Genomic DNA, 57,279 nt, shown 5'->3' with positions numbered 1-57,279 from the left:
CGGGAGCGGGCACCGGTGCCGGGTCGGGGGTGTGGTCGGTGTGCTGGTGGGCGAGGAGGGTGCCGCCGAGGAAGGCCAGGGCGGGCCAGCCGGCGACGCCGAGGCGGAGCAGGGCGGGAGGGTGGTTCATGTCGAGGAAGCCGGCCGTGGCGATGTTCGCGCCGAGGGAGGCGACCAGGGCGACCACGAACCAGCACCAGGCCAGCCGGGACCTGTGCGCCCGCAGCCGACGCCACGCGGCGACCAGCAGCAGGTCGACAGAGACCGGGTAGGCCCAGGCCTTCCATCCGGTCTGCCCGGCAGCCTGGGCAAGGTCGTGCAGGTGGGCGAAGGACAACGCCCCCGCAATCACAGCCTGAACCAGTACCGCGTCCGGACGGATCGAGAGCTTCATGTCTTCACCTCCTTCAACGTGTTGGATCAGGTCAGGGGACTATGCGGGGGCTTCGCCGGAGCCGAAGCAGTTCAGGCACATCCCCGTCTGGTCGCCGACCACGCGGTGTTTGCGGCCGACCCGGACCGGGCGGGAGACCTCCCCCGAGCCGTTGCAGACCGGGCACGGTGCGGGCTTGGGCTCCGGGGGCGGGGTGGTCTTCGGCGCGGCCACGTCAGCCGTCCAGGCGGGGGTAGCCGTGACCGGGCGGCGGGTAGGCGCCGGCGTCGGTCAGGGAGAACTCAGCGGCGAGCGCTCCGGCCATCACGGCCGTGAAGGCGTCCCGCTCGGGGTGGCCGTTCACGTGGTCGACGAAGGCCCTGTACAGGAAGCCCAGCCGGTTGACGTCGTCGGCGATGACGGCCCGGCGGTGCTCGCGTTCCTGGTCGGGGTTCATGGGTGTTCCCTTCCGGTTTTCGGCATGGCGCGGGTAGGGACCTGGCGCGAAGCGGTCGCGCCGACCGGAGTTATGCGGGGATTACTCGCCGACCGGTGCGGCTTCCACCAGCGGCGGCTCACTGGGCATCGGCGGGATCACGATCTGGCCGACGGGGCGGAACGGGGCCAGGAACGGCAGGTTCGGGGTCAGGTGCGCGAACTGGCGGCAGACCGCGGTGGCTTCGGCCGGGGTGACCTCGGGGGTGCGGATGCGGGACCAGTAGCCGGAAGCATCGCCAGCCACCGCGACACCAGGACGATCCGCCCGGATGCCGGTCACCGAGACCACGGCATCGGGGGCGACGTCACCCAGGCCCATCTCCGCCGTCTGCTTGTCGTTGACGCGGTGGACGACACGGCCGGTGAGCTGGGCGCGCAGGGCGGTCGCGCCCCGGCCGAGGTCGGAGCCGAAGCGCTGCCCGCAGACCTCCAGGTAGATGCCGATCGCACGGGCCATCTGCCCGAGCCGCACCAGTTGCATGACGGTGTGGTCGCGGTCGGCCTCCTCCTTCTTGGAGGTCACCAGGAACAATTCCGCCACCTCATCGATGAGCACTACCAGCGGCACCGGCCGGATGTCGTCGGGGAGTTCCCACAGGTCGGAGACGCCGTACAGAGCGAGCAGGTCGAAGCGGTCTTCCATCTCCTGCACCAGCGCATCCACCAAGCGGCCGGCGGTCTGCCGGTCGGTGGCCAGGGCCGAGAGGCGCGGGGCGTAGCGGGACTGCTCCACACCGCGCTTGCAGTCGATCCCGACCAGCCCGACCGGGAGCTGGGCCAGGCCCTTGATGAGGTTGCGCTGGAACATGGACTTGCCGGACTGGTTCGCGCCCAGGGTCAGGGCCATGGGCTGCTGCCGGTAGTTCCGCTCGAAGACCGTGCCGTCCTCCCGCAACGCGACCGGGACGACCAGGTCACGAGGCTTCGCCGCGCGGGGCATCCGGACCCGGCGCAGGACGTCGTAGCCCGTCATCCGCAACTCGACATACCCGGGCTTAGTCTCCGCCACGGTCACCGAGTGCACGCCCCAGGCGTGACGCAGCCGTTCGGTCGCGGCGGAGATGTCCGCGGGCTCCAGGCCAGCGGGCAGCCGGAGCGTGACCAGGAGACCGGTCGACGTCCCGCGGACCCGGCGGACCTTCGGCGGCGCCGGCCGCACCTCGGCACGGGCCAGGTTGCGGCGGACGAAGGCGCGGAAGCCGGACGGCTTCACCGTCAGCCCGCACACCTCCATCGTGTCCCGGTAGGTCCAGGTGAACCGGCCCCAGGTGACCGGCATGCCGACCAGCGACCAGTACACGCGCGGCGCGCGGAACTTCGCGTAGCCGATCCCGCCGGCCCCGGCAGCTAAGCCACCGAGTTCGAACCAGGGCGTGACGTCGGTCATGGTCAGACCCCGGCCGTGATCGCGACCGCGCGGAACGAGATCCCGTGCCGCTTCTCGCCGTTGAACGTGTTCTCCCAGTCGCGAGCCTTCAGCCCGACGACCCGCACCGGCATCCCCGGCGCCAGACCCTCCGCGAGACCGGTCTCCGGGACGGTCACCTGGTAGAGGTTGCCCTCACCCTCGTCCGAGACCAGCAGACCCACGGTCGACAGGCTCGCGTTGGTCTCCCGGTCCACGGCCCGCTCACCGGTCTTCTTGTTGACCATCTTGGGTTCCGGCGCGGTCGCCACGAACACCACAGCGGTCGAAAGGTCGATCTTGAATGACGGCATGTGCCTATCCCTCGTTCTCGGAGGTCACCTTGCGCAACCTCTCTAGACATCTCCATGAGAGCACGTCTCTAGAGATGTCGTCAAGGGAGATGTCTAGAGAGGTTGCGTGCGAAGGATTGCGGTTACACGCACTGAGCGGGTGATCTGCCCATGCCCTAGGCTGTCTAGAGAAGAGAGGAGGGCTTCCGAATGGCCACCACCGACGACGACCGTCGGCCGAAGTACCAGCGGATCGCAGACTCCCTGCGCGAGGCGATCCAGTCGGGCGAATACGGTCCCGGTGATCGGCTTCCGGGAGAGAACGAGCTCATGGCTGCGCACGGCGTGGCCCGCATGACGGCGCGCCAAGCGTTGACCGTGCTCAAGGACGAAGGCGTCGCCGAGTCCCGCAAGGGCGCCGGCGTGTTCGTCCGCTCCTTCCGGCCGTTGAGGCGCCGAGGCATTCAGCGGCTTGCGCAAGAGCAGTGGGGCAGCGGCCGGTCCGTCTGGTCTGCCGACATCGAGGATCGCACGCTTGTTGTAGATCAAGTGGCGGTGTCGGAGGAGTCCGCAGCGGAGCGGATCGGGCAGGTACTGGACCTGGGGGATGAGGAGACCGTTTGCGTTCGCCGCCGACGGTTCGTCTTGGACGGGAAGCCCGTTCTTCTCGCGACGAGCTATCTCCCCATGTCGGTGGTCGCCGGGTCAGCGATCACTCAGGAGGACACGGGCCCCGGCGGAACGTACGCCCGCCTTGCCGAACTCGGATACAAGCCGGTGCACTTCCGCGAAGAGATCCGCTCACGCATGCCTACGAAGGATGAGGCGGCGCAGTTGAGGGTCTCCTCGGGCACACCGGTCATCCTCATTTGCCGGACTGCGTTCGCGGACGAAGGGCGCCCGGTCGAGATCAATGAGATGACCTTGGACGCGGCCTCTTACATCCTGGAGTACGACTTCGACGCGTGATCAGCCGGACCAGGTTCGCGGGTCCCGCGCCACCTCATAGATGCGGGTCACCTGGTCGGGTAGGAGCCTCGGTGAGAGGCCGGACAGGGTGCGCCCGAGGTGTCCCACATCCAGGACGAGTACCGGGGAGTTCGCGTTCTTGACTGTCAGCTTCGCCGCGTGCACCACGGAGATCACGGGACGTACCGGAACGTCGACGCCGCAACGACGAGACAGGACCCGAGACACGCGGCCGGCTTCGGACTGACTAATCGCGATGTGGCGGGTCACGGCTCCGTTGACCGTGATGGCGGTGTCGCCGTACCAGACGGTTTTGCCTCGGTGCCGCTTCGAGTTGATGGCGAAAACGCCGGCGGGGCCGATGGTGAGGTGGTCGATGTCTGCGCCGCTCGGCCACTGGATTGCATGGAGAGTGAACCAACCGTGGCGTTTGAGCTTGGTCAGCTTCCTAGCGGTGGCAAGTTCTCCGGCGAGTCCGTCCGACCAGCTACGGATCTCCGAGCCAGGAATCCAGCGATTGATCAACCTAAGCACAGGGTTCGGCTGTAGGTCCTGGATCTTCTTGCGCACCGCGTCGCCCGGCCGATTGCGCGCTAAGTCACCCAGCAGTTGCTGCACCCCGGCTCCTCCTACCTGGCTCCTCGCTGCCAGATCACCACGGAGGCCTGACGAGTATCTAGACCGGTACCGGCCATGAGCTGTTACAGGTTTCTCTACCTCATCAAGGCGGCTCGCTCCGCTCACCGCGCGCGGCCCGGCCCCCGGCCGGCCCTGCGCTCCTGTCTCCGCCCCGCTCCAGCCCGGCCGGTGTCCGTGCCGCGCTCACAGCCATCAGCCACCTGATGCCAGAGAAGGGGTACATCGCGGCTGGGGCGGTCGGCTCCGCGGCTTTACGGAGCCACTTTGGCGCGAGCCTCGAAGATCATGGCCCCAACGTCGTGCTTTACCGGGCAGGTCCACAGACTGCCCGACGCGCCGGAAGCTTACGGGGCCATGATCACTCGCGCCAAAGCAGCGCCACCCCAAAGCCGCTCCGCCGCCCTCACGGTGTCCTCACTGCCGCGATCGACAGCCTGACGGCGACCAGGCCCCTGAGCGTCACGCACTATCGGCATCCGTGGCCGGACCCCGGCGCTATCGTTGAGGCGCCCGACTTGGGCATTGCGAACGGTGACCACACTGTCACCCCATGGCACTTTTAGGATGGACGCCGCAGGATGGACAGGTCAGACGTACACCTCGCCGCGGGACTGCGATCAGGCTCTGCTCTAGACGCAGGCAAGGGGGTGGCGCGGTAGTGGCTCTCAAAAAGTCGGACCTGTACAGCTCGCTGTGGCGGAGTTGCGACGAGCTCCGCGGCGGCATGGATGCCAGCCAGTACAAGGACTACATCCTGACGCTGCTGTTCGTGAAGTACGTGACAGACAAGGCCAAGTCAGATCCGAACTCCTTGATCGACGTCCCCGCCGGCGGGTCCTTCGATGACATGGTTGCCCTCAAGGGCGACAAGGAGATCGGCGACAAGATCAATAAGATCATCGGCAAGCTCGCCGAGGCCAACGGACTTGAGAAGGTCATCGACCTGGCCGACTTCAACGACGAGGAGAAGCTCGGCAAGGGCAAGGAGATGCAAGATCGCCTCTCCAAGCTGGTGACGATCTTCGCTGATCTCGACTTCCGTGGGAGCCGCGCTGAGGGCGACGACCTGCTCGGCGACGCCTACGAGTACCTGATGCGCCACTTCGCAACGGAGTCGGGCAAGTCGAAGGGGCAGTTCTACACCCCGGCCGAGGTCTCGCGGGTACTTGCCAAGGTCGTGGGTATTGGAGCGGGCACCCGTCAGGACCACACGGTCTACGACCCCACCTGCGGGTCTGGCTCGTTGCTCCTCAAGGTGGCTGACGAGGCCCCACGTGGCCTCACTATCTACGGTCAGGAGAAGGACAACGCCACATGGGCGCTGGCCCAGATGAACATGATCCTCCACGGCCACGAGGATCGTGACATCCGCAAGGGTGACACGATTACCAGCCCACAGTTCACTCAGGGCGCACGGCTCCAGACCTTCGACTTCGCCGTCGCCAACCCGCCGTTCTCGATCAAGTCGTGGAGTAACGGCCTGGAGAACGACTACGGTCGCTTCGAGTACGGTCGGCCCCCGGAGAAGAATGGCGACTACGCCTTCCTGCTGCACATCCTGAAGTCACTCAAGAGTAACGGCAAGGCAGCAGTCATCTTGCCGCATGGTGTACTGTTCCGCGGCCATGCCGAGGCGAGTATTCGTAAGGAGCTTCTGCGCCGCGGCTACATCAAGGGCATCATCGGCCTGCCCGCGAACCTCTTCTACGGCACTGGTATCCCGGCTTGCATCATCGTTCTCGACAAGGAGAACGCTCAGGCGCGTACCGGCGTCTTCATGATTGACGCCTCCAAGGGTTTCGTGAAGGACGGCAACAAGAACCGCCTCCGGAGCCAGGACATCCACAAGATCGTCGACGTCTTCAACAAGCAGACCGAGATCGAGCGCTATTCGCGTATGGTGCCGCTCCACGAGATCGCTGCCCCGAAGAACGACTACAACCTCAACATCCCGCGGTACATCGACTCCTCCGAGCCGGAAGACATCCAGGACCTTCACGCCCACCTTCACGGCGGGATTCCGGACCACGACCTGGACGCACTTAACGGGTATTGGGAGGCATTCCCGAGCCTTCGTGCCACGCTCTTCAAGCCGAACCGCCCTGGCTACAGCGACCTCGCGATCGGCGTGGCTGAGGTACAACAGGCCATCCTGGACTCCGACGAGTTCCAGAAGTTCGTTATGGACGTCAGCGGCCAGGTTGACGACTGGTTCGCCGCGCACCGGCCGGTCCTACAGGCTCTCAACCCAGACACTGTCCCCAAGGACCTGATCGCTGGTATCAGCGAAGATCTGCTGGCTCGGTTCAAGAACACCCCGCTGCTCGACGAGTACGACGTGTACGAGCAGCTCATGACCTACTGGCATGGCGTCGTTCATGATGATGTCTTCCTCGTCATGAACGACGGGTGGTGTGAGGCAGCGAAGCCCCGAAAGACCATCGAGGACAAAGAACGCAAGCTCTCCGAGACCCCGGACCTCGTCATTGGCTCCGGGCGCAGCGCCACCAAGTACAAGATGGACCTCATCCCGCCGGCGCTTGTCGTCGCTCGGTACTTCGTGGACGAGCAGTCCAAGGTCGACGCACTGCACGCGGCAGCCGAAGAGACAAGCCGTGCTGTCGAGGAGTACATCGAGGAGCACGCCGTAGAGGACGGCCTGCTTGCTGAGGCGATGGATGACGGCAAGATCTCCAAGCCGCTTGCTTCGACGCGACTCAAGGTGGCTCGGCACGAGGGGGCTGACGCCGACGAGATCAAGGCGCTGCAGCACCTGATCAAGCTGTACAACGAAGAGTCCGTCGCCAAGAAGGCCGCCAAGGAGGCCCAGGCCGCGCTCGATCTCGCGACCCTGAAGAAGTACGGCGACCTCACCGAACCTGAGATCAAGCAGTTGGTGCTCGACGACAAGTGGCACGCAACGGTCACCAGACGCGTGGAGTCTGAGACTGAGTCACTCACACTTGCTCTGGTCGCGCGTATCCAAGAACTCGGTCGGCGGTATGCCGAGACACTCGGTGCGCTTGAGGCCCGGTTGGAGACGATCGGTACAAGACTTGCAGATCACCTTTCCGCCATGGGAGTCAGCCGGTGAACCGCCGCGCTACGCACGCAGAGTCCACAACACTGGGAGAGATTGTCAGTCGTACGGGAGGCGTGATCCAGACGGGGCCGTTCGGAAGCCAACTCCACGCGAGTGACTACACATTGGTCGGAACTCCGCTGGTAATGCCCATTAACCTAGGCGACAATAAGATCATCGAAAAAGGCATCGCGAGAGTCGGCGACTGGGACGCCCGTCGGCTGCGACGGCACGCTCTACGCGAAGGCGACATCATTTTCAGTCGCCGGGGCGATGTTGGCCGCAGGTCCATCGTCCGTGCGGGACAAGTAGGTTGGCTGTGCGGCACCGGCTGCCTCGCCGCTCGTTTCGGGAGTAATCGCACTACGGTTAATCCGGAGTATGTGGCGCATTATCTAGGGTCGCGACCAGCGCAAGTATGGTTGCAGGATAATGCCGTTGGCGGCACGATGCCAAATTTGAACACCGCCATCCTTTCCGCCCTGCCCGTCAGGCTTCCTTCGCGGGCCGACCAAGACGCGATCGTCGCCGCTCTCGAAGACGCCCAAGCAGCCATCGAGCACATCAAGTATCTAACTATAAAGAAGCTGGCCATCAAGTGGGGCATGGTTCAGCAGCTCCTTGTCGGAAAGGTGCGTCTCCCCGGCTTCACTTCTGGCACTTGGGAAACCCGCCCCCTTCGAGGGGGTGTATCACTAATTTCTGGCACGCATGTCATGGCCAGAGATTGCAATACCCAAGGAGTCGGAACGCCCTATCTCACCGGTCCAGCAGATTTCCCCAATGGGCAAATCAAACAGACGAAGTTCACCACCCGCCCCATCTCGCTATGCAGACCCAGGGATATCCTGATTACTGTCAAGGGGTCCGGGTCCGGATCGATGGTCGAGGCCGACGCGGAGTACTGCATCAGTCGGCAACTCATGGCTATCCGCTCCTTGGAGTGGGATTCACGCTTCCTCTTTTACTCTCTGCTGTATAACGCTTCACAAATTAAAGCAGCATCTGCTGGCCTAATCCCAGGGCTCTCGCGATCCGATATCCTTGATCAACAGCTACCGACCCCACCCAGTACCGCCGAGCAAAGTGCCATCGCTGAAGTCCTGTCAGATATTGATCATCAAATCGAAGGGCTGAAATGCTTGAGAGTTAAGAGGGAGGCGATCAAGCACGGCATGATGCAGCAGCTCCTCACCGGTAGTACCCGCCTTCCTGTCCAGGAGGACGCGGCATGAGCAACGTCGGTCAGCCGGAGCGCAAGACTCAAGATCGCGTCATTGAGCTGTTCCGAGACTCTTTGGGCTACGAGTACCTCGGCAACTGGGAGTACCGTGCGGCAAACTCCAATGTCGATGTCGAGTTGCTCGCTCAGAATCTCCGTGCTCGGAGCTATAGCGACATCCTCATCAACAGGGCGATTGCCAAGCTGAAGAGCGACGCCTCGATGGGTGGCGGCCGCGATCTGTACGAGGCGAACCGCGACGTCTACGGTCTGCTCCGATACGGGGTGAAAGTCAAGCCTGGTGTCGGCGAGCAGACGGAGACGGTGTGGCTCGTCGACTGGGCGCATCCCGAGGCTAATCACTTCGCCCTGGCGGAGGAAGTGACGGTGCTGGGGCAGCACACCAAGCGCCCGGACATCGTGCTGTACGTCAACGGCATCGCCTTCGGCACAATCGAGCTCAAGCGCTCGAAGATCGCCGTGTCTGAAGGCATGCGGCAGAGCATCGGGAACCAGCGTCCCGAGTTCATCCGGCCGTTCTTCACCACAGTGCAGCTCGTCATGGCCGGTAACGACGTCGAAGGGCTGCGCTACAGCGCTATCGATACGCCGGAGAAGTACTGGCTGACGTGGCGGGAGTCGTCTGACATCGCTGACCCGCTCGACCGGTCCTTGGCTCAGCTCTGCTCGAAGGAGCGTCTGCTTGAGCTGGTTCACGACTTCATGGTCTTCGACGCAGGGCAAAAGAAGACGTGTCGGCACAACCAGTACTTCGGCGTCAAGGCGGCTCAGGAGCGGATTGCCAAACGCGAGGGCGGCATCATCTGGCACACCCAGGGTTCCGGCAAGTCGCTGACGATGGTGTGGCTGGCCAAGTGGATCCGCGAGAACCAGCCGGAAGCCCGCGTGCTCCTCATCACTGACCGAACCGAACTGGATGATCAGATTGAGCAGGTCTTCCAGGGAGTCAATGAGTCCATCTATCGCACCAAGACCGGTGGTGACCTCCTCGCCACATTGAATGTGAGCGTGGAGTGGCTGGTCTGCTCGCTGGTCCATAAGTTCCGCGGCTCGGAAGACGAGGCCGCCCGCGATGAGGCTGAGAGCGAGTTCATTCGTGAGCTGAAAGCGACCGTGCCCAAGGGCTTCCACGCCAAGGGCAACATCTTTGTCTTTGTCGACGAGGCCCACCGTACGCAGTCGGGCAAGATGCACGACGCCATGAAGGCACTCATGCCGGGCGCTATGTTCATCGGCTTCACCGGTACGCCGCTCCTCAAGGAAGACAAGGACACGACTGTCGAGCGGTTCGGCAGCTTCATTCACACCTACAAGTTCAACGAAGGTGTTGCAGACGGTGTCGTGCTCGACTTGAGGTACGAGGCTCGCAACATCGACCAGGACCTGACCTCGCCGGCGAAGGTCGACCAGTGGTTTGAGGCCAAGACCCGCGGCATGACCGACCTCTCCCGTGCCGAGCTCAAGAAGCGCTGGGGCACCATCCAGAAAGTCGTCAGCTCGGAGCCGCGCGCCCGGCAGATAGTCAACGACATCCTGCTCGACATGGAGATTAAGCCGCGCCTGTCGGACGGACGCGGCAACGCCATCCTTGTCAGTTCGAGCATCTACCAGGCGTGTAAGTTCTACGAGCTGTTCACTCAGGCCGGGTTCAAGGGCAAGTGCGCCATCATCACGTCGTACACGCCGCAGGCCGGCGATATCTCCAAAGAGGATTCCGGCCACGGCGCCACCGAGCGGCTGCGCCAGTACGAGATCTATCGGCAGATGCTCGCGGACCACTTCAACGAGCCTGCCGACAAGGCGATGGGCAAGGTGGAGAAGTTCGAGAAGGATGTCAAGGAACGTTTCGTCAAAGACCCGGGCCAGATGCGGCTACTCATCGTCGTCGACAAGCTCCTGACCGGCTTCGACGCTCCGAGCGCCACGTACCTGTACATCGACAAGAAGATGCAGGACCACGGTCTGTTCCAGGCGATCTGCCGGGTGAACCGCCTCGATGGCGAGGACAAGGACTACGGCTACATCGTCGACTACCGCGACCTGTTCAACTCGCTCGAATCTGCCATCACGGACTACACCGTCGGCGCGCTCGAAGGCTACGAGGCAAAGGACGTCGAGGGGCTGCTGTCCGCTCGGATCGACAAGGCCCGTGACGATCTCGACGAGGCCCTGGAGAAGATCCGGGCGCTCTGCGAGCCGGTCGAACCACCAAAGAACACCCTCCAGTACCAGCAGTACTTCTGCGCCCGCGAGCAGGGCAACACCGAGCAGCTCAAGGCCAACGAACCCAAGCGGGTTGAGCTCTACAAGTCGGTGGCGGCCGTGACCCGCGCGTACGGCAACATCGCCAACGAGATGCAGATCGCCGGCTACAGCGACGCAGAGGCCGTAGCGATCAAGGAAGAGATCACCCACTACGCCAACGTTCGCGACGAGGTGAAACTCGGTGCTGGCGAGAATGTCGACTTCAAGCAGTACGAGGCAGGCATGCGGCACCTGCTCGACACGTACATCAGCGCCAGTCCCTCCGAGGTGGTTTCCGACTTCCAGGAGGCCGGGCTGATCCAGCTGATCGTCGAGATGGGGGCTGGCGCGCTCGACAAGCTTCCGGCGGGTATCAAGAAGGACCCCGAAGCGATGGCGGAGACAATCACCAACAACATGCGCAAGGTGATCATCGATGAGCGCCCGATGAACCCGAAGTACTACGACAAGATGTCGGAGCTACTCGACGCCATACTCGAAGCGCGGCGTCAAGGTGCACTGGACTACAAGGAGTACCTTGAGAAGCTACTCGAGCACGCATCTAACCTTGGTAAGGGCGAATCGGACACCGAGTACCCGGAGTGGGCCAACAATGGCGCTCGCCGTGCCCTGATCGACTTCTTCGACCAAGCACCGGAATTGGCCGCTGTAGTCGATACCACCATTCTCCATACCAAGCCCGACTCATGGGTGGGCAATGCGATGAAGGAGAAGAAAGTCAGGCGCGCGCTCGCTCAGGCACTGCCTGCCAACTTCAACCGGCTCGATGAACTGCTTGAACTGCTAAAGGCACGTAATGAATACCGCTAGTGCCCATCTCACCGTCCGTGGCATCGGCATCGACGTTATCTACAAGAACATCAAGAACCTGCATATCGGCGTCTATCCACCGCTCGGACGCGTCCGTGTAGCGGCGCCTCACCAACTCGACGACGAGCAGGTGCGGCTCGCCGTGGTCCAACGCCTGACGTGGATTAAGGAGCAGCGCGAGCAACTTCAATCAGCCGCACGTCAGTCGACCCGAGAGATGGTTACCGGTGAATCTCACTACGTGTGGGGTGTACGACGCCGGATGAAGGTCGTTGAACGCCCCGGGCGCGCTCACTTCGAGCTCGACGGTGAGCGGCTGCTGCTGTATGTCCCGGCCAGCACCACAGCCGAACGGCGCCGCGAGCTACTCGATCGTTGGTATCGGGAGCAGCTTCGACACATGATCCCGGATCTGATTGCTAAGTGGGAACCAATCCTCGAGGTGTCGGTGCCGCAGTGGAACATCAAGCGCATGAAGACTAAGTGGGGTTCATGTAACCGCGAAACTGGGCACATCTGGCTCAACGTCGAGCTCGCCAAGAAGCATCCGGCCTGCCTGGAGTACATCGTCGTGCATGAGATGGCGCATTACCTGGAACGCCATCACGACAACCGTTTCACTAAGCTCATGGATAGCTTTATGCCGAACTGGCGTAGCCTCCGTGACGAGCTGAACAATGCACCGCTCGCCGAGGAGAATTGGCAATAGTTCGTTGGAAGGTATGCTCGCCTTAAAGGCGTCTTACATGCTCTCTTCCAACACGCCGCTGTAGAGGCCACGGCTAGTGGTAAAGCAGCGGCGCTGCCAGCTCGCACCCTCTACGCAACCCGTGGACTGTCCGTGGACGGCGCAGTCTCCTTATTGGCCCTTCTAGGCCGCCACCAGTAAGTTCGCTCCGTTTGTCCACGGCCTCCGGAGCCGTGTGCGCAGGTTCGAATCCTGCCGGGGGCACCCTTCATAAGGTGCCCAAAGACCCCGCGATCAGCGCGTTTGCTGAGTGCGGGGTCTTGTTGTTGGTGCAGGCGGATGCCGCCAGAAGCAGCCCCATGACAGTGATCACGTAATGACGACGTAATGATCTTGGCGGGCTTTCCAGCAGGTCAGCGGCTGTTTCGGATGCCTTGAGCGTAGCGCTGCGACACACCTCCGACACGACGAAAGCCCCGGATCGCTCCGGGGCTTTCGCACGCTTCACCGTTCAGAAGCGGTTACGCAAGGTGGCCACCCAGTATCCATGGCGCACCATCTCCGCTTCATCCGCCTCATCAACGACGAACCTCAGCGACGAGCCTTCAGCGATCGAGTCGAAGAGTGCGTCTGACCGTTCAACGACGCGATCAGTGAATCGTTCCGGCAAGGGATCACCATCCCGCAACTGCGCCCGCGGTCGGCCAGGCTTAGGAATGATCGCGGCGTACCGACCGTCGTCAGTCTCGACGAACTCCGTCCATGGGTAGTAAGTGGTCGAGCTGTCACCGCCTTGCTGGTGGAACACGATGGCTCGACGTCGGTCGTCCTTCCCCCAGGCCGCACGGTGAGCCCAGGCGACCCTCACACGGTGCGGCCCCTGCTCACCCACTGCTTCGTACCAGCGAGTCCCATAGAACTCTTCTTTACCGCCATCCGGCCACCGGTATTTCCACTCGTCAGTCTCCTCTTTAGCAGTGACCGACACCGGATCGGCCACCGGAGCCTGCGGCCGCACACCATCGCCACGACTGGCGTGCGCGTCGATGATCTGGTCTACGGCCCTGTGAAGTTCCGCCCGGATCGCCTCGAGGTCCACTCTCAATTCCCTCCCCCATCCGTACCGCAGAGCTACATCTGATGCGACTTCACTTTCCAAGTATCAACTTTACTTGTCAAGTGAAGGACGCTACTTAGCGGTGAGAGGATGCGCAAAAGCCCCGGATCGCTCCGGGGCTTTTGGCTGAGGGGTGCGTGGACCGGTCAGGGTCCCGTGTCGTCCCCCTCCCCCAGCCCCTTCAGGATCCGGTCGTTCATCTCCTGCTCCTGGCCGTCGATGCACTTGGCGTAGATCTTCAGAAGGACGTCCACCGAGTGGCCCGCGCGAGCCGCCACCTCCGGGGCGGGAACGCCCGAGTTGAGCCACTGGGAGACACCCGCGTGCCGGAGGTCGTACGGGCGAGCCGCCATGACGGAGGCGACCTGTTCGGGTGGGAACGCAAGGCACCGGGCTTGCTTCCAGGCGCGCGAGTACGACGAAGCGGCGATCACGTTGCCCCGCTCGCTCGCGAACAGCCGGCCGTCCTCCACCGTGCCGAATTCCTTGATGTGGTCCTGGAGCAGCCGCACGAGAGGGGGCGGTATCGGCACGATGCGCACCTCACCGTCCGCCCGCTGCTTCAGGCCGCGCCGGTCGTGCGCCTCGCCGGAATCAGTCCACGCCTTCCCGGCAGTGGGACGGGTTTCGGCCAGGTCGATTCGGCCCCAGCCCTTTTCCGGGAGCGTGCAGTCCGAGAGGCGGAGCCCGAGCGCCTCACCAGGGCGCATGGCCGCGTAGTACAGGCAGCCGAAGAACGCCCGTAACCGCCGGCCACTCGCCCGGTCGTAGCCACCGACGTACGTGAGCGCGGTCAGCAGCTCCCGAGCCTGCCGGGGGTTGACCACGACCCGACGGTCAACCTCCTGCACGGCTCGCTTCCCCCTCTTACGCCGCACTCGGCTCAGCGGGTTCGAGGGCAGCGCCTCCAGCTCAACCCCGTATTCGAGGGCGTTGAACACCACCGCGCGCCGCCGACGGTACGTCTGCGTCGCCGCAGGCTTGCCGTCGAGCTTCCGCGTGAGCGCATCGATCAGGTCGTGCACGCGGGTGATCTCCTGCAGCTCGGCCACCGGCAGCGACGCTTTCTCGATCCATTTCGCTGCCGCTGCGATCTCCTCGGGCCGTTCGCGCTCCCTCCGAGGCGGGGGCAGGACGTACGAGCGCAGTGCCCGCCGCAGATCGGCCGGGTCAGGACGCCCACGGACCGACTTGACCAGCGCGGGCATGACCGTTGCCAGGGCATCGGTCATGCTGTCTCGCTGCTTCGCCGAGGCCTCGGGCCACCGAGCATTGATGTACTTCACCGCCAGTTCGAGCAGGGACAGAGCAGCCTTACCCCCGCGTAGGGAGTCGGGCAGACCGGTCACCGTGTCGAAGGGCTCGCCCTTGTCCGCCGCTCGAAGCAGCTTCGCCCGGAAGCGATCGGCGAGCGCCTTGGTCTTGTGCGACTCGTGGAACGGTTCGCCGTCCACGGACCAGCGGACGAGGTACGTCGGTTTCTTCGCGGAGCGGTTGATACTGAGCTTCCAGATGACGACCTTGTACGACTTCACGATGCCGCCCCTTCCGCCCGCTCCTCCAACCAGTCGTTGAGTACGTCCCGCCGAACCCGGAGCTCTCCGTTCGGCAGCCGGATGCAGGCAGGGGCGATGCGCAGTTCCCGCCAGCGGTAGAAGGTGCGCCGGGAGATGCCGCCCAGTTCGTCGAGCACCTGCCGAACGGTGAGCAGTTCGCCCGTCTTCGCACGGCTGTCACGCACCACGACGACCACCGCCCTCCCGCACCGAAGCGGCCAGGAGCTCCCCCGCGGGCGAGTAGCCGCGCCCGGCATAACGCCACTGGCCAACCGTGACGGTCGGGACGTCAGCCAGACCGAGGGACGCCCGCTGCTGCTCCGCACGGTGGTCGGCACGGGCCTGACGGAGAGCGGTTAGCGTGGTCGAGTAGCGCCGCGACTTGCTGGAGAAGTGGCCGCCGTAACCGAGCATGTGGGCCCAGCGGCGAAGCCCGAGCGGCTCGAACTCCGGCAGGCCGCCCAGCCACCAGCACGTGCCGATCATGCGCAGCACGTGCGCCCGGACGGGCAGCATGACCATGTCCCGCGCGTCGTAGATCCGGCCGTCCACCGCTCCGGCGGACTCCGCTCCCTTTGTCGCGTACTTCGCGATGTAGCCCGCGACGGTCGCCGCGGAGGTGGGCCGCTCCCCCGTGTCCCGTCGGTACGAGGTGACCGGCCGTACGTCGACCTGCCTGCCGAAGCGCAGCTCCCGCGGGCCGACGACGTCCGCACCCGGGGCCGTAAGTCGCACCCGGCCAGCCACCACCGGAACGGCCTCCACCAGCAGTGCCGTAGTCGCCCAGTCCGGCGGAGATGAGTCGGGCCCGTCCGCTCCGTCGAGTCGAATCACCCCATGGAAATGGACCAGGCCCCGCCGCTGATATTCGGCGACCTTCGCGTACGAGAGTCGGGCGACTTCCCCGAACTCCGTACGCGACAGACCGGCCCGCCGAGCGACCTCCCGCCGCAACTCCAGCCCGAACCGATGCCAGAGCCGACCGGCGAACGCGTGCCAGAGAACGGCGCCCGCGTAGTCGTAGCAGCGCGGGCAGAGCGGTTCGCCGAGTCGGGGGTCATCGACCGCATGACGCGCACGGCATCCGAGGGGCCGCCCATGCGGGCAGCACTCCCCCGGCCGGCGAGGACGACAGGCCCGTACGAGCCCATCGCGTTCCCGCCGAGTGTGAACCGGACCGAAGCCAGGAGCGGTGAGCGTGGCGGACACGCGCGGGTGCCCGCTCACCGCCTCCGTGACGTTCTTGCCGCCGACGAGTCCGGCACGCACAAGTTGGTACGTATCCGCCCGATAAAGCGCCGAGCAGGCGGGACAGACGGTCGCCCGCCGGTTGCCGCATGCGGTGAGCAGGCGACCGCCGTAGACGTCCGACCCGTACGAGTACAGAGCCGCACCCGTGGCCGTGTCGAAGACGGTCGCCGTGCCGACGAGGTGAATCGGGTTGGTACAGCCGCCGAGGCGGACGATGTTCCGGCGCCAGGCGGCGAACTCGGGTTCCGAGGCCCTGGCGACCAGAGCGGCAGCGCTGCCCGGTACGAGGGTCGTGGTCATCGTCGACCACCGCCCCCACCGAACGCGTGCCGCATCGCGGCCGAGATTGCTTCTGGCCGGGTCTTGGCGCTGAACCGGAATGTCGGATCCGTGAGCCAGACCGCGGCAGCGTGCGCCGGGCACAGGTGCTGCTCGATGTCGTCGAGCCCGACGAGGACGACACGTTCGGATCCCTCGCAGGTCGAGACCTCGGAATTGTCTCCCTTCAGGTCGCAGTCGGGCAGCGGAGATTTGCGCGAATGATGCGCAGTGGACAAAGTGTGAGTGCTCCTTTCACTGCTCACGTGGCGGATGGAGTGGGTTCCTGACGGGGTCGGGTTTGGCGACTTCGCGCCCCGTCGGGAGCCCGTTGTACGGGCGATCACTGCCGTTCCTTAGGCGGGATCGCAATGACGCTGTACGCGATCGGACCGAAGTCACGGCGTGCGTCGTAGTAGCCCTCGCCGATGTCCTCGACGGGCACGCCGAGGGACGCGGCGACATGCTCCGCGCCCTCCCTGCGCGCCGCGGTGTCGGCCGCGTCGACGAAGACGCCGAAGGACGCGTTGCGCGGGGCGAGGACGGCGGGGTTGGCGGTCAGGAAGTCCGCCAGCTCTCGAAGACCGGCAATGAACGCGGCCCGGTCACCGGAGCGGATGACGTACTCGGACACAGGAAGTCCCTTTCTCTTCCCAACAGGTGCTTTCAGAAGCGGAGTTGGCCGAGGAAGCCGTTCACGCCGTCGAGAAACGCCTGAGCGAACGGCGCGGCCACGGTCTTGGAGAGCAGGAAGCCGAAGGCTCCGCAGAGCAGCGCGTCGGCCCACCGGAGGTACCGGATGCGCAGCAGGAACCAGATCAGCAGGCCCAGCAGGAGAACGGCGGACATGGACACCAGCACGGCAGGCCCCTTTCACGGCGCTTCGACGTGCAGCTCGGACAGGACGGGAGTCAGGTGCGCGTACTCAGCGGCGACGGCTTCCGCCTCCGCCTCCGTGATCAGGTGCGAACGGGCGCGTTCCCAGCCGTCGCCGGAAGCCAGGACGGCAGTACCGGCCTGTTCAGGCGTGATGGCCTGCGCCGCCTTCAGGGCATCGGGGTTGAGGTCACCGAGCGCCATTTCGGCTGTTCCGGGGTCGGCCACGCGGTGACAGACCCGGCCGCCGAGCTGTGCCCGCAGGGCGGTGACCCCAGGGCCCAGGTCGGAGCCGACGCGCTGGCCGGCGACGACGAGGAACACCCCGAGTGCCGCGCCGAGCTGGGCGAGCCGGATGAGCGCCGTACCGGCCGCCTGTGCTTCGTCCTTCTCGCTGCGGCTCGCGACAAGGAACAGTTCCGCGATCTCGTCGACGATCACGACGATGGGGACGGGGCGTTCCTTGTCCGGCAGACCCCAGACGTTTCGCACCCGTGCCGCCCGGCACACGCCCATGCGGTCGAGGGTCAGATCAACCAGCGCGGCCAACAGCCTGACCGCTTGCTCACGGTTGGTCGCGAGGGCAGACAACCGCGGCTCGTAGAGGGACAGCTCCATGCCGCCCTTACAGTCGATCCCGACCAAGGCGACATCCTGCGGGGCGAGGCCCGCCACGAGCGCGTTGATCAGTGTCGACTTGCCGGAACGGGTGGCCCCCACGATCAGCCAGTGCGGCACGCGCCGCAAGTCGACCACCCACGCAGCCCCGGTCTCCAGCACACCCACGGCCACCCGCAGCAGATGGCCGGGGCCCCGCTGCTTCGGCACCCGCGGAGCGGCAAGCGGATCGGACGCCGAGGCGACGATCCGTACGACCCCCGGCTTCCAGGAGGTCACCCGCACCGCGTGAACCTCCCAGTCCTCCGCCATGGCCGGCGCCGCCTTGACGAAGTCCTCAGGCACCTGCCCCGGTAACAGCCGGACCAGCAACACGAAGCCGCCGGCAGTCGGCCGTATGAGACCGCGACGCGGCACACGTGGCTGCGGCGGAGGCGCTCCGTTGCCGACGAGCCCAGAGACGACCGTGAGCGCCGGTCGTCGACTCACCGCGAGCCCACACCCGGCCATCAGGAGGCGCCAGGTCCTCATGACCCGGAAGGCGGCGACCGGAAAGCCGAGTAACAGCCACCAGGCGACGGGATGACGGCGGCGCAGGGCCGGGCCCGCCAGAAGCAGACCCGACACCAGCACTGCGGCCACCAACAGCACCCAACTCGGCCCGGTCGCACCGGCCGATGTGGTGATGGAGGCCAGTTTCATCACTGCCCGGCCCCCTTGCCCGCCGGAGCGGGAGCGCTCAGGGGCCGGATCTCCGCCGCACGGAACGCGATCCCGTGCCGCCCCTCGTTCTCCCACGGCGTGGCGACCAGGTCCCGCACGGCCACTGGCATGCCGAGCTGCACACCGGCCGGCTCACCGGCCACGCTCACGGTCACGACATCGGCCGACGCCCCGGCCATCAGGCACAGGCCGACCTGATACATGGTCTTGCCGGTCTCGCGGTCGACCCGCAACTGACCGGTCTCTCGGTTGGCGACCCGCGGAACCGGGGGCACGGCGCAGATGATCCCCGTGAACTTCGCGGTGTCGATCGGAAGGCTTGCCACTGTTCGTTTCTCCTCATCTCTGGCACCCGCAGGCCGATCCTGCGGGTTGCTAGACCACCCGTACTACGGGTGACGCAGACCAGACTGCCGACCCGTAGTACGGGTTGTCAACCGACCTAGCGATACGAGAAACTGCCCACGATCGTGGGCAAGCCGTCCACGGCGCCGAACAGCCGCAGAAGCCACGGCCACGGAGGGCCCGCATGCCGCCGAAGAACACGCAGCCGAAGTACCGGCAAATCGCCGACTACCTGCGCGATGGCATCCTGCACGGCACCTTCCCCGCCGGCCAACCACTCCCATCCGAGGAGGCATTGGCGAAACAGTTCGGCGTGACGCGCCCCACAGTCCGCCAGGGCCTGGCCGAGTTGAGGGCGTCCGGTCTCGTCGAGGCCATCATGGGCCGCGGCACCTTCGCCCGCTCCCCCCACAGCCGCCCAGGCCTCACCCGCCCACGCGGGGTACGCCGAGCCTCGGACGGCCGCTACATCGAAGCCGACGGCATCCGCTGGACCGACGCCGAACCGCCAGTAGCCACCCGAACCGACGCCCCGTTGGCCCTGGCGGACCTACTCCGCATCCCGCCAGGCGAGCCGATGTTCACGTACGACGCCCTACAGACGGCAGACAACGGCCACCTCCGCCAACTCCACCGGACGTACGTGCCGTTCTCCGTCCTCCTAGACACCAAGTACGAGGAGGAGGCCCCACCGCCGGCGCCCGAGCTCTACGCCGCCCTCTCCGACCTGGGCCACGAACTCCACTTCACGGAGTACGTCCGCACGCGGATGCCCCTGCCGGACCAGGCCCAGGCCCTCCGGCTCGCGGACGGGGTGCCGCTTCTCCATGTCCTGCGCGTGACGCTCACGGTGGCCGACAAGCCCTTGGCCCTGGAGGAATTCCACCTACCGGGCGACGAGTTGGAGCTGTCTTTCAGGCTGTAGCCAGACCTCTGGTGGCTCAGACTTTCTTCACGTGATCAAGGCGGCTCGCTCCGCTCCCCGCGCGCGTCACGGGCGCAGAGCAATCAGCCGCCTGACGCCAGAGAAGGGGTACGTCGTGGCTGGGGCGGTCGACTCCGCGGCTTTACGGAGCCACTTTGGCGCGAGCCTCGAAGATCATGGCCCCAACGTCGTGCTTTACCGGGCAGGTCCACAGACTGCCCGACGCGCCGGAAGCTTACGGGGCCATGATCACTCGCGCCAAAGCAATGCCACCCCAAAGCCGCTACACCGACCTCAGATAAAAGGCGCACTGCGGGTATTCAATCAGAGGGGAGCCTCACAAAGGATCTTCGCAGTAAGACTGGCTTCCCTATGCCCGCGAATAGCACATCGCGCCACGGCCGAGTACTCGGCCGAGCGAGTCATAAATTGCGCCAGTTCCGCCAACCTCTCCTTGTATTCAACCCGCATGTCGGAATTACCCGTAAGAATCAATTTATAAATTCGATCAGCCCTCCCGCAGAGCGATATCATCTTCAAATGTATCCTCTTCCTCTCTCTGACGGTATACGGATGATCTAAGTGCAAAATCACGCGCGAAGAATCAATGCGACTCATCGCCAAAGGGTCTGTCAGCACCATCGAGGTGTTAAGTCCCAGCTTTCCTTCCTCGTCGTACCAAACGGTTGATACATCGAGGACCGAGCAGGGATCCAAGAGTAGGGGCTCTTCACAATCAATGGAGTCATTCGGCCCGTAAGCTCGGTATGAACCGACCGCCAGCGGGAAATGGTCCTGTTTGCCACCGGCGCTACCCGACTCCGCGTGCTTTCGTCTACTGTTGCAGTAAGTGCACGCGTATCGATAATTCTTGTAGTCGAAGGCCAGCCACCAGTAACCCGGATGGTTCGCATCCTCGGCCACTTTCCCCTTAGGGCGATAGTGGTCTACAGCATTATCCGATCGCGTATTCTTTGACTCGCAGTACCAACACTTCCCATGCGAGGCTTCTGACAATTTCTCTTTGACTTCGCGCCAAAGGTCAGAATGGTCCTTGAGGATTTTATCTCTCTCGTCGTCGGAACTTGCTTGCTCAAGCTCACGCGTAACAGACGCGCACTCCTTCTTCCACTCTGCGGGCAGCAGAGAAGCAACTTCCAAGAGATCAATAAGAATCACGTTACTCTCCCCCGGGCGCTGTGAAATCGCCTTCGCTAAGGACTTCCCTCAGGAGGTCTTGAGCGGCTTCGCGGTTTTCCTCGATCTCTTCACGCGAAAATACCAGAGGCGCATCGATGCCCCCCTCCTCGCTGAGCTTCGCCCGCAAGTACTCTTGAAACTCTGGATCCCTATCTTCCATAAGGAGACCTAGCGCTTGAAGCTTTTCACTCAGCCCGCGCAACTCCTCCGCCTCAACAGAGGATAGGTAGTCCCGCGAGGCTAGATCTCTTTTCCGATCGAGAAGCTCAAGTGTTTCGAGGTCGAGTTGCGACCTCAATCCATAGACGTCACTGGTCAGCAAATTACCGACGCCCATACCGCGGGGATCCTCGATTGGTGCAGACGCCGAGATCGTCCCATCGTCATGGCGTTCCAGGATGCGAACTTCCGACTTCAGGAGGCCGGCCACTACTAGAGGATCGTGCGTGGCCATCAAAACGTGCGACGTCTCGTCCAGCGCACCGAAATCATGCAGGAATTGCCTGTATCGAACACTCCAGGCCGGATTAAGGTGCGTGTCTGGTTCATCCAACAAGAAGAGCGATTCTTCTTCCCTCGTGAATCTCATAAGACCTAGTACCAAAAGCAGCTGCTGCTCGCCCTCACTGAGTTGTCTGAAAGTAAGGGAAGAAGAACCTCGTTCCGTCGAAACTCGGATCCGAACATCGTGAATCAATTCCGACATGTAGGTACTTTCGAGCGCCTTAAAGAACTCCTGATTGCTTGGGTAGGCGCTCGCTAGTGCCCGAGTCTCAGCAAGCCCTGATAGATACAGAAAGAGATGCTCTGAGCGGCTAAACCTAGCCAGCCCCACGGGAACTCTTCTATCGAGTCTCATTGGCGCGAGCGCGATCGCATACAAGCGATCCAGGAAACTCCTGACTGTGCCTCTTGCATTCCAGAAGCGCTTATCTCCGGATCGGCTATGCCATGATGGCTTCTGCATGACAAACATGACTGACTCAAGGTCATGTATGCCGAGTAACCCCTTGAGGAGTCTTTGAACGGTGGGGTCGTCATCCAAGAAAAACGCAAGCAGGACGAAGCTGGAGTAAACATTCCTCGCGTAAAAGAGAGGACGCAAGGGTTTCTCTTCACCTCGAAGGAGATCCCTATAAAAGCGCTCCTGGTGGGCACTGAAGTGCTCCTCCAGCCGATTGCTCGGGCCGGAGTAGTAACCGAATACATGCCGAGGCCGATAACTCGCCCCTACAGTACCCACAAACTTGCCATTCGGAATAACGTCCCCGTTCACTGAACAGGTGAGATGAATCGAGCCAGCGTTCTCCGCCGCTGATACGTGAATCAAGTCGCCGCTGATCTCGTACTTTAGGTCATACTCGAATCTCGGAGTAAGCCCCAAGTCGAGATCCCGGAAGATCACCGTGAGTGCTTCCAGCAGGTTTGATTTGCCAGCGCCGTTACGCCCGACAAGAACTGATACTGGCGCAGTATTGTCGAATGACACATGGAAATCATTCAGATTTTTGAATCTGCGTACACCAACTTCAAGTATTCTCATGAAGGGGCGCCGATCGTGACAAAGACCAGTTCATCGTCTGGGCGATCAATGTCGATGCGTCCATCTTTCGATAGATCACGAAGCAGGGCATAGAAGTCGTCTACAGCATCGTCTTCCAAACGCATACTACGATATAGCTCTGCGGGGCTAATTCGACCACCTGACGACTTAAGAATCTGAAGCAAATTATCAGCGTTCGCCACGCCGCCCTCTGCACTCATTTCGCCCGTTTTCCTTACCTGGGAGGTTTTCTTCTTAGCAGGAGCCTTTAGCGAAGACTGTCGCTCAAGCATTCGGTTGACGAGGTTTTGCGTTTCGACTCCTGTCATGGAGTTACTCAAGCTCTGCGAAATTGTGCGCGCCAGATCACCATAGGCCAGTCCCGCAATCGTAAGCACTTCTGTCTTTAGCAGATGTTGCTGGCTTTCGACCAGGGCGGCCCTAGCCTCGTTGGCCTTATCAACGACTTGATTAATCAAGTTCACTTGCCGGCGTTGTTCGGTGACTTTTGGGATGGGAACCGGTAGTTGGCGCACGTCACGCAGATTTAGGCCCGGCATGTCGATTCCTCGCATGCGGTCAGACAGCCAACCTTGCACCCAATGGCTTGAGAGCCAATGTGCTAGATACTCGCTTTCCAAGTCTTCGCGTGGCCGGAGGCGAGCAATTCCCCTGTTGATGTTCCCGCCATCCAGTTCGGGGGGGACCACTGCAACACGTGTATTGCGGATAATTCCCAGCAACACATCACCAGAGGCGATAGCTGATCGAGAGAACTTCTCATGAACTGCCACCGACGTGTTCCGCAACTGGCCCTCGGTAACCTCGCCATTCTGCAGGTCTTGCTGTTGCACATATGGAACTCCAGTTCCATCCTCCACATCCGGTCCAGGTTGCAGGATCCCGTAAACGATCGGAGCATCGGGGGCAACTGCCTCAGCAGCAGTTACCCATGATGGGTCTGCTTCGCTCGGAAAGGACTCCTCCTCTGGGTCACGATCACCGATGATCACTTGATCCCGGAAGTTCCGCACCAAGAAGTCCAGGTCTGGAACGGACTCTGCTAGGACATGGCGCGCAGTGTCTACTCGCTCTTGAAATACGCGCGCCGTGTCCGCTAGAAGCTCTTGAATGGCCCGAGGTGGAATCGGAAAAGGCAAAGATTTAAATCTATTAAGCCCTAGGTGGGCGATATTTGTTGTTGCTTTCGCGATCTGCGAGAACACGCCCTCCTTTTGGTAGGCTCGAAAGACTAGTAGTGCATACTCGGGAAGGATCTCCTTATGTGGGCGAAACCTAATGATACTGTTCTGAAAAAATAGTTCTTCGAGTTCACCGCGATACAGGGCGGCACGCCCTACTAGCTCTCGGCTCTGTCCTTCGCACAGAAGCACGTCGCCATCCTTGAGGCGGTACTTCTCTCGCGCTTCACTGGAAAAGTTCATGGTGGCTAGATCGCTGAGATCGATCTCGTCGTCAAAGACATTCGCCACTCGGAGGTACGGATACTGCTCCGGCGCCAAGGACGCTGCCGGCGTCTTCTGTTGCCCAGAGATCGCGTCCCCGGCTTCGGCCACCTTGCAAACTGCCCAGCCGTCAGGAAATTCTTTCCTTATCACTCGTCACCAACTTCGATCGATTCCCGTCGTGCGGCGGCTACCAACGAGCTGTCTCGCAACATTTCTTCTACCTCCCCAATAGCCTGCTGAGCAGCCGTGATGCAGTCGAGAAGGGCTACTGCGACATCATGAGGTGTCCGGTGGACGCTTTCAGCAGCGCTCTGTGTCCCTGAAGTGCCAGCTAGGTCCAACCTGTCATCTACCGACCTCAAGTCCTCGCGGGTTACACACCTGAATCGATCGGTCTCCTCTCGCTCGGCACGGCCGAGAGGATCACTTCCGTAGCACTGAAGGAAGTCTCCTAGGTCAGAAATACCTAGCGGCTTACGCTTAGTGAATGAGCTGGAGGAAGATCTGAGGTCATAGATCCAGGTCGAATGAGTAGGGCTGTCTGCACAGAAGAAGAGAACTGACGTCCTGATTCCAGTTGCATAAAAGATGCCAGTCGGCAGCCTGAGGATCGTGTGCAGTCGATAGTTGTCGAGTAGATGGGTCCTAATCGACGATGCGACCCCCGACTCAAAAAGGACGTTGTCGGGGACTACGACGGCCGCTCTACCTCCCTTACTGAGGCTCTTGTAAATATGTTGGAAAAATCCTAGCTGCTTGTTCGATGTCCGGTAATCCATGTACTGACTTTGAGTCGCCGACAAGTTGCCTTTCACTCCAAATGGAGGATTCGTCAGGCATACAGACACCTGCAGCGCCTTGGGATCTCGACTAAGGGAATCACCAAGTTCGATTTCTCCCTGCAGGTCATGCAGTAGCAGGTTCATAAGTCCCATGCGTTGGACATCATGCACTAGCTCAACACCATGTAGTCGAGGCTGTTCTTCGCCTTGATTTTGCGTGTGTAGGCCAGCCGCTACCAGAAAACCTCCGGTGCCTGCTGCGGGATCATAAACGGTGTCGCTATCCGTTGGATTAATCGCTTGTACCAAGGCGTCGACAACCGCCCGGGGAGTGAAGTACTGACCAGTTCCATACCTCGACTCCTGGGCATTTTTTTCAATGAGGCCCTCATAGACATCACCAAGCCCATTTTGACGAGCGCGATACCAGTCAATTTCGTCGATGCCATTGATCAACTGCCTCAGCGCATCACCTGAAGTCAGACGAGTCTCCGCCTCGCCGTAAATCGTTGCTACCGTCTCATCCTGCGATGATCCAAGACGTTCCAATATGTCGCTATAAATGCCAGCAACTTCATCCGATCTTGCTTCTCGTAGCACTGCCCACCGGCAGTTCACTGGAAGTCGTTCCTCCATGCCGAGCTCTGCGGCCAACTTCAAGAAAAGCAAGTACGTAAGCTCATTGAGGTACTCGTGATAGGTGACTCCCTCATCACGAAGAACCGCACAGAGCGACCAAAGCCGCCGTGTAACGTCTGACGTATCCCTCATCTGGTTCCTTCGGGTCGTGCGAAAGCATCGGCACAGGGTAGGCAGGTCATGATCCCACGGTGAGTGGAGTTGAGGCCCAGGGCTCTCAGTTCGCGGCTCGGCCTCCACACCTGGGTCCCCCGTGCTCGGGCCCGCTGGATGTCCGCTGCTACTTCGGCTGCTGCTGGCTGCTTCGGATCCTTGTGATCTCCCTCGCCCTGTCCCCGCCGCCTGGATGTGTCTGGCCTGCGCATCGTAGCGAGCGAGGGTCTGCCTGGTGCCGTATACAGCGGTTCAGCAGCCGAGATCCCGATATTCAGGCGGTGTTGTCAGTACCGCCTGGTGCGTTGATCATCGTGGCTCCAGTTCACCCCATCAAGCAGCTGGCGCCGTCCCGATCGGATGAGGAGACGAATGTCGGCTTCGTTGACGTCCGCGTCGGCACGGCCTCATCCGAACACGCGAGCGCCCTACCGGACCGCCGTCCTGAGCTGTGGAGGGCGCTCAATGCTGACCGACGTCGACAGCCGCCAACAGCTGTCCAACAGGTGTGGGCGCTGGTTGATACAGCAACCGCAATCCGCGGCCGCCCGAGATCAAGTGGGAACAGCAGGCAATCACGGGGAAAGGCGCTCAGCCCAAAGCGATGACGGAACAAGGATTCGGCCACGTCAGCGCCCCAAATGCTCCTAAAATGCCCTAGCTTCCCAAGCAGATGGCTCAGGCGGTGCAGTCGGACCGGCCGTCGCAACTTCTCCGGTCGACGACGCCGGCAACGAAGCTAAGACCGGCGGGGGTGCCGCGAGGCATACGCGCGCGGGGTCGGGTCGGCACAGCCGCCGTCGTGGCTGACTGTCGTCGGCTGAGGCTCAGACAGTCACCGAGAGATTCCTCCTCGAATCGATGCGCTGCATATCGCCTGGGGTCGGCATGACGCGACGGGGAGGGGAGCCCGAGTTGATGCTCAGGCTTCCCTCCCCGCCAGGAATGGCCGTTATCGTCAAGCGCCCTTCCGCTCGCTACCTTTCACTCGCCCTGTCATTCGCTCATCGCCAGGAGGTGACCGCGGCTGGTCGCGACGCGGAGGACAGCTCGCAGAGCGCCAGTCGGTTCTTTCGCCAGGCCCCGCACGACCTCCGGGTCCGTGTCCTGGTCGTCGAGGGCTCCGCAGGCTCGTTCCAGCAACTCCCCCGCCGTCCCGAGTTGGACTACCTCGATGTTGTCCGCCAGGCGGGACATGGAGCCGTCCGGGTCGTCGGTGCTCAGGTAGCAGGGCTTGCCCTCCGGCCCCGACCACGGGAGGAGCCGCAGTTCCCCGAAGGTGGGCCCCACGCGGGCGCCGGAGTCGTGAACCGCATAGCCGCGATCGGGGTCACGGTCAGCCATGCCGTGGAGCAGCCGGAGCCGAGGCAGGCGAGCGCCGAGGAGGCGTCACTAGTGGGCATCCAGAAGGCCGCGCTCGTGACGCACATCCGGCGGACGTACTACAGCGACGACGGACGGCCCGTAGAGACGGCGGACATCGTAGTGCCCGCGGCTCACCGCGAGATCGTCTATGAGATCCCGATCAATCGTTAGCCGAGGTCAGAGGCCGACATCTGACATCCACGGCTGACATCAACGAGGCCGGACGGCGGCATACAGCAGCGCCCCCGGGCGACCGTCGGACCAGCCGTCGACAGCCTCAGAGGCGGGTGTAGATCGAACTCCTCAAGCGGGTGTATCCCTGGAAGGTTGCGCATGTGACGGCAGGGCGGGTTTGGTCCTCGAGCTCTAATGCGTCGGGCTTGGGCTGGGCGGTGCGCCGGTGGCGTCGCCGCCGCCCTTCGAGGGCGTTGGTGATGGGGACGCCGTGCCGGCGGTTGGCGTCTCCGCAGGTGTCGTCCCGCTCGGGCCGACGGCCCCGGCTCCGGTCGGCACGGATCGTGGCGGCCCCGAGCTCGCGGGCGGTGCAGCGGCGCTGCGGCTCGAGCCCGGGGCGGCCGCCGGATCAGAAGCGCCGAGTGTCCTGGAGACGGGCTGGGCATGAGATCCGGTTGCCGCAGCCGCAGGGTGGGACGCACCGAATGCCCTGGAGGGTGGCTGCGCCCCGTGAGATCGGGTGAGTGGGAGGGCACCGGGCCCGCTCTTGGCAGTCGCCGAACCGGAGGGCTGGTGCGAGGGGGTATCGGCGGGCGTCGTTGCTGCCCGGTCGTCGCTTCCGCTGGTGCTCGATGCGACGGCGAGAGTCGCGCCCAGGACCGCGGAGAGGGCCAGGGCCGTGCCCGCTGCCAGGCGACGGCTGCGGCGAGTGCCGCCGGGGAGGTTGCGCCGGGTGACCGCCGCCTCCTGAGAGCGTATGTGCTCTGCCGTACCGGGGTGAGCGGCCAGCGGCGTCGGAAGGCGCGCCTCGGAGGGCGCCGAGAGCGGCAGGGGGTACGGACCAGGTCCGGCGTGCCGGGAGGCGAGGGCTTGCGCGCACTGCTCGGCGTCCGGGCGGGCCTCTGGGTCCTGGGCGGTCATGGCCCGCAGCAGGGACGCGAGTTCCGAGGGGAGCCAGGCGGGGACTTCGGGAGAACGGTGCAGGCGGGCGACTGTCGCTTCCAGCGGGGTGCCCTGGTACTCCAGCTCGCCTTTCAAGCACTCCAGCAGGACCAGGCCGAGCGCGTAGACGTCGGCGGCCGGGCCGATCCGCCTGCCCTCGACCTGCTCCGGTGCCAGATAGGCGGCGGTGCCTATCAGCACGTCCGGTTCCGTATGGCGGGTGGCGTCGGCCAGGCGCGCTATGCCGAAATCAGCCAGGTGAGGAGCACCGGCCGCGTCGAGGAGGATGTTCGACGGTTTGATGTCTCGGTGCACGACGCCGGCCCGGTGGACGTAGGCCAGCACCCGCGCGAGGGCGGCGCCTACATCTACCACACGCCGCTCAGGCAACGCTCCACACGCCAGAAGGCTGCGCAGCGTGGGACCCTTTATCAGTTGCATGACCAGGTAGGTGCGGTCGTCGTGGCGGCCGGCGTCGTAGACGGTGACCAGTCCCGGGTGCTGCAGGCTGGCCAGCAGGACGGCCTCCGCGGTGAGACGGTCCTCCGTCTGCGGGTCCGTGCCGGGCCGGAACACCTTGACGGCCACGGGCCGCAGAAGGCGCGTGTCAACGCCCTCGTACACGTCGGCCATGCCTCCCGATCCGATTCTCGCGCCCAACCGGTAGCGGCCGGAGAGGACTTCGGCGGGCTGCTCATCCGCTGGAACCGGCGCGGGCGGCGGGGCTTCTGATTGGCGGGCCTTCATCTGGTTCTCCGTTGCTGTCACCGCGTACCGGACTCGGCCATGGGCCATGCTGCGAGGCGGGTACCCCCAGCCCGTGCCAGATATCCGGACCAAGTCGGCGCAGCGACGAAACGGCCCCACCTCCCCCGTGGCTGGAGCGTGGCGGCGGGTCAGGCAAGCTGCCGGCCGGACTACCGCCGTCGTCGCCGACCTCCGCCGCCGGCCGCTTCCCCGGCAGGTCACTGACCGGTGGCCGACAGCCGTGGTCTCAGGTCAGCAGGGCGACCGAGGTCAGGAAGCACGAGCTTCCCGAGCTGATGGCGCGACTGAAGTGGCCTGCCGACCGTTCGGGCTGGGGCGCCAGGGGTGCCGGTCCCGGCCGAACAGCAGGGCACCTGGTTGGTCCTCGTCGAGGAACGGAGTCCCTCTGTTCAGTGCAGCGGAGTCGCCGGAGAGCGCGCTTCGTAATCCCTCGCTTCCAAGCCGGCCCGGATGAGCCGTGCCAGGAGCAGGGCCGCTTCAGGGCGCACCGTGCCGAGGCGTACCAGGCCGTCACCGTCGAGGACAGGGACGGCCGCACCGTCACCGGACGCATTCGCCCCTGTCTCGGATTGCCGCCTGATGTCGAGCAGAGACGGGTGGTTCCGTAGGGGTGGCGCTGCTTGCTCGCCGGAGGATCCGGACCTCCTGGTCGCCAGCCCGTTTGAGGTTCGCCCAGTGGGAGTCCGGAGTCGCCCACCCAGGCCCGGGCCTCAGGCGTCCAGGCGACGCGGGGGCCGAGGGAGATCCAGACGCCGAACTCGCGCGGGGAAGGCTCGACGTGCTGCGGCACCCAGACGCTGTTCAGACAGAGCAGCACGCCGCAGTCCTTGGACTCGGGCAGGCCGCGCCAGGAGCAGTTCCATCGGACGTCCAGGGACAGCGGCCCGAGCACGGAGACCATCCGGTCCAGTTCGTCTTCGGTGCAGTCGTCCTCGGGCTCACTGGCGGGGTAGCCGAAGGGCGGAGTCGTGGCCAGAACGAGTCCCACCCCATCGGGTAGGGGCCAGAGGTCGACCAGGTCGGGGCGGAGCCGCACGTCGCCCGAGATGTAGGACTTCGACTGCTCCGTATCGAGGGTGACGACACGGCGGCGCCGCAGTTCGTTCAGAAACGGCACGCCGTGGGGTTCGCGGTCCGCACCGAACCGGGCTGTGGGGAAGGTGGCGAGTGCGTACGCGAATTGCTCCGCGGTCGTGATGTCGTCCACACGGGGCCACGGAGGGGCGGTCCACTCGGCGAGGTCGCGCATGATCGCGCGCGCCCGCGACAGCGCGCTCACCGCGTCGGGGAAGGGTTCGCGTACTCGGTAGAGCGTCGAGGACAAGAAACGCGCCTTTCGAACAGGGGCGGGGGCGGGCACGCCTTCACGGTGCGCATCCGCCCCTGTCCCGGATTACAGCCTCACGGCAGACAGCGGCAGGCGGTTCAGTTCGAAGAACAGCAGGTATGTCCCGCGACACGGCCTTCATCGGCGTCGCTGCCGAGGTCGAAGTCGCCCAGACTGCCGCCGCTTTCGCTGTAGACCGCAGAGGGAACCCCTGAGATCACCGAGGCGGCCGGCTACTGATTGGGGCCGATCTGCCGCTCGCCGAGATCGCGCGCTGGGCGGCCTGCCCGCCCCATTGTTTCACCCCCGTGGACCAGAGCAGCCCCTCGCGAACGGCACGCACGCCTCGCCTCCACCGGGGCGTAAGAGGCTTTGGCCTCCGAGTCACCAGCCTTGCTGGGGTTCACCCAGCGGAAGTCCGGAGTCGCGGAGCCAGGCGTCGCCCTCGGGCGTCCACGCGACACGGGAACCGAGGGAGATCCAGACGCCGAACTCGCCGGGTGACGGCACGGCGATCTGCCGCGTCCAGACGCTGTTCAGGCAGAGTTGCACGCCGCAGTCCTTGGACTCGGACAGGCCGCGCCAGCCGCAGTCCCAGTCCACGTTCAGAGACAGCGGTCCGAGAACGGAAACCATGTCATCCAGTTCCTCCTCGGTGCAGTCGGGGTCTGGCTCGCTGTAGGGATCGCCGAAGGGCGAGGTCGAGTCCAGAGTGAGAGTCAGCTTCTCGGGCAGCGGCCAGAGGTCGGTCAGGTCGGGGCGGAGTATCGCGTAGCCGGCGAACGAGGAGTTCGGCTCTTCGTTGTCGAACGTGACGACGGTGCGGCGCCGCAGTTCGTCCACGCAGGGTCCGACGCCGGGTTCTGCCTGGTTCCCGTAGATGCGGGCGGTGTCGAAGGCGGAGAGGGCGTAGGCGTATTGCTCGGCTGTGGTGACCGGCTCCATTCGGGGCGTGGGGCAGGAGGTCCGGTCCGCCAGCTCGCGCGAGATCTCCCGCGCCCGCGCCAGCGCACTCGGCGCGTCGGGAAAGGACTCGCGCAGCCGGTAAAGCATCGAGGACAAGAAACGTGCCTTTCGGACAGGGGCAGGGCGGACGCGCCCTCGCGGTACGCGTCCGCCCTGCCCCGGATTACGGTCTGAGGTCATTCAGCGCTGGGCGGTTCAGTGGGAGTACCCGGACCTTGGCCGTCAGGCCTCCCCGGTGATCCGCCACCGCCGCAGTCCCGACTTCCGGCGTTCCGCGCTTTGTGGTCCACTACGGGCACCGCACCAACGCAACCGTCCGTTCGGCCGTCGCCGGGGAGAACCGCTGTGTCGTACTACCTGCTCACCGTGGAGAGTTCGCACCGCACCGGTTTCGGTCTCCAGGTCGAGCCTGGGGTGCGGATCCGCGAACTAGCTGCGCGCGTGGGGGACATGGACGTGCCGGTGCCCGGGGACCGGCTCCTGCTGCTCTTCCCCGAGGAGGGGGTCTGGCAGGCCCCGCTGGCCGGCTTCGGCATCGAGGCGTGGCGGGACGGCGACCTGCTCTACACGCGCAGCGACCCGTCGGACCCCGAGTTCGTCCTCGCCATCGGCGGGAACCGCGGGCCGGAGGACCTCCCGGTGGGGACGCAGATCTGGCTCGACGACCGCGCCCCCACCGGCGGGCACCGCACCAAGGGCTGGCGGCACATCATCGAGGGCCTCACCACGGGACCGTGGATCCATGTGCCCCCGGGCGACGACGAGGACGACGCCGGACAGGACACCGGGCGCGGCAGCGCGGACCGCGACGGCTGACTCGGGCGGGCCGGGTCAGCCGTCGCGGACCGCCCGCGGGCGGGTCACCGCAACGAAGGCAGCGGCTCCTGGGCGAGGGGCTCATCGGGGTCCGGCTGCACGGGGTTCCACCGGTACTGCAGGTCGTCGTTCTTCAGCAGGACCCCTGCCTTGACCATGCTCTCCAGTATCTCGTCCAGCATGATGCCGAGCGGGAACCCGTCGATCCAGAAGTGCCCTTTCATGGAGCCGAAACTGCGTTCCGGGGGGATCGCCCCGAGGAACTTGCCGAGCCGGTATCCGGCCCGGTCGAAATCCGTCCACTCGGCGAGAATATCCGGCAGTCCCGCGGATTCCATCTCGCCCCCTTTCCGTGCCTCACTGGAAGGGAATCCGGTCCTTAGTGCCATCGTACCCATGCCCCAGCACGGCGTTCCATAGGGGAAACGGTCGGGCCGGGAGCGGATGTGCGCCCGCTCCCGGCCCGACCGTCTTTCACTCCTCCATGCCCTCGATCTCCGTCAGGAATGCCTGCACGTCCTCCATCGACTCGGCATTTGTGTTCATCCACAGATCCTGAGTGGATTCCATTGCTGCGCCGTATTCCTCCGGCGAAGTGCGGTTCTCGGACGGGCCGAGCAGGATGTGGTAATCCTTGTTCGGGTTCGAGTCAGGACGGGGCGTGACGCCGCGGGCGGCCAAGGCGCTGTCGTCCTTGATGGCCCACAGCGGGTCCTTCGACTTGCCGCCGGGGAGCCAGTTCGGCCGGAAGCTGGGGGGGCAGCTTCCTCGGGTCGGTGGTAAGCGACGCGCCGGGCGGCAGCTCCCCTGCCTTGTCGGTGACGATGTTCCCGTCCTCGTCGAGATTTTCTTCGTAGTCCGACAATCGGGCGCCCAGATGACGCGAGCCGGTGCCGAGCATCGGCTTGCCGTCGGGGCCCGCCCGCATCGTGCGGAAGAAGGCGGTGGCCGCGGCCGTGACCTTCCACCAGTGGCACTGGCCCATGAAGATGCACATCATGCCGCGCTCGTTCGCCTTGGCCTGCTTGTCCAGCGCCGCGTGCAGCCCGTTGACCTCCGAAGCAAAGGACTTGGAGCACAGGTCCTGATGGGCCTTGCAGACGTCGTCCCAGGTGCCGACCTCGATGCCGTACGAGAGAGTTGACTCCGGCATCTTGTACGTCGAGGCCCGCGGGTCGAACTCCTTGTCGAAGTGCGTCTTGAGGGCCTTGTCGAAGTCCCGGGCCAGCTGCTTCAGGTTCGGCGTGTTGGCGCTGAACCCGAAGTGCGGGCTGACGAAGGTCCTGCTGGTCACCTGCCCCGCGTTGTCGAAGGCGGTGGTGCCGGTGCCGGTATCCGGGTCGGTGGCGGAGGTCACCTCGCCGAGCAGGTTGTACTTCCAGGACCAGGTGTTGCCCGCGGCGTCGGTCTCCGAGGCGCGGCTGCCGTCCGGGTAGTAGGTGTAGCTGGTGTCGGCATAGTCCGAGGCCGGGTCGTCACCGGGTCGGTGGGCGCACCGGCGTGGTAGTCGTACATGTGCGTGATGTGGCCGCGGGGGTCGGTGAGCAGGCTCTGCGCGGTCGCGCCGGCGGGCGGGATCGTGGTCGTGAAGTTGCCGCCGTAGACCGTGGTGGTGTGCCAGGTCTCGGTGCCCAGCGCGTACTCGGTGCTGACGGTCCTGCGGCCGGCGCCGTCGTAGGTGTAGCCACTCTCGGCCGGGATATCGCCGTCCTGCGCCTGCACCAGCGTGCCGTTGGGCGCGCCCGACGTGGAGTAGGGGCGGGAGGCCTTCACCACCCAGCCGTCGGTGTTGTACGTGGTGTCGCTGACGTCCCTGCCGCCGTCCGGCGTCGGCGCCTGGGTCTCGCGCACCCGCAGCAGCGCGTCGTAGATCACGGTCGCGGTGCGGTAGCTGCCGTCGTCGGCCAGGCTCTGGGTGGTGACGACCGAGGGCGTCCCGGAGTTGACCGCGTAGCTGTACTTGGTCGACGCGGCCGTCACGCCGGGCTGGAAGACCTGGGTGACGCGGCCGAGCGCGTCATAGGTGCCGGAGACCTTGTAGCCAGCGGGGTCGGTGACGCTTAGCTCGACGTTGCGCGGCGTGTCGTAGGTCTTGGTGGTGGTGTGGCTGAGCGGGTCGGTCTCGGTGATGGAGGTCGGCTCGGCGCCGGTGGCCGGCGTGTAGACGGTAGTGACCGTGCGCTGGTCGGCGTCCGTGGAGGTGAGGCTGCGTCCGTACTGGTCGACGGTGGTGCTCGCCTCAGTGGTGTAGACCGGGGTCGACCCGGTGTAGGAGGTGGCTTTCTGGGTCTTGGTCGGGTCGCCAACGCTCGGGGTCGCGCCGAGGGTGCTGGAGCCGTCGTAGAAGGTGAGCGTGTCCGACACGGCGTCCGCAGGGAGCGACGGTGTGATCGAGCAGTTCACGGAGGTGGTACTGACCTCATCGGGGGTGTCGAGGATCCAGGCGGTCGTGTTCTGCGCGTAGGTCGTGGTGGTGCATGCGTCGTACTCCTGCCCCTCCGGGTGTAGCCCTCATCGCAGAACACCAGGTCAAGGGGTCGCCGATCAACGGTTGCCCGGAGTTGGAACGGGCTCACCGGCTTCTGGACGCCGGTCCGCGCGGTGGGTCGCACGGGCGTCGGCGGTCACGCTTCCCCGTGACTCCCCGTCAGGTCCGTGCGGGTGCGGCGCAGTTACTCCGCTTCCCTGTCACGGCATCCCGGCGTCTGGCGGTGCAGCCGGCGGCAGACGCGGTCGGCGGCGGTGGTGGCGTTTCGGGGTTGCCCCTGTCGCCCTCGCGGTGGTGCGGCCGTGGTTCGCGGACGCGGTGATCACGTGGTGGGCGCGGGGGATGCATGTCTGGAATAGGCCCTATATCACAGATGCGATGTATGCGAACATATGGGTGTGGCATCAGGTGCTGAAGACAGGCGAGAGGAGAGCATCATGATCGCCAAGCTGCTCGGGAAACTGTCCTTCACCCGCCACTACGGTGCCTACGGGTCCCACGAATGGAACGCGTACGCCGGCGACGACTAGGACCGAGCGCGTTTCCGGCGGGTGCCCAGAGGGCGCCCGCCGGATCGTGGTCACGTTGCCGAGGGCCAGGGACGGTCTCATGGGCGGAAGGAACGAGCCGCCGCGGTTGCCCGACGGGAGTTTCGCGGCCTGGAGTCGCGACCGGCTGGGGATGGCGCGCCGTGGTGCCGAGGAGTGCGGGGACGTCTGGGAGCTGGAGCCGGGTGTCTATGTGGCGGCCGCGGCCGAGTCGTGTGAGGCGGTCCTGCGTCGGGCGCACGACTTCCCCAAGGCCCCCTCACCGCTCTTCCCGCCCCTGAAGCGGTCGAGCGGAGAACCGACGCCCGAGGAGCGCGGGTACGCTCACGCCGCCCGTATGCGCGGACTGCGTGCGCAGGCGGTCGCGGCCCGGATCGGGGAGATCGCGCCCCGGACCGCTCGGTTCGCCGACCAGTTGCCGACGGGCCAGGACGTGGAGATCCTTCCGCCGGTCCGGCACGCCCTGGCGGAGATCGGCGTGCACTATCTCTTCGGCGAGGACGCTCCCACCCTGCTGCCCTACGCCTTCCAGCTCTTCCTTGCGCGGGAGGTGCTCGTACGACCCTCCCGCTGGGAATGGCCGCGCTGGGTTCCCACACCGGGGCGGCGGTTCCGCACCCGGCAGCAAGTCGCCTTCACGGACGCTCTGCGGCCCATCGTCCACCGGCGTCGTTCATCGGGCCGGCTCGGTGAGGACGTGCTGGGACAGATGCTCCGGCCCTCCCCCCACTACGGCCTGCTGCCGGAGGAGGCCGTCCTCGACACGCTCCCCGGAATCACCGTCGCCACCTTCGAGACCCCGTCCCGGGCGGCCGGCTGGATCCTGCTCCACCTGGCCCGGCACCCCGGGGCGGCGGACCGCGTCGCGGCCGAAGCAGCCTCGCTGCCCGCGGACCCGGCCGCGACGACCAGCACCCACCTCGGCAGCCTGCGGTACACCGAGGCGCTGGTGAGTGAGGTGCTCCGGCTGTACCCCCCGAGCTGGCTACTGACCCGGCACGTCCCGCGGCAGACCCAGCTCGCCGACTACACCATCGACGCAGGGTCCACCGTTCTCGTCTGCCCTTACACCGCCCAACGCGACGCGCGGGAATACTCCGAACCGGACCGGTTCCGGCCCGAGCGCTGGCTCGATGATGCGGGCTCGCCGACGAGACCCGGCGCCTTCCTCGCTTTCGGCACCGGGCCGCACGGCTGCGAAGGAGCCTCGCTGGCCATGGCGATGCTGACGCTCCTGACCGCGCAGACCGCCCGCCGCCACCACCTCAGCGAGCCGCCCGGGCCAGGACCCGGCTACCAGGTCACCACCCTCGAAGGCCTCGCAACGGTCGGCCTGCGCCTGCGCGCCGCCTTGCGCGAGTGAGGGCAGTCCGAGTCCGGCTCTCGGCGGCAGGCCGCCTGCAGCTCATGCCTCACTCTCCGTGTTTCGCTGGTCGAGTTCGTTGGCGAGCATGCCCATCATGACGAGGTCGTGGTGCCGGCCGGCGAAGAAGAGGTGTTCCCGCAGGCGTCCCTCCTCGGTGAAACCGAGCCGGCGGAAAAGTGCCAGCGACGCCTCGTTGTGAGCGACGATCGCTGCCAGGCATTTGTGGTAGCGCCGCTCGGCGAACATGAAGCGCAGCAGCAGCGTCATGGCTTCTGCCGCGTAACCCTCGCGCCGGTGCTCGGCGCCGATCGTGACGTCACACTCGAACCAGCCGGAACGAGGGCCGGTGCGATGCGAGCCGACTGTGCCGACCAACTCCCCCGTGGCCGTCGCCTCGACTGCCAACCGGAAGCGGTCGTCAGTGCTCTCGGCCACGGCCTGCTCCTTCGCCCAGGCACGGTAGCCCTCGGCGCTCCGCGGCAGATCCAGCCGACTCCCTCGCCGCCCGTCGGCGTCGGCGAAGCGCATGAAAGCCGTCCAGTCTTCGGGCTCGACAGCGCGTAGGCGGACCCGATGACCGGTCCAGGACGATGCCATGTTCTGATTTGATCACGCTGTTGTGCGCGGGAGGCTGAGTGGCACACCGAGGCAGGTGTTGGCGCCACGCTCCGGTCAACGCAGCAACGCCGGACTCGCCGGTATCGGTGCCGCTGTTACGCTGATTCTCTGACGGTATTCCGGCGCACCGTGTCACACGGTTTCCTGCGAACGGCAATCCAAAAGAGCGCGGCTCACGTATCACCGAAAGAGCACCGCGTACGTAGCAAAAGTGCTGCCGCAATCGAGAATACGTCCCTGGTCATGCGCCGACATCCTTGGTCGCGATGATCAGATCTTTCCTCGGAGGCCCGGCGAGTGCAGTGCGCCCCCACGCGCCTCGCAGGGGTGGGCAGCAGCCGGATCCTCCCTCGTCGCGCACGCCGGAGTCGCGTCGGCCTGAGGCGTTCCTGGCTCTGACGGCGTTCCCTACGCACGGTGAGGAAGCGCTGATGTACGTTCTGGTCGCCCGGCGGAGCGCCGGGAGGCACCGTTGGAGGCGGCGCCGTCATGACCGGTGTCGATGACCTGCGTGCGTTCAAGCGCGACGGCCGCATCGTGGTCGTGGGGGCGTCGCTGGCGGGTTTGCGGGCCGCGGAGTCTCTGCGCGACGAGGGTTTCACCGGGTCGCTGACGATGATCGGTGACGAGCTGGGCGAGCCCTACGACCGGCCTCCCTTGTCCAAGCAGGTGCTGACCGGGTTGGTGCCGGCCGACGGCACCACGCTGCCGCGGCGGCGGGACATCGACGCGGAGTGGCTGCTCGGGGTACCGGCGAGCGGTCTCGACCTGGGCGCCGACCAGGTGCGGCTGGCCGACGGGCGGGAGGTCCCCTTCGACCGGGTGCTGATCGCCACGGGGGTGCGGGCCCGGCCGTGGTTCGTGGAGTCCGAGGCGGCGCTGGACGGAGTGTTCGTCGTGCGGACCCGTGAGCACGCCGAGGGGCTGCGGCGTGCTCTCGCCGCCGGGCCCTCCCGGGTGCTGGTCATCGGCTCGGGGTTCACCGGTTCCGAGATCGCCTCCGTCTGCCGGGAGCGGGACATCCCGGTGACCGTCGCCGAACTCGCGCCGTACCCGCTGGCCGGTGCGCTCGGTGCGATGATCGGCGAGGTGGCGGCCCAGATGCAGCGCGCCCACGGCGTCGACCTGCGGTGCGGGGTCAAGGTCACCCGGCTGGAGGGTGACGCCCAGGGACGGCTGCGCCGTGCCCACTTCGACGACGGCAGCACCGTCGACGCCGACGTGGCGGTGGTGGCACTCGGAAGCATCCGCAACACCGAGTGGCTGCAGGGGTCGGGACTGGCGGCGGGCGGGTGGGGAGTCACGTGTGACACGGGGTGCCGCGCCCTCGATGTCCATGGCCGCGTCACCGACCACGTCTTCGTCGCCGGGGACGTGGCGCGCTGCCCGAACCCCACCTACGGGTACCGGCTCATGTCGCTGGAGCACTGGGCCAACGCCGTGGAGCAGGCCGAGGTCGCCGCCCACAACATGGTCAACGGCCAGGCGGAGCACCGGCCCCACCTGTCCATCCCGCGGTTCTGGTCGATCCAGTTCGGCGTCAACATCAAGTCCGTCGGTGTGCCCACCTTCGCCGACGAGGTGGTCGTCAGCCAGGGATCGGTGTCCGACCACCGCTTCGTCGCCGCGTACGGCTATCGGGGCCGCGTCACGGCTGCCGTGAGCTTCGACAACGGCAAGTGGCTGGACCACTACCGACGGTGGATCGAGGCTGCCGCGCCCTTCCCGCCCCGCTGCCCCACGCCGGACCAGCCGACGGACATGAAACCGGTCTCTGTCGACTTCCCCGGCCCCGCCCTGCTCGCCCAGGGCGCCACCGTGGTCGTCACCGGACACGACCCGGGCGAGCGCCGCGTCACGGCCGCGCACCGCCACCGCCGCTGCCATCAGCAGGAGAAGGAAGGCCGGACAGCCTCGACCGGGACGCCCGACATGCTGCGCCGGATCCTCGACTACTCCGCCCGGGCCGACCCGTACCCGCTCTACGCCGAGCTGCGCGGAACGCCGGTGGCCCGGCAGGAGGACGGCAGCTACGTCGTCAGCACCTACCGCGAGATCACGGACGTGCTCAACGACCCACGTCTGAGTTCCGACGTGCGCAATCTGTCGCGTCCGACGCCCTCGGGCGAGGGAGGGGCCCCGTCGTCGTTCATCCACATGGACCCGCCCGAGCACGACCGCCTGCGGCGGATGGCGATGCGCCACTTCGGCCCCCCGCACACCCCGGGGCTGGTGACCGGGCTCGAAGGCTTCCTGACCGCCACCGTCGGCGGCCTGGTCGACGAGCTGGCGGGCAAGGAGCGGATCGACGTCGTCGACGACCTCGCCTTCCCGCTCCCCGTCACCGTGGTCTGCCACCTGCTCGGCGTGCCCCGCGAGGACGAACCGCGGTTCCGCCGCTGGGTGAACGACATCATGAACTCCGTCGACTACGACCCCGAGACCGACCCGAAGGCGAGGCTGGACAACGGCGTGCGGGCCCGAAATGACTTGCGCCAGTGCCTCGGCCGGCTGGTGGAACAGCGCCACAGCCACCCCGGCGACGACCTGCTGTCACGGCTGGCCAACGACGACGGGCCGGACGGGCGGATGACCGACGCCGACATCGTCGCCACCGCCAAACTGCTGCTGATCGCCGGTCACGAGACCATCGTCAACCTCATCACCAACGGCATGCTGACCCTGCTGCGCCACCCCCACGTGCTGCAACGCCTGCGCGACGAACCGAACCTGATCGTGCCACTGGTCGAGGAACTCCTGCGCTACGAACCGCCCGTGCACATCATCCCCTGGCGGGCCGCGTACAGCGACGTCACCGTCGCCGACACCGTCATCCCCCAGGGCTCGCAGATCATGCTGATGCTGGCCTCGGGCAGCCGCGACCCGAACCGCTTCCACGACCCGGACCGCTTCGACCCCGACCGGCACGACAACCAGCACCTCGGCTTCGGCAGCGGCATCCACCTCTGCTTCGGCGGCCCACTCGCCCGGCGGGAGACCCAGATCGCGCTGACCGAGCTGGTCCGCCGCCTCGACCGGCCCAGGCTGGTCGTCGACCCGCCGCCGTACCGGCGCAGCCCCGTTCTTCGGGGCCCGGTCCATCTGGACGTCGAGCAGGGTGACGGTTGACGCGGCAGCCGAGGGCCGTCGGAGGGTCGCGCCGCAGACGGCCCGGACGGCCCGGACGGCTCTGCAAAAGGCGTCGGGCGTGGCTTCTTCGGCCGGGCCCGGCTGAACGTCCGCAGTGGGCGCTGCGTATGAATTCCGCCGGAACAGCCCTGGCGCTGTGCCAGGGGACGGAAGGAGAGCACGGTGCCCACACCGCCCGCGTCCGACGCACCGGACGACCGCACCGCGCTGGAACCCATCCGCGTGCTGCGCATGCGCAACACCGACGCGCTGGCCCAGCTGCTCGACGACATCCGCCAGGACGACGACTACCGCGGGCGTGCCGCCGTGATCGCACCCGTCGCCCATGACCCCGCCGACGGCGAGACAGAGGAACTCCCGCCTGTCCCCCGCCTCGCGGACCGCCCGCGCCTGGGGCCCGGACAGCGCCGGGCGGCCGTGGTGATCGCGGTCGCCGCGGCAGCCGTGGTCGGCTTCGGCTGCGCCCTCCTGGTCCCCGGCGCCACCGAGGCCGCCCCGACCGCACCCTCGGCGAGCGCATCGAGCGCATCGACCGATCCGGCCTCGGCGACCCCCACGTCGGCTGCCCCGAGCGCGACCGGGGTCGCAGGCGCCTTGGCCAACCCCGGCTTCGAGTCGGGCGGCCTCTCGCCGTGGAACTGTGCCGGAAACCCGGGCTCGATCGTCTCCGCCCCCGTCCACACGGGGGCCAAGGCCCTCCAGGGGAAGGTGAGTTCGAACGGCACCGGGCAGTGCGACCAGACCGTCGCGGTACGGCCGGACACCACCTACTCGCTCACCGGCTGGGTCCGCGGCTCCAACGTCTACCTGGGCGTGAACGGCGGCGCCTCCACCTGGGTCACCTCCCCGTCAACGTTCAGCCCGCTGACCGTCTCCTTCACCACGGGCGCCTCCCAGACCAGCGCGACGATCTACGTGCACGGCTGGTACGCGCAAGGCGACTACTACGCCGACGACATCGCCCTGAACGGGCCCGTTGGCGGCAGTCACACGTAGCGCCCCATCGAGTACGGGGCGCTGTCCTGTACTGGGCGGTGGGGGTGTACGGGTTTCACAGCTGGCGGACCGGGGGAGCGCTGTCCATGCGGATACCCCGGAGCGACGGGGGCTGTCGGGGCCAGGGGTCCGCGTGCATGATGACGCAATGACTTCCTGGCTGAGCGCCCGGAGCACATGGCTGCTCGTACTGCTCCTGTGGGCGATCACGCTGCCCGCCGCCCTGCTCGGGATCGCCCTCGACCGGGCCTTCCTCGAGCACCCCCCGCTCCAGCCCTTCGCCTCCCATGTCCCGATGGCAGCGGGCGGCTCGTTCTTCGTCGCCGCCGCCTGCGCCGGGCGGCTGCGGCACAGCCGACGGCGCCCGCAGGACAGATGACGGGTGCGGCCGGGCCGGCGGGCCTCAGGCCGGGGTCGGGATCCTTGCTGCGGGGGGCTTGTCAGGGCACCGCCGGCGGGCGTGGAGGGCCACCAGGGTGGCGAGGCCGGCCGCTGCCGCTCCGGCGAGCATGGCTGCGCGGTCGCCGACCACGGTGCTGCTGTGGCCGGTGCGGTCCACGGCGTCGGCGATGGCCGGGAGCAGCGCCGCCCCCAGGGCCGCGCCCAGCTGCCGGCTCATGTTGATCACACCGCCCACCAGGCCCTGGTCGCGGTCCGCGACGCCCGAGCTGGCGGTCACCATGCTGCCGAACGCCGTGCCGGCGGTGCCGAGCCCGACCAGTACCACGGCCGCCAGCGTCGGACGGTAGCCCCCGGCCGACGGCAGCTGGGTCAGGACCACGAAACCGGCGGTGGCTGCGAGGGCGGCGAGCACCAGCACGCGCTGGATGCCGACGTGCCGCGCCAGCCGGGCACCGAGCAGCCCGGTCACCAGGCCGACGATCCCCTGCGGGGCGATCACCAGGCCGGCCGCGAGCGGGGACATGTGCAGGTCTTCCTGGAGGTACACGGAGAGCACCAGCATCTCCCCGCCGTTCCACAGGCCTAGCAGCAGCATCAGGGCTCCGGCGCTGCGCAGCCCGCAGGTGCGCAGCAGCGCGGGGCGGACGAGCGGATCGGCACGCCGTTGCTCGACTTCGAGGAACGCCGCGAACCCCAGGACCGACAGTCCGAGCGGAATCAGCACGCCGGCGGATCCCAGCCCGGTGGTCGCGGCCTGGGAGACGGCGTAGACCAGCGCTGCGACGGCCCCGGTGACGAGCACCGCGCCGGCCGTGTCCAGGTGCCGCCCGGCCCGGCTCAGCCTCGACTCGCGCAGGAGCCGGCGGGACAGCAGCAGGGCGGCGATCCCGACCGGGATGTTCACCAGGAACACCGAGCGCCAGCTGGAGAACTCCACCAGGACCCCGCCGAGCACCTGCCCGGCGACGAAGCCGACCGACGCGGTCGCGCCGTACAGGCCCAGCGCGCGGGTCCGTCGCGGGCCCTCGGGGAAACCCGTGGTGATCAGGGAGAGCGCGGCGGGCGCGACCATCGCGGCGCCGCACCCCTGCACCATGCGCGACGCGATCAGGAGCAGCGGGTCCTGCGCGAGCCCGCCGGACAGCGACGCTGCGGTGAAGACGCCGATCCCGACCATGAACATGCGGCGCCGCCCGTAGAGGTCCCCGGCCCGTCCGCCGAGGATCAGCAGCCCGCCGAAGGTGATCGCGTAGGCCGTGACCACCCACTGCACCGAGGCGGCCGAGATGCCGAGTTCGTGCTGGATCGACGTCAGAGCGACGTTCACGATGCTGAAGTCGAGCACCACCATGAAGGCCGCGACGAGGATCAGCGCGAGTCCCAGCCGGTGGTGCTCGGTGGCGGAGGCGTCCGCCGCGGCCGTGTCCCCGCGCCGGCCCGAACCCGACGGCCGGGGCAGTGGGTGCGCGGGGAGCGCTGGGGCCGACGGGCCGGCATGTGCGGTCATGACCGGGGTCCTCTCAGGTGCGGTGCCTGGTCAGGCGGTGGTGTACACCGCGGCCAGGTCGTCGTCGGCGTGCCGTTCCGCGGCGTGCCGCCAGCGCGGCAGCAGCGCCTGGGTGAGGGCGAGTTCGGTACCGCTGGCCTGCGCGGCCTGCACCGCGAGCTCCGCGTCCTTGAGCGCGTCCCGGAGTGCGAAGGCGGGGGTGAAGTCGCCGGTCAGCATGGTGGCGGCCTTCTGCATGGCATACGGCGACCCGAGCGGCGTCGACTGCAGCAGGTCCACGATCGCGCCGGGGTCCAGGCCGAGCCGGCGGGCGAAGGAGAGGGTCTCGGCGGTGGTCTCGGCGAGGTCCACGAGCCAGTTGTTGAGGACCAGCTTGGCGCTGGTGCCGTTGCCGGCCGGCCCCAGCCAGACGGTGGCCTTGGCGAGCGCGGCGAACACCGGGGCGAGCTGGGTCCGCCTCCGCTCGGGGCCGCTGGCCAGTACGACGAGCTGCCCGGCCCGGGCCGGGCCCTCGCTGCCGGAGACCGGGGCGTCCACGAAGGTCACGCCGGAGCGGGCGGCGGTGCGTGCCAGCCGGGCCGTCCAGTCGGCCCCGATGGTCCCCATCTGCACCCAGACCATCCCGGGAGCGGCGGCCAGGAAGCCGTCCGGCCCGGTGGCCGCCCGTTCGGTGGCGGGACCGTCGGTGAGCATGGTGATGAGGATCCCGGCGCCCCGGACGGCGTCCGCCGGGGTGGGTGCCACGACGGCGCCGGTGGCGATGAGGGGGGCGGCGCGGTCGGCGGTGCGGTTCCACACCCGTACGTCGAAGCCGGCGCGGGCCAGGTTGGCGGCCATCGGTCCGCCCATCCGCCCGGTGCCCAGGAAGGCGATCGGCGGCGTCGCCGCTTCGGGGCGTCCGGACCGGTCGGCGTGGCCGGGTGCGGTGTCGTCGCGGGGTGTGGTGGGCCGGCGTGCGGGCAGGTCGGTGCTCATGGCGTTCCTTCCGGGGTGGACCCGGCGACCGTCACCGCGGTGGTCCGATGCGGTCCGGTTCGGCCCGATGCGGGGTGGGCCTTGGTGACGGAGGCTCTTGATTCGACCGTCGCACCCGTGGAGAGCCGCTGGTAGTGGGCTCAGGGTTGCCGGGATACAAGCAGGGGTTGTAGCGCCGACCGCGACACGACCCGCCGCGCCACACCCCGCGATCCATCCGCGCCACACCCAGCGCCCCGCCGCGCTGCACCCCGGACCCATCCGCGCCACACCCCGGACCCATCCGCGCCACACCCCGGACCCGCCGCGCCACACCCCGGACCCGCCGCGCCACACCCCGAACCCGCCGCGCCACACCCCGCGGCCCGCCGCCGCGCTACGACCCGCCGGCCGCCGTCCCCGGTCGGCGGGTCCGTGCGCCGTCGCGTTGCCGGTTCCGGCGGCTGAGGATGTGGGCGATCAGGTCGCGTGCCGCGCCGCTGGGCGGGCTGGTGGCGCCGTCCCAGACGGCGCGCAGGGTGCGGCGGAGGTCGAGTTCCGGCGTCCGTACGGCGACGAGCCGGCCCTCCGCCAGGTCGTCGGCGACGGCGAGTTCGCTGATGACCGCGGGAGCCGCGCCGGCCAGCGCGGCCGCCCGGATCGCCGCGGTGGTGGACAGCGACAGCGCCGCCGGCGCCTGCTCGGCCCCGGGACCGAGGACGGCGGCCAGCGCGGCCGCGAAGGTGTCCCGGGTCCCGGACCCGGCTTCCCGGCTCACCAGCGGGGTGCGGGCCAGTTCGGCGGCGCCGACGATCCGCGGGCGCGCCCATGGATGCCCGGGAGCGACGACGACGGCGAGGCGGTCGTGGCCGACGGCCCTGCCGTGCAGCCCGGGGGGCTGCTGCGGGCCCTCCGTGAAGCCGATGTCCGCGATGCCCTCGGTGACGTGCGTGACGACCATGGCGGTGTTGGCGTAGGTCAGGACGATCTCCGGGGCGTCGCCGCCCTCGGGGGTCTCCGCGCGGAAGGACGCCAGCCAGCCCGGCAGGAGCAGTTCGGAGATGGTCGAGCTGGCGCTCACCCGGAGCCGGGTGCGCTGGCCGGTCCGCAGGGCCGCGATCCCGGCGTCCATGTCGGCCGCGACGTCCAGCAGCCGGGCGGCCCACTCCGCGATCATGACGCCTTCGACGGTCAGGGTGGACCCGCGCGGGGTCCGGTGCACGAGGGTGACCCCGGTCTGTTTCTCCATCGCGCGGATCCGCGCCGAGACGGCCTGCTGGCTCACTCCGGCCTTCCGGGCGACGCTGTTCAGGCTGCCTTCCCGGGCGACGCCGAGCAGCAGTTCCAGCGCGGCCAGGTCGGGAACATGCGTGCTGAGCACCGTGCCGGCCCTCCCAGCTGCGAGCCAGGTCTGTTCCCGTCCAGCGTACGACCGCGGCCCCGGACGGCAGCCCCGCAGGACCGCCCCGGTCGGCCGTCCCGCCCGCCGGTCACTTGCCGGGCGAGTCCGCGTGGGGCGCGACGATGTCCAGGACGGCCATCATGCCCTTGTCCTCGTGGTTGAGGATGTGGCAGTGCACCACGGTCCTGCCGGTGAAGTCGGTGTAGTGGATGCGGAGGACCGCCTTGCCGCGCACGGGTACGTCGATGGTGTCGTACCAGGCGTGGGACGGGTCGTGGGCCTTTCCGTTGATGCTCATGAGCTGGAAGTCGTTGGTGTGGATGTGGAAGGAGTGGGTCTCGTCCGAGTCGTTGCGGACGGTCCACTCCTCGACGGTGTCGAGGGTGCCGGTGAAGTCGGTCCGGTGCGGGTCGTACAGCCGGCCGTCGATGTAGTACTTCGTGCCGGCCTTGTTCTCCGTGAGGACGACGGTCCTGCGGACCGCGATCTTCGCGTTGCTCAGGTCCTCGTGCGGGGCGATGCCGGTCGGCAGGGTGGCGCGGTGCACGGGCGTGCCGCCGGTGACGACGGTGGCGAGGTCGGCCCGGGGGAACTTGTTCCCGGCCGGGCCGGTGTCGTACCGCAGGGTCTCCAGCCGCGTGACACCGGGCCGGCCGCCCTGGACCAGGACGTCGAAGCGCGCTCCCGCCGGGATCACGATCGTGTCCTGGTCGTACGCCTTGCGGACGGGGATGCCGTCCTGGGTGATCACGCGGAAGCGGGAGCCCTGGAGGTGGAGCTTGTAGTAGATGTTCGCCCCGATGTTGGCGAGCCGCCAGAGCTGGGTCTCCCCGGGCCGGATGCGGATCACCGGGTTCTGCTGGCCGTTGACCGTGCGGTTCGTGGGCGCCCCGATCTCGAGGTCGTGTGTCTTGATCGAGTCGCCCTCGACCTGGAAGTCCTTGAACGCGATCGTGTGCTCGGTGATGCGGCGCAGCGACGGGGGCAGGTGCTGCTGGAGGCCCTCGACGACGATGACGCCCGACTCGCCGCCGGCGACCTGCGGGGCGGACGTCATGTCCGCGTGCGAGTGGTACCAGAACGTGCCGGTCGGATGGTTGAACGGCAGCTGGTACCTGTAGTGGTACGCGTGGTTGTACTTGATGGCGACGAAGATGTCGTCGGAGGGGCTGCGCGGCGAGACGTGCAGCCCGTGCGTGTGCAGGTTGGTGTCGGCGTCGATGCGGTTGGTCATCGTGAGGTCGATGCGGTCACCGGGCCGCACCCGCAGGGTGGGCGGCATGTACGCCCCGTTGTAGGTGGTGGCGTACAGCCGACGGTCGCCGACCTGCACCTTCCGGCGTTCCACCACGATGGCCGCCTTCAACAGGCCGTTACGGCTGACCAGTTCCGGCGGGTCCTGCAGCCGCGGTCCGGCCGGGGTGCTGTCGCCCGCCCGGGGCACGGGCCGCGGGCTGCCGGAGGGGTCCGCGGCCGGTGTGAGGTTGCCGCAGCCGGCCAGCCAGCCGGTGGCGAGGAGCAGGCCCGCGACCCGCAGGGCGTGCGCGGAACGGGTGCGGGACCGGGTCACGTCTCTCCCAGGGAAACCGAGCTCAGCCGGAATGTAGGAGGAATGTAGGAGGCGGGACCCCGCCGCTCGGCGTGCCACGCGCACGGAGCGGCGGCAAGACCACTCAGATGCTCAGCGCGACCGCGGCACCGATGCCGCCCACACCGAGCGCGACGGCGGCCGGGAACCAGCCGCCCGAACGCCAGGGGAAGAAGCGGTCGAGGGAGAACCGGCCCGGGCCGATGGCGGTGAGGGCGAGGGCGACGACGCAGATGGAGACGCTGTACTCGACCCCGCCGTTCTGGATCCACAGGCCGTGGGCGCCGCTCACGGTCACCATGGCGTTGATCATCACGCCGATGACGGCCGCGGCCGCCAGCGGGGTGAGCAGTCCGACCGCGAGACCGAGGCCGCCGCAGAGTTCGGAGAGACCTCCGATCGCGGCGAAGACCTTGCCCGGGTGGTAGCCGAGGGCGTCGAAGCCTCTGCCGGTGGCCGTCAGGCCCGACCCGCCGAAGATGCCGAACAGCTTCTGCGCACCGTGGCCTGCCAGCAGCAGTCCGAAGGTCAGCCGGATCAGCAGCAGTCCGCCCTCCGCGGCGGACAGGCCGGGCACGGCACCGGCGGCACGCGTCTCACCGGGCGGCCCCGAGGTGGTCCTGGCCGTCGTGTCGGCGGGCCTGCGGGTCTCCGCCGCGGGGGCGCGTACCTGGGTCAGTGACAGGGCGCGGGTCCGGCCGAGGGGGTGGAAATGCAGTGCGCGCATGACAGTGCCTTCACGAGTGGGGACGACAAACTGTCCGGCCGCCGTGCGGCGGACCTCCCCCGTCGTCCAGCATTGCTCCGGTTCCGCACCATATCCAGCAGAATGCCGGAATATGCACTATTGCGAATGGCGATAACCAACCCCGCCCGCAGGCGGGCCCACGGCCGCCACGGTGACTACCCGTCAGAGGAGCCGGGATTCGCACCGGACACGGGCCAGGCGCTCAGCCGGCTGCAGCATCTTCGTGGCCGGTCGCGCAGTTCCCTCGCGCCCCTTCGGGGCGCTCTCACGCGGAGCGCTTGCGGGATGCAGCCGTCTTCTTGGCAGCCGCCTTCTTCGCCGGCGTCTTCTTGGCGGTGGACTTCGTGGCCGTCGCCTTCTTCGCCGTCTTGGCCGTCGCCGCCTTCTTGGCCGACGCCGCCTTCTTCGTCGTCGCCGCCTCCTTCGCCGTCGGCCGTTTCGCCGCCGTCTTCCTCGCCGCGGACGCGGACTTCTTGCTCGGCAGCGTCGTGACCTGCGCCTCCTCGGTCTCCGCCGCCTCGGCGCCCTCGCCCCGCGACTCCTTCGCCGCCCGTACGCTCTTCTCCAGGGCCGCCATCAGGTCGAGGACCTTGCCGCCCTTCGCCGGCTCGGGGGCCTCCGGCGGGGTCTCGCCGGCCGCCTTCGCGGCGACGACCTCCTCCAGCGCCTCCCGGTACTCGTCGTGCAGGTCCTCCAGGTCGACCTCGCCGAGGGTGTCCATCAGGGCGTCCGCGAGGTCGAGTTCCTTGTCGCGGACCCTGACGTCGACGTCGGGGGCGACCCCCTCGGGCGCGCGGACCTCGTCCGGCCAGAGCAGGCCGTGCATGGCGATGGCGTCGCCGACCACCCGGAGCATGCCGAGGCGTTCGCGGCCGCGCAGGGCGTACTTCGCGATGGCCACCTTGTTGCTGCGCTTGAGGGCTTCGCGCAGGAGGGTGTACGGCTTCGCGGCCGGGGCCCCGGAGGCCGCCAGGTAGTACGCGGCGTCCATCTGGAGCGGGTCGATCCGGTCGGCCGGGACGAACGCGACGATCTCGATCGTGCGGGCGGTGGGGATGGGCAGGTGGGACAGGTCCTCGTCGGTGATCGGGACGATCGTCCCGTCGGCCTCCTCGTACCCCTTGCCGATCTCCGACTGGGTGACCTCGCGGTCCTCCAGCTCGCAGAACTTGCGGTACCGGATGCGGCCGTTGTCCTCGGTGTGGACCTGACGGAAGGAGATCGAGTGGCTCTCCGTGGCGTTCACCAGCTTGATCGGGATGCTGACGAGCCCGAAGGAGATCGCGCCGTTCCAGATGGATCGCACGTGCGGCTTCCCTCCGTCCGAATACCAGGTGTTTGTATGAGATTGTCATCGTATGACGCCGATCACAGAGGTGGACGGGCGAAGGGTCGCGCTCAGCAATCTGGAGAAGGTGCTGTATCCGGCGACCGGGTTCACCAAGGGCGAGCTGCTGCACTACTACGCGACGGCGTCCGGGGTCCTGCTGCCGCACCTGCGGGACCGGCCGGTCTCGTTCCTCCGGTACCCGGACGGTCCTGACGGCCAGGTCTTCTTCGCCAAGAACGTGCCGCCGGGTACGCCCGAGTGGGTCACGACCGCCGAGGTGCGCCGGTCGGAGGGGGCGGCCCGGATGGTGCTGGTGCAGGACCTCGCCAGCCTGATGTGGGCGGCGAACCTGGTCACCGAGTTCCACACGCACCAGTGGCTGGTGGGGACGCCGGACGAGGCCGACCGGATCGTCTTCGACCTGGACCCCGGTGCGCCCGCCACGGTGGTGCAGTGCTGCGAGGTCGCGCTGTGGCTCAGGGAGCGGCTGGCTGCGGACGGGATCGAGGCGTACGCCAAGACGGCCGGGTCGAAGGGGCTGCATCTGCTGGCGGCGGTGCGGGGGTCGTCCAGCGAGCGGGTCAGCGAGTACGCGAAGGCGCTGGCGGTGGAGGCGGAGCGGGCGCTGCCGCGGCTGGTGGTGCACCGGATGACGCGGAGTCTGCGGCCGGGGAAGGTGTTCGTGGACTGGAGCCAGAACGCGGGGCGGAAGACGACGGCCACCCCGTACACGGTGCGGGCGCGGCGGGAGCCGACGGTGTCGGCGCCGGTCACGTGGGAGGAGGTCGCCGAGTGCCGGACGGCGGGACAGCTGGTGTTCCGGGCGGGGGACATCGCGCCGCGCGTCCAGGACCACGGGGACCTGCTCGCCCCGCTGCTGGACGCGGGGCGCGCGGCGACGCTGCCGTGAAGGCCCCGAGTACCCCTGCGGTCCTGCAAGCCCCCGAGGGCCCTACACCCTCCCCCAGGTGTTCCGGTCCCGCGCCATCGCGTGCAGGGCCTCCACGTCCGCCGGCTTGAGCACCCCGCCCAGGCGGGACAGGGTGTCCAGGTCACGGTCGCGGAGGACGTGGACCTCGCGCGGCGGGGCGGTCAGCCGGACGTCCGCTGGTTCGGTCAGGGCCAGCACCGGGCGGACCTCGGCCGTGAGGGCGTACGAGGCCCGGTCGGCGTCCGCCCGCAGGCGGCGCAGCAGCGGCTGGGGCTCACGCCGGCCCAGTGTGATCATCGGGTCGGCGATCAGGACCTTCTGCTTGCGGGCGTAGAGAGAGTGCACGCAGAACAGGCCGCCCGGCCCGATCAGCAGGTGGTGCAGGCGGTCGCCGCCGGGCAGCGGGACGGAGTGCAGGGCGTGCCAGCCGGCGCCGTCCAGGCGGTCCAGGGCGTCACCGACGGTCTGTTCGGCGGTCAGGGCGCGGCGGCGCGGGTCGGGGCGCAGCCGGTGGGCCGGGCCGGGGTCCCGGTCGAGGGCGACCAGCAGTGCCTCACCGGGGCGGTTGGGCGCCAGGTCGTCGTCGGGATGCAGGGTCAGCCGGGCCAGCTCCGCGGGGGTCGGCACGGGCGGCGGGCCGATCGTGACCGGGCCGGTCAGGAACGGCCCCAGGGTCTCCAGCACGTCGTCGCGCCGCTCCTCGCTGAGCAGGTTGACCCGGCCCGCCTCCCGGTCGTACCAGGCGATGTTCCTTCCGTCCGCGAGGCATACGTACAGTCGCTCCTGACCGTGCCGCCAGGCCGGCACGACGCGCAGTCCGGTCATTGCGTCATCACCCCTCGACCATGGGAACAGGCGGGGTGCTCCAGGGGCAAGAACCCCGCTACCTTTGACAGGGGTTGGCGCGCGCAGCGGGGAGGCGCCGGGTGCGGATCCGTGGGGAGCAGTACGAGGTGCCGGCTCCGGACAGTCCTTGGAGCGAGGTGCTGCCCGGTTTGTGGATGGGCGGGCACGAGTTCCGGGCGCGTTCGGGGCGGCTGGAGGCTGCCGTGGTGCGGGACGAGTTCGATCTGGTGCAGAGCCTGCTGCGGATGCCCGGGCACGGTCCGGCCGACGGGGTCGAGCACCATGTGTGGCCGATACCGGACGGGCCGCTGGACGGCACCCAGCTCGCCGGGGTGATGCGGCTCGCACGGGCGGCCTGCGAGGCCCTGGACGCGGGGCGGTCGGTGCTGGTGCGCTGCTACAGCGGGTACAACCGGTCGGGGCTGGTGGTCGCGCAGGCGCTGGTCCACCAGGGGCGTACGGCCGAGGAGGCGATCCGGCTGGTCCGGGCCCGGCGCTCGCCCTGGGCGCTGCACAACGAGCTGTTCGTGGCCTACCTGCGGGCCGGTCTGTCCACCGCCCGCCTCCTGGAGGACCTCGCCGAGTAGCCTCTCCCGTGCACCGGCGGCCCCCAGGCGCAAAAAGGACTTCCCTACAAATCTGCGAATAAGGTGTACGGGGCCTCCCGCCCATCGACCACCGACCCCGCCGAGCCAGGAGCAGCGTGCCAGCCCGTCGTCCCGCCCGTACCGCCGTGACCGCGGCCGCCGTCGCCCTGCTGGCGGTGACCGCGGCCGGCTGCGGCGACTCCGGCGGACTGCGCGGGGCCGGGGCGGCACCGACCGCGGTCAGCCCCGCGAAGCTCTGGCCCGACCTGCGGCCGGCGTCCAGCCCGGCCTGGCCCTATGACGAGGGCAGCACGAAGACCGTGAAGGGGATCACGGTGCCCGGCGACGACATCCGCCGGGTGGACCCGGTGACCGTCGTACGGGCGGAGATCGCCGCTGACCCGGCGGACTACGGCTCCACGGGGGCGTACCACGGGACCGCGGAGCGGATGAAGGAGTGCACGGCGGGCGGCGGCGGGGCGCGCTGCCCGCTGCTGAAGCCGTACTACCGGGACCTCACCGGGGACGGGCGGGACGAGCTGACGCTCGGCTTCCGGCTGTACCCGACCAACCAGACCGCGGTGCGCGTGTACACCGTCGAGAACCACCGGCTCCAGCAGGTCCTCGACGACGACGACGCGATCATCGGCGTCGAGCTGGCCGGGCGGACGGTGATCGTGCGGTCGCCGGCCGGGATCAGCGGGTACGAGTACCGGACGACCTGGGTGTGGGACCCGGGGCGGAAGGCGATGGTGTTCTCCCGGGACGAGTTCCAGCGCACCGGCAAGGGGCACGGGCACCACACCCGCCGGCCGGTGCCGTCGGCCTCGGCGGGCGCGCGGTGAGGCTCCCGCGCTGGGCCGGCACGCTGGCGGCGAAGTCGGCCGCGTTCATCACGGTGATGTGCTGTGCGCTGGCCGCGCTGCTCGGCGTCCTGGTGCACGTGTCGGTCACCGACCAGACCGTCACCCAGGCCCGCGACCAGGCCCTTGACCGGCTCACGGAGGCGACGGGCGCGTACGAGGCGGGGGACGCGCTGCCGCGGGGCGCCCGCGTCGACCCGCGAGGGCTGCCCGCGCAGCTGCGGGCGCTGGCGCTCTCCGGGGACCGCGGCACGATGGTCGCCCGGGACGACGGCCGCCCCACGATGTGGGCGGCGGGCCCGGCCGACGGCCACCGGACGCTCGCCGTGGCCGTCGACTACTCCCAGCAGGCCCGCACCATCGCCGGCCTGGACAGCTCCATCCTCTGGTCGTCGGCGCTGGCCATCGGGGCGACGCTGCTGGTCGGCGCGTTCGCGGTGACCCGGGTGACCCGGCGGCTGCACGGCACCGCACAGGTGGCCCGGCGGATCAGCGCCGGTGACCTGGACGCCCGTGTGCACGACCCCCGTACCAAGGACCCGACCCGCCCGCAGGACGAGGTGGCCGCGGTCGCCGCCGCACTGGACGGCATGGCGGCGTCGCTGCAGAGCAAGCTGCTGAGCGAGCAGCGGTTCACGGCCGACGTGGCGCACGAGCTGCGGACGCCGCTGACGGGGCTGCACGCGGCGGCGGAACTGCTGCCGCCGGGGCGGCCGACGGAACTGGTGCGGGACCGGGTGGCGGCGCTGCGCACGCTCACCGAGGACCTCCTTGAGATCTCCCGCCTCGACGCGGGACGGGAGCGGCTGGAGACCGACGCGGAGGCGCTGGGCGCGCTGGCCGAGCGGGTGGTGCGGGCGTCCGGGACGGAGACCGAGGTGAAGGTCGTACGGGACGTGTGGGTCGAGACCGACCGGCGGCGGCTGGAGCGCGTGCTGGGGAACCTCGTCGCCAACGCGCACCGGCACGGGCGCGGGCCCGTGGTGCTGACGGTGGAGGGGAACGAGGTCACCGTGCGGGACCACGGCGACGGCTATCCCGAGTACCTGGTGGTCCACGGACCGCAGCGGTTCCGGACGGAGGGCGGGGCGAAGGGCCACGGGCTGGGGCTGACGATCGCGGTGGGGCAGGCGGAGGTGCTGGGGGCTCGGTTGTCTTTCGCGAACGCGATCGACGGCGGGGCGTTGGCGACGTTGACGCTGCCGTAAGGGGGGGTGCGGTGGGTTGCGCGGCTGCGGGTGCGCAGGGGTTGCTCGCGCAGTTCCCCGCGCCCCTGAAAAAACGGGGCGCCGCAGTGCGCCCCTTCAGGGGCGCTGGGGGTACCCCCGGCCGAAGGCTGGGGGAGGAACTGCGCGACAAGCCCCCACCGGCCGGCACACGGACCACTGCCCTCGCCCCCCCTTCGGCTCACCGCAGAAGGCGCCCCCCGCACACCCCTCCTAGCGTGGCCCATAGTCAGGTCCGCACCGATCGCCCGCCGGAGGCTCCATGCTCCCCCGCCGCACCTTCATAGCCGTCACCGCCGCCCTCGTCGCCCTCTGCGGCGCCGCCCCAGCCCTCGCCGACGGCGGCTGGGGCAACAGCGATCCGGTGGCCGGTCAGGTCGACGACCCCGACGACGACGGCCGCGTCGACGGCGTCGGCAACACCGACGGCACCGGCGGAACGACCGGCAACGACGACTTCGACTTCCTCGGCCCCGGCGGCCCGGACGCCCCCGCGTGACCCCGGCCGTACGCCACGCTGGCACCGGCCCACAGAACACTCGAATCGCACTATTTGGGTAAGTTCCGGACATGACCAAGGCCGGAACCACCCTGGCGGCGACCCCGACCCCCACCTCCGCCGTACGCCTCCCCCGGCGCCGTGGCATCGAACTCTCCCTGATCGTGCTGGCCGTCCTGCTCTGCGTGTACGGCTACTGCGCGGTCGGCCTGGCGAAGACCGGCACCGTCCCGCCAGGTGCCGCCGGTTACGGCGCCGGCCTCGGGGTCCTCGCGCTCGTCGCCCATCTCGCCGTCCGCTTTCGCGCCCCGTACGCCGACCCGCTGCCGCTGCCGATCGCCGTGCTGCTCAACGGACTCGGCCTGGTCCTGATCTACCGGCTGGACCTGCAGACCCCCGGCGACCGCGCGGCCCCCGCCCAGCTCGTCTGGTCCACCCTGGGCGTCGGCCTGTTCATCATGGTCGTGCTGATGCTCCGCGACCACCGGGTGCTCCAGCGCTACGCGTACGTCTGCGTCGCCGCGGCGCTCGTCCTGCTGCTCCTGCCGATCCTCTTCCCTGCGGTCAACGGGGCCCGGATCTGGATCCGGGTCGCCGGATTCTCCATCCAGCCCAGCGAGTTCGCGAAGGTACTGCTCGCCGTGTTCTTCGCCGCGTACCTGGCGGCCAACCGCAGCGCGCTCGCGTACGCGGGCCGCCGGCTGTGGTTCATGCAGTTCCCGACCGGGCGGGTGCTCGGCCCGATCGTCACCATCTGGCTGGTGAGCGTCGGCGTGCTGATCCTCGAACGCGACCTGGGCACCTCGCTGCTCTTCTTCGGCCTGTTCGTCGTCATGCTGTACGTGGCGACCGGGCGCACCGGCTGGATCGCCGTCGGCCTGCTGCTCGCCGTGTTCGGCGCGATGGCCGTCGGCCGGCTGGAACCGCACGTGCACGGCCGTATCGAGGACTGGCTGCACCCGTTCGCCACGATCGAAGCGGGCCGGGGGCCGAACCAACTCGCCCAGTCCCTCTTCGCGTTCGCGGCCGGCGGGATCCTCGGCACCGGCCTCGGCCTCGGCCACTCCATCCTCATCGGCTTCGCCGCCAAGTCGGACTTCATCCTGGCCACGGCAGGCGAGGAACTCGGTCTCGCCGGACTGTCGGCGGTCTTCCTCCTCTACGGTCTGCTGGTCGAGCGCGGCTACCGGGCCGGGCTCGCCCTGCGCGACCCCTTCGGCCGGCTCCTCGCGGTCGGGCTCGCCTCGATCATCGCGCTCCAGGTGTTCGTGATCGCGGGCGGGGTGACCGGGCTGATCCCGCTGACCGGCATGGCGATGCCGTTCCTCGCCCAGGGCGGCTCCTCGGTCGTCACCAACTGGGCGATCGTCGCCCTGCTGATCCGGGTGAGCGACTCGGCCCGCCGCCACTACGACGGACAGGTGGCCCCATGAGCGCCGGCGACGGCCGCCGGCGGGCCGGCACGGCCGGGTACGTCCGGCGGGCCCGCGCCCTGTGCGCCCTGCTGCTGTTCGCCCTCCTCGTCAACGCCGCCCGCGTCCAGGTCGTCCTGGCCCGGCAGTACGACGACAACCCAGCCAACCGCCGCAACTCGATCGCCCGTTACGGCCTGCCCCGCGGCGACATCCTGGTCGGCGGCGCACCGGTCACCGGCTCCCGGGACAGCGGGGAGCAGCTGCGCTACGAACGCACCTACCCGCAGGGCCCGTTGTACGCCCCTGTCACCGGCTTCGCCTCCCAGCTGTACGGCACCACGTTCCTGGAGCACGCGGAGGACGGGGTGCTCTCCGGGACCGATCCGCTGCTGTCGCCGCTTCCGCTGTGGAACGACACCGGCCGGGCGGTGAACCCGGGCGGGAACGTCGTCACCACCCTGAACCGGTACGCCCAGGAGGCCGCCTTCCGGGGACTCGGCTCGCGCAAGGGCGCGGTCGCCGCGATCGAACCGGCGACCGGCCGGATCCTCGCCCTGGTCTCCACCCCGTCGTACGACCCCTCCGAACTGTCCGGCAACGGCGAGGCGGTGACCTCGGCCTGGGCGCGGCTGAACGACGACCCGGAGAAGCCGATGCTCAACCGGGCGGTACGGCAGACCTATCCGCCGGGCTCGACCTTCAAGGTGGTCACGGCGGCCGCCGCCCTGGACGCGGGCGTGGTCACCGACCTGGACGCACCGACCGACTCGCCCGACCCCTACCGGCTGCCGGGCACCACGACCCGGCTGACCAACGAGGGCGACGGCTGTGCGGACGCCTCGCTGCGGGCGGCCTTCGAGTGGTCCTGCAACACGGTCTTCGCCAAGCTGGGCGTGGACGTGGGGGCGGCGCAGATGACGGCGACGGCACAGGCGTTCGGCTTCAACGACACCCGGCTGCGGATCCCGTTCACCGCCGCAACCAGCACCTTCGACACGAGCGTGGACAAGGCACAGCTGGCCCTGTCGTCGATCGGGCAGTACAACACCCGGGCCACGCCGCTGCAGATGGCGATGGTCGCGGCGGCGGTGGCGGACGGGGGGCTGGTGCGGCCGCCGTACCTGGTGGAGCGGACCCTGCGGCGGACCGGCGAGACGGTCCGCACGGGCGGTGCGGGGCCGGTGCGGCAGGTGATGAGTGCCGCGACGGCGATGCGCGTGAAGGAACTCATGGTGGACGTGGTCGAGGAGGGCACCGGCACGAACGCGGCGATCCGTGGCGCCACGGTCGGCGGCAAGACCGGCACCGCACAGCACGGCGTCGGCAACTCCGGGGTGCCGTACGCCTGGTTCGTGTCCTGGGCGCAGGCGGACGACGACCCGGAGCCGAAGGTCGCGGTGGCGGTGGTGGTCGAGGACGCGGCGGCCGACCGCGGGGAGATCAGCGGCGGCGGGGACGCGGCGCCGATCGCCCGGTCGGTGATGCGGGCGGTGCTCGGGTTCTGAGACGCGGAGTCAGCAAGTCGTGCGCGGGGGATTGACCGTCTTGCTGACACGCGGTCTCATAAGGGTGGACGATGACGTACCCCCGGGTAACGAGGTGAGGGAGCCATGACGACCCTGACGGAAGCCGACGCGGTCGACGGACTGCGGGACGCGCTCGGCCTGCTCAAGGACC

51 protein-coding genes, 1 tRNA gene and 4 pseudogenes (2 of these 56 cut by a window edge) are annotated in these 57,279 nt (G+C 67.6%); 22 read left to right on the top strand and 34 right to left on the bottom strand.

Annotated features, from left to right (window positions below; translation table 11 throughout):
- From ACFY0K_RS19645 to ACFY0K_RS19625, 5 genes are all read right to left on the bottom strand, one after another.
- Nucleotides 1–394, bottom strand: partial view of a DUF2637 domain-containing protein gene (locus ACFY0K_RS19645; RefSeq protein ID WP_390640889.1) — the 5' portion only. It extends 251 nt beyond the left edge of the window; 394 of the gene's 645 nt are visible here — the first part of the coding sequence; its start codon is at nt 392–394; its stop codon lies beyond the left edge, outside the window.
- A 39-nt stretch (nt 395–433) separates the two neighbouring features.
- Nucleotides 434–607 (bottom strand): hypothetical protein, encoded by a 174-nt coding sequence (locus tag ACFY0K_RS19640; protein ID WP_390640888.1) that lies wholly within the window; start codon nt 605–607, stop codon nt 434–436.
- A 1-nt stretch (nt 608) separates the two neighbouring features.
- Complete coding sequence (locus tag ACFY0K_RS19635; protein WP_390640887.1) at nt 609–830, bottom strand: hypothetical protein; 222 nt, start codon at nt 828–830, stop codon at nt 609–611.
- 81 nt (nt 831–911) lie between these two features.
- Entirely contained in the window at nt 912–2,258 is a 1,347-nt protein-coding gene (locus ACFY0K_RS19630; protein ID WP_390640886.1) for an FtsK/SpoIIIE domain-containing protein, read from the bottom strand.
- Nucleotides 2,259–2,260: 2 nt separating this feature from the next.
- On the bottom strand, nt 2,261–2,590 hold the full coding sequence (locus ACFY0K_RS19625; protein ID WP_390640885.1) for a hypothetical protein: 330 nt from the start codon (nt 2,588–2,590) through the stop codon (nt 2,261–2,263).
- A gap of 189 nt (nt 2,591–2,779) precedes the next feature.
- Between ACFY0K_RS19625 and ACFY0K_RS19620 the strand changes: the two genes are divergently transcribed.
- Nucleotides 2,780–3,538 carry a GntR family transcriptional regulator gene (locus ACFY0K_RS19620; protein ID WP_382720253.1) on the top strand — a complete coding sequence of 253 codons (759 nt, stop codon included), beginning with the start codon at nt 2,780–2,782 and terminating at the stop codon, nt 3,536–3,538.
- Here the strand turns inward: ACFY0K_RS19620 and ACFY0K_RS19615 are convergent, their stop codons facing one another.
- Complete coding sequence (locus ACFY0K_RS19615) at nt 3,539–4,156, bottom strand: nuclease-related domain-containing protein (RefSeq protein WP_390640884.1); 618 nt, start codon at nt 4,154–4,156, stop codon at nt 3,539–3,541.
- A gap of 679 nt (nt 4,157–4,835) precedes the next feature.
- Between ACFY0K_RS19615 and ACFY0K_RS19610 the strand changes: the two genes are divergently transcribed.
- The 5 genes from ACFY0K_RS19610 to ACFY0K_RS19590 all read left to right on the top strand — a co-directional run bounded on the left by ACFY0K_RS19610 (nt 4,836) and on the right by ACFY0K_RS19590 (nt 12,529).
- Nucleotides 4,836–7,271 (top strand): type I restriction-modification system subunit M, encoded by a 2,436-nt coding sequence (locus ACFY0K_RS19610; RefSeq protein ID WP_390640883.1) that lies wholly within the window; start codon nt 4,836–4,838, stop codon nt 7,269–7,271.
- A gap of 62 nt (nt 7,272–7,333) precedes the next feature.
- On the top strand, nt 7,334–8,494 hold the full coding sequence (locus ACFY0K_RS19605) for a restriction endonuclease subunit S (protein WP_390640882.1): 1,161 nt from the start codon (nt 7,334–7,336) through the stop codon (nt 8,492–8,494).
- Nucleotides 8,491–11,577: a type I restriction endonuclease subunit R gene (locus ACFY0K_RS19600; protein WP_390640881.1), complete on the top strand. Its 3,087-nt coding sequence runs from the start codon at nt 8,491–8,493 to the stop codon at nt 11,575–11,577. The genes ACFY0K_RS19605 and ACFY0K_RS19600 overlap by 4 nt, the downstream gene beginning before the upstream one ends.
- Nucleotides 11,564–12,286 carry a M48 family metallopeptidase gene (locus ACFY0K_RS19595; protein WP_390640880.1) on the top strand — a complete coding sequence of 241 codons (723 nt, stop codon included), beginning with the start codon at nt 11,564–11,566 and terminating at the stop codon, nt 12,284–12,286. Before ACFY0K_RS19600 ends, ACFY0K_RS19595 begins: the two co-directional genes overlap by 14 nt.
- A 54-nt stretch (nt 12,287–12,340) precedes the next feature.
- Nucleotides 12,341–12,529 (top strand) — tRNA-Arg (locus tag ACFY0K_RS19590).
- A gap of 247 nt (nt 12,530–12,776) precedes the next feature.
- Here ACFY0K_RS19590 and ACFY0K_RS19585 read toward each other — a convergent pair.
- The 9 genes from ACFY0K_RS19585 to ACFY0K_RS19545 all read right to left on the bottom strand — a co-directional run bounded on the left by ACFY0K_RS19585 (nt 12,777) and on the right by ACFY0K_RS19545 (nt 19,050).
- Nucleotides 12,777–13,364, bottom strand: a complete 588-nt coding sequence (locus ACFY0K_RS19585; protein ID WP_390640879.1) for a hypothetical protein — start codon at nt 13,362–13,364, stop codon at nt 12,777–12,779.
- 164 nt (nt 13,365–13,528) lie between these two features.
- Nucleotides 13,529–14,917 carry a tyrosine-type recombinase/integrase gene (locus ACFY0K_RS19580; protein WP_390640878.1) on the bottom strand — a complete coding sequence of 463 codons (1,389 nt, stop codon included), beginning with the start codon at nt 14,915–14,917 and terminating at the stop codon, nt 13,529–13,531.
- Entirely contained in the window at nt 14,914–15,126 is a 213-nt protein-coding gene (locus ACFY0K_RS19575; RefSeq protein ID WP_388926989.1) for a helix-turn-helix transcriptional regulator, read from the bottom strand. Before ACFY0K_RS19575 ends, ACFY0K_RS19580 begins: the two co-directional genes overlap by 4 nt.
- The gene (locus ACFY0K_RS19570; protein ID WP_390640877.1) at nt 15,116–16,489 is read right to left on the bottom strand and encodes a replication initiator; all 1,374 of its coding nucleotides are present in this window, start codon (nt 16,487–16,489) and stop codon (nt 15,116–15,118) included. The genes ACFY0K_RS19575 and ACFY0K_RS19570 overlap by 11 nt, the downstream gene beginning before the upstream one ends.
- Nucleotides 16,486–16,746, bottom strand: a complete 261-nt coding sequence (locus ACFY0K_RS19565) for a hypothetical protein (RefSeq protein ID WP_390640876.1) — start codon at nt 16,744–16,746, stop codon at nt 16,486–16,488. Before ACFY0K_RS19565 ends, ACFY0K_RS19570 begins: the two co-directional genes overlap by 4 nt.
- A gap of 104 nt (nt 16,747–16,850) precedes the next feature.
- Nucleotides 16,851–17,141, bottom strand: a complete 291-nt coding sequence (locus tag ACFY0K_RS19560; protein WP_390640875.1) for a hypothetical protein — start codon at nt 17,139–17,141, stop codon at nt 16,851–16,853.
- A 32-nt stretch (nt 17,142–17,173) separates the two neighbouring features.
- Nucleotides 17,174–17,368: a hypothetical protein gene (locus tag ACFY0K_RS19555; RefSeq protein WP_108014878.1), complete on the bottom strand. Its 195-nt coding sequence runs from the start codon at nt 17,366–17,368 to the stop codon at nt 17,174–17,176.
- Between the two features lie 12 nt (nt 17,369–17,380).
- Nucleotides 17,381–18,703, bottom strand: coding sequence for an FtsK/SpoIIIE domain-containing protein (locus ACFY0K_RS19550; RefSeq protein ID WP_390640874.1), 1,323 nt, complete (start codon nt 18,701–18,703; stop codon nt 17,381–17,383).
- The gene (locus ACFY0K_RS19545) at nt 18,703–19,050 is read right to left on the bottom strand and encodes a hypothetical protein (protein WP_390640873.1); all 348 of its coding nucleotides are present in this window, start codon (nt 19,048–19,050) and stop codon (nt 18,703–18,705) included. The genes ACFY0K_RS19550 and ACFY0K_RS19545 overlap by 1 nt, the downstream gene beginning before the upstream one ends.
- A gap of 203 nt (nt 19,051–19,253) precedes the next feature.
- Here ACFY0K_RS19545 and ACFY0K_RS19540 point away from each other — a divergent pair, with 203 nt between their 5' ends.
- On the top strand, nt 19,254–19,994 hold the full coding sequence (locus tag ACFY0K_RS19540; RefSeq protein ID WP_390640872.1) for a GntR family transcriptional regulator: 741 nt from the start codon (nt 19,254–19,256) through the stop codon (nt 19,992–19,994).
- A gap of 324 nt (nt 19,995–20,318) precedes the next feature.
- Here ACFY0K_RS19540 and ACFY0K_RS19535 read toward each other — a convergent pair whose 3' ends face one another.
- The 5 genes from ACFY0K_RS19535 to ACFY0K_RS19515 all read right to left on the bottom strand — a co-directional run bounded on the left by ACFY0K_RS19535 (nt 20,319) and on the right by ACFY0K_RS19515 (nt 27,124).
- Nucleotides 20,319–21,173 (bottom strand): hypothetical protein, encoded by an 855-nt coding sequence (locus ACFY0K_RS19535; protein ID WP_263209783.1) that lies wholly within the window; start codon nt 21,171–21,173, stop codon nt 20,319–20,321.
- A 1-nt stretch (nt 21,174) separates the two neighbouring features.
- Nucleotides 21,175–22,683 (bottom strand): AAA family ATPase, encoded by a 1,509-nt coding sequence (locus tag ACFY0K_RS19530; RefSeq protein ID WP_390640871.1) that lies wholly within the window; start codon nt 22,681–22,683, stop codon nt 21,175–21,177.
- A gap of 50 nt (nt 22,684–22,733) precedes the next feature.
- Nucleotides 22,734–24,356 carry a restriction endonuclease subunit S gene (locus ACFY0K_RS19525; protein WP_390640870.1) on the bottom strand — a complete coding sequence of 541 codons (1,623 nt, stop codon included), beginning with the start codon at nt 24,354–24,356 and terminating at the stop codon, nt 22,734–22,736.
- Nucleotides 24,353–25,759 (bottom strand): N-6 DNA methylase, encoded by a 1,407-nt coding sequence (locus ACFY0K_RS19520; protein ID WP_390640869.1) that lies wholly within the window; start codon nt 25,757–25,759, stop codon nt 24,353–24,355. Before ACFY0K_RS19520 ends, ACFY0K_RS19525 begins: the two co-directional genes overlap by 4 nt.
- Nucleotides 25,760–26,776: 1,017 nt before the next feature.
- Complete coding sequence (locus ACFY0K_RS19515; RefSeq protein WP_390640868.1) at nt 26,777–27,124, bottom strand: hypothetical protein; 348 nt, start codon at nt 27,122–27,124, stop codon at nt 26,777–26,779.
- On the opposite strand from ACFY0K_RS19515, the pseudogene ACFY0K_RS19510 reads away from it, so the two are divergent.
- A pseudogene (locus ACFY0K_RS19510) lies at nt 27,050–27,316 on the top strand (UTRA domain-containing protein); the annotation flags it as partial. The gene ACFY0K_RS19515 and the pseudogene ACFY0K_RS19510 overlap by 75 nt on opposite strands.
- 195 nt (nt 27,317–27,511) lie before the next feature.
- Here ACFY0K_RS19510 and ACFY0K_RS19505 read toward each other — a convergent pair.
- Nucleotides 27,512–29,008: a protein kinase gene (locus ACFY0K_RS19505; protein WP_390640867.1), complete on the bottom strand. Its 1,497-nt coding sequence runs from the start codon at nt 29,006–29,008 to the stop codon at nt 27,512–27,514.
- Nucleotides 29,009–30,740: 1,732 nt separating this feature from the next.
- Nucleotides 30,741–31,409 carry a hypothetical protein gene (locus tag ACFY0K_RS19500; protein WP_390640973.1) on the bottom strand — a complete coding sequence of 223 codons (669 nt, stop codon included), beginning with the start codon at nt 31,407–31,409 and terminating at the stop codon, nt 30,741–30,743.
- Nucleotides 31,410–31,667: 258 nt separating this feature from the next.
- Here ACFY0K_RS19500 and ACFY0K_RS19495 point away from each other — a divergent pair, with 258 nt between their 5' ends.
- The gene (locus ACFY0K_RS19495; protein WP_351236919.1) at nt 31,668–32,138 is read left to right on the top strand and encodes a hypothetical protein; all 471 of its coding nucleotides are present in this window, start codon (nt 31,668–31,670) and stop codon (nt 32,136–32,138) included.
- A gap of 44 nt (nt 32,139–32,182) precedes the next feature.
- Here ACFY0K_RS19495 and ACFY0K_RS19490 read toward each other — a convergent pair whose 3' ends face one another.
- From ACFY0K_RS19490 to ACFY0K_RS19475, 4 genes and pseudogenes are all read right to left on the bottom strand, one after another.
- Complete coding sequence (locus ACFY0K_RS19490; protein WP_390640866.1) at nt 32,183–32,476, bottom strand: hypothetical protein; 294 nt, start codon at nt 32,474–32,476, stop codon at nt 32,183–32,185.
- A 136-nt stretch (nt 32,477–32,612) separates the two neighbouring features.
- Entirely contained in the window at nt 32,613–32,819 is a 207-nt protein-coding gene (locus ACFY0K_RS19485; RefSeq protein WP_388605066.1) for a hypothetical protein, read from the bottom strand.
- Nucleotides 32,788–33,495 carry a hypothetical protein gene (locus tag ACFY0K_RS19480; protein ID WP_390640865.1) on the bottom strand — a complete coding sequence of 236 codons (708 nt, stop codon included), beginning with the start codon at nt 33,493–33,495 and terminating at the stop codon, nt 32,788–32,790. The genes ACFY0K_RS19485 and ACFY0K_RS19480 overlap by 32 nt, the downstream gene beginning before the upstream one ends.
- A gap of 9 nt (nt 33,496–33,504) precedes the next feature.
- Nucleotides 33,505–33,759, bottom strand: a pseudogene (locus ACFY0K_RS19475) (hypothetical protein); the annotation flags it as partial.
- Between the two features lie 1,476 nt (nt 33,760–35,235).
- Here ACFY0K_RS19475 and ACFY0K_RS19470 point away from each other — a divergent pair.
- A complete protein-coding gene (locus tag ACFY0K_RS19470; protein WP_390640864.1) occupies nt 35,236–36,537 on the top strand; it encodes a cytochrome P450 in 1,302 nt (433 codons plus the stop codon).
- 42 nt (nt 36,538–36,579) lie between these two features.
- Here the strand turns inward: ACFY0K_RS19470 and ACFY0K_RS19465 are convergent, their stop codons facing one another.
- Nucleotides 36,580–37,137 carry a GNAT family N-acetyltransferase gene (locus ACFY0K_RS19465; protein ID WP_390640863.1) on the bottom strand — a complete coding sequence of 186 codons (558 nt, stop codon included), beginning with the start codon at nt 37,135–37,137 and terminating at the stop codon, nt 36,580–36,582.
- A gap of 510 nt (nt 37,138–37,647) precedes the next feature.
- On the opposite strand from ACFY0K_RS19465, the pseudogene ACFY0K_RS19460 reads away from it, so the two are divergent.
- The 4 genes and pseudogenes from ACFY0K_RS19460 to ACFY0K_RS19445 all read left to right on the top strand — a co-directional run.
- Nucleotides 37,648–39,015, top strand: a pseudogene (locus ACFY0K_RS19460) (NAD(P)/FAD-dependent oxidoreductase); the annotation flags it as partial.
- Nucleotides 39,016–39,090: 75 nt separating this feature from the next.
- On the top strand, nt 39,091–40,287 hold the full coding sequence (locus ACFY0K_RS19455; protein ID WP_390640972.1) for a cytochrome P450: 1,197 nt from the start codon (nt 39,091–39,093) through the stop codon (nt 40,285–40,287).
- A 612-nt stretch (nt 40,288–40,899) separates the two neighbouring features.
- Nucleotides 40,900–41,292, top strand: a pseudogene (locus ACFY0K_RS19450) (carbohydrate binding domain-containing protein); the annotation flags it as partial.
- Nucleotides 41,293–41,452: 160 nt separating this feature from the next.
- Nucleotides 41,453–41,683, top strand: coding sequence for a hypothetical protein (locus tag ACFY0K_RS19445; RefSeq protein WP_390640862.1), 231 nt, complete (start codon nt 41,453–41,455; stop codon nt 41,681–41,683).
- 24 nt (nt 41,684–41,707) lie between these two features.
- Here the strand turns inward: ACFY0K_RS19445 and ACFY0K_RS19440 are convergent, their stop codons facing one another.
- From ACFY0K_RS19440 to ACFY0K_RS19415, 6 genes are all read right to left on the bottom strand, one after another.
- A complete protein-coding gene (locus tag ACFY0K_RS19440; protein WP_390640860.1) occupies nt 41,708–43,213 on the bottom strand; it encodes an MFS transporter in 1,506 nt (501 codons plus the stop codon).
- A 30-nt stretch (nt 43,214–43,243) separates the two neighbouring features.
- Nucleotides 43,244–44,188, bottom strand: a complete 945-nt coding sequence (locus ACFY0K_RS19435; RefSeq protein ID WP_390640859.1) for an NAD(P)-dependent oxidoreductase — start codon at nt 44,186–44,188, stop codon at nt 43,244–43,246.
- A 376-nt stretch (nt 44,189–44,564) separates the two neighbouring features.
- Entirely contained in the window at nt 44,565–45,548 is a 984-nt protein-coding gene (locus ACFY0K_RS19430) for a LysR family transcriptional regulator (RefSeq protein ID WP_390640858.1), read from the bottom strand.
- Nucleotides 45,549–45,657: 109 nt separating this feature from the next.
- Complete coding sequence (locus ACFY0K_RS19425) at nt 45,658–47,139, bottom strand: multicopper oxidase family protein (protein WP_390640857.1); 1,482 nt, start codon at nt 47,137–47,139, stop codon at nt 45,658–45,660.
- Between the two features lie 103 nt (nt 47,140–47,242).
- Nucleotides 47,243–47,884 (bottom strand): DoxX family protein, encoded by a 642-nt coding sequence (locus tag ACFY0K_RS19420; RefSeq protein WP_390640856.1) that lies wholly within the window; start codon nt 47,882–47,884, stop codon nt 47,243–47,245.
- Nucleotides 47,885–48,170: 286 nt separating this feature from the next.
- Complete coding sequence (locus ACFY0K_RS19415; protein WP_390640855.1) at nt 48,171–49,211, bottom strand: Ku protein; 1,041 nt, start codon at nt 49,209–49,211, stop codon at nt 48,171–48,173.
- A 52-nt stretch (nt 49,212–49,263) separates the two neighbouring features.
- Between ACFY0K_RS19415 and ligD the strand changes: the two genes are divergently transcribed.
- The gene (gene ligD / locus ACFY0K_RS19410) at nt 49,264–50,145 is read left to right on the top strand and encodes a non-homologous end-joining DNA ligase (protein ID WP_390640854.1); all 882 of its coding nucleotides are present in this window, start codon (nt 49,264–49,266) and stop codon (nt 50,143–50,145) included.
- Nucleotides 50,146–50,187: 42 nt separating this feature from the next.
- Here ligD and ACFY0K_RS19405 read toward each other — a convergent pair whose 3' ends face one another.
- A complete protein-coding gene (locus ACFY0K_RS19405) occupies nt 50,188–50,991 on the bottom strand; it encodes a nuclease-related domain-containing protein (RefSeq protein WP_390640853.1) in 804 nt (267 codons plus the stop codon).
- Between the two features lie 128 nt (nt 50,992–51,119).
- On the opposite strand from ACFY0K_RS19405, the gene ACFY0K_RS19400 reads away from it, so the two are divergent.
- The 7 genes from ACFY0K_RS19400 to ACFY0K_RS19370 all read left to right on the top strand — a co-directional run.
- Nucleotides 51,120–51,599: a protein phosphatase gene (locus ACFY0K_RS19400; RefSeq protein WP_382731568.1), complete on the top strand. Its 480-nt coding sequence runs from the start codon at nt 51,120–51,122 to the stop codon at nt 51,597–51,599.
- A gap of 116 nt (nt 51,600–51,715) precedes the next feature.
- Entirely contained in the window at nt 51,716–52,444 is a 729-nt protein-coding gene (locus ACFY0K_RS19395) for a hypothetical protein (protein ID WP_390640852.1), read from the top strand.
- A gap of 56 nt (nt 52,445–52,500) precedes the next feature.
- The gene (locus ACFY0K_RS19390; protein ID WP_390640971.1) at nt 52,501–53,670 is read left to right on the top strand and encodes an ATP-binding protein; all 1,170 of its coding nucleotides are present in this window, start codon (nt 52,501–52,503) and stop codon (nt 53,668–53,670) included.
- Between the two features lie 280 nt (nt 53,671–53,950).
- Nucleotides 53,951–54,187 carry a hypothetical protein gene (locus ACFY0K_RS19385; RefSeq protein ID WP_390640851.1) on the top strand — a complete coding sequence of 79 codons (237 nt, stop codon included), beginning with the start codon at nt 53,951–53,953 and terminating at the stop codon, nt 54,185–54,187.
- Between the two features lie 71 nt (nt 54,188–54,258).
- Complete coding sequence (locus ACFY0K_RS19380) at nt 54,259–55,620, top strand: FtsW/RodA/SpoVE family cell cycle protein (protein WP_390640850.1); 1,362 nt, start codon at nt 54,259–54,261, stop codon at nt 55,618–55,620.
- Nucleotides 55,617–57,107 (top strand): penicillin-binding transpeptidase domain-containing protein, encoded by a 1,491-nt coding sequence (locus ACFY0K_RS19375; RefSeq protein ID WP_390640849.1) that lies wholly within the window; start codon nt 55,617–55,619, stop codon nt 57,105–57,107. The genes ACFY0K_RS19380 and ACFY0K_RS19375 overlap by 4 nt, the downstream gene beginning before the upstream one ends.
- Nucleotides 57,108–57,212: 105 nt before the next feature.
- Nucleotides 57,213–57,279, top strand: partial view of a diiron oxygenase gene (locus ACFY0K_RS19370; RefSeq protein ID WP_093499118.1) — the beginning only. Its footprint extends 872 nt past the window's final position; the window shows 67 of its 939 coding nt (coding positions 1–67); it begins with the start codon at nt 57,213–57,215; its stop codon lies beyond the right edge, outside the window.

It is taken from the genome of Streptomyces sp. NPDC001507, assembly GCF_042894765.1.
Classification (GTDB): Bacteria; Actinomycetota; Actinomycetes; order Streptomycetales; family Streptomycetaceae; genus Streptomyces.
The sequence above is the reverse complement of the archived record's forward strand: the minus strand, read 5'-3'. Positions and strand labels throughout refer to the sequence as shown.

Bases quoted from the DNA above. Each gene is read 5' to 3' on its own strand.
- ACFY0K_RS19500 (WP_390640973.1), bottom strand. From the start codon at position 31,409: ATGCTTTACCGGCTGCGCGAGTCCTTTCCCGACGCGCCGAGTGCGCTG.
- ACFY0K_RS19630 (WP_390640886.1), bottom strand. From the start codon at position 2,258: ATGACCGACGTCACGCCCTGGTTCGAACTCGGTGGCTTAGCTGCCGGG.
- ACFY0K_RS19520 (WP_390640869.1), bottom strand. From the start codon at position 25,759: ATGAGGGATACGTCAGACGTTACACGGCGGCTTTGGTCGCTCTGTGCG.
- ACFY0K_RS19470 (WP_390640864.1), top strand. From the start codon at position 35,236: ATGGGCGGAAGGAACGAGCCGCCGCGGTTGCCCGACGGGAGTTTCGCG.
- ACFY0K_RS19595 (WP_390640880.1), top strand. From the start codon at position 11,564: ATGAATACCGCTAGTGCCCATCTCACCGTCCGTGGCATCGGCATCGAC.
- ACFY0K_RS19600 (WP_390640881.1), top strand. From the start codon at position 8,491: ATGAGCAACGTCGGTCAGCCGGAGCGCAAGACTCAAGATCGCGTCATT.
- ACFY0K_RS19375 (WP_390640849.1), top strand. From the start codon at position 55,617: ATGAGCGCCGGCGACGGCCGCCGGCGGGCCGGCACGGCCGGGTACGTC.
- ACFY0K_RS19635 (WP_390640887.1), bottom strand. From the start codon at position 830: ATGAACCCCGACCAGGAACGCGAGCACCGCCGGGCCGTCATCGCCGAC.
- ACFY0K_RS19465 (WP_390640863.1), bottom strand. From the start codon at position 37,137: ATGGCATCGTCCTGGACCGGTCATCGGGTCCGCCTACGCGCTGTCGAG.
- ACFY0K_RS19625 (WP_390640885.1), bottom strand. From the start codon at position 2,590: ATGCCGTCATTCAAGATCGACCTTTCGACCGCTGTGGTGTTCGTGGCG.
- ACFY0K_RS19515 (WP_390640868.1), bottom strand. From the start codon at position 27,124: ATGGCTGACCGTGACCCCGATCGCGGCTATGCGGTTCACGACTCCGGC.
- ACFY0K_RS19385 (WP_390640851.1), top strand. From the start codon at position 53,951: ATGCTCCCCCGCCGCACCTTCATAGCCGTCACCGCCGCCCTCGTCGCC.
- ACFY0K_RS19435 (WP_390640859.1), bottom strand. From the start codon at position 44,188: ATGAGCACCGACCTGCCCGCACGCCGGCCCACCACACCCCGCGACGAC.
- ACFY0K_RS19540 (WP_390640872.1), top strand. From the start codon at position 19,254: ATGCCGCCGAAGAACACGCAGCCGAAGTACCGGCAAATCGCCGACTAC.
- ACFY0K_RS19445 (WP_390640862.1), top strand. From the start codon at position 41,453: ATGACTTCCTGGCTGAGCGCCCGGAGCACATGGCTGCTCGTACTGCTC.
- ACFY0K_RS19490 (WP_390640866.1), bottom strand. From the start codon at position 32,476: ATGGAATCCGCGGGACTGCCGGATATTCTCGCCGAGTGGACGGATTTC.
- ACFY0K_RS19550 (WP_390640874.1), bottom strand. From the start codon at position 18,703: ATGAAACTGGCCTCCATCACCACATCGGCCGGTGCGACCGGGCCGAGT.
- ACFY0K_RS19620 (WP_382720253.1), top strand. From the start codon at position 2,780: ATGGCCACCACCGACGACGACCGTCGGCCGAAGTACCAGCGGATCGCA.
- ACFY0K_RS19455 (WP_390640972.1), top strand. From the start codon at position 39,091: ATGCTGCGCCGGATCCTCGACTACTCCGCCCGGGCCGACCCGTACCCG.
- ligD (WP_390640854.1), top strand. From the start codon at position 49,264: ATGACGCCGATCACAGAGGTGGACGGGCGAAGGGTCGCGCTCAGCAAT.
- ACFY0K_RS19380 (WP_390640850.1), top strand. From the start codon at position 54,259: ATGACCAAGGCCGGAACCACCCTGGCGGCGACCCCGACCCCCACCTCC.
- ACFY0K_RS19440 (WP_390640860.1), bottom strand. From the start codon at position 43,213: ATGACCGCACATGCCGGCCCGTCGGCCCCAGCGCTCCCCGCGCACCCA.
- ACFY0K_RS19405 (WP_390640853.1), bottom strand. From the start codon at position 50,991: ATGACCGGACTGCGCGTCGTGCCGGCCTGGCGGCACGGTCAGGAGCGA.
- ACFY0K_RS19505 (WP_390640867.1), bottom strand. From the start codon at position 29,008: ATGAAGGCCCGCCAATCAGAAGCCCCGCCGCCCGCGCCGGTTCCAGCG.
- ACFY0K_RS19420 (WP_390640856.1), bottom strand. From the start codon at position 47,884: ATGCGCGCACTGCATTTCCACCCCCTCGGCCGGACCCGCGCCCTGTCA.
- ACFY0K_RS19390 (WP_390640971.1), top strand. From the start codon at position 52,501: ATGTGCTGTGCGCTGGCCGCGCTGCTCGGCGTCCTGGTGCACGTGTCG.
- ACFY0K_RS19570 (WP_390640877.1), bottom strand. From the start codon at position 16,489: ATGACCACGACCCTCGTACCGGGCAGCGCTGCCGCTCTGGTCGCCAGG.